This window comes from Paenibacillus sp. 1_12, from assembly GCF_900114475.1.
GTDB lineage: Bacteria > Bacillota > Bacilli > Paenibacillales > NBRC-103111 > Paenibacillus_S.
On sequence record NZ_FOTE01000004.1, the window covers coordinates 118,923 to 176,593 of the forward strand.

General features: G+C 43.8%; 48 protein-coding genes (2 of these 48 cut by a window edge). 33 read left to right on the forward strand and 15 right to left on the reverse strand.

The window, feature by feature from the left end:
* From BM210_RS10920 to BM210_RS10930, 3 genes are all read left to right on the forward strand, one after another.
* Positions 1-43, forward strand: the final stretch of a protein-coding gene (locus BM210_RS10920) for a DUF5050 domain-containing protein (RefSeq protein WP_256223497.1). It extends 1,433 nt beyond the left edge of the window; 43 of the gene's 1,476 nt are visible here — the last part of the coding sequence; the start codon falls outside the window, past its left edge; it ends in the stop codon at positions 41-43.
* Positions 44-191: 148 nt separating this feature from the next.
* Entirely contained in the window at positions 192-704 is a 513-nt protein-coding gene (locus tag BM210_RS10925) for a DUF6886 family protein (protein ID WP_091167842.1), read from the forward strand.
* Positions 705-818: 114 nt separating this feature from the next.
* On the forward strand, positions 819-1,487 hold the full coding sequence (locus BM210_RS10930; protein ID WP_091167844.1) for a cysteine hydrolase family protein: 669 nt from the start codon (positions 819-821) through the stop codon (positions 1,485-1,487).
* Between the two features lie 219 nt (positions 1,488-1,706).
* Here the strand turns inward: BM210_RS10930 and BM210_RS10935 are convergent, their stop codons facing one another.
* Together BM210_RS10935 and BM210_RS10940 are read right to left on the reverse strand one after the other, a co-directional pair.
* Positions 1,707-5,423 (reverse strand): glucuronyl esterase domain-containing protein, encoded by a 3,717-nt coding sequence (locus BM210_RS10935; protein ID WP_091167845.1) that lies wholly within the window; start codon positions 5,421-5,423, stop codon positions 1,707-1,709.
* 1,151 nt (positions 5,424-6,574) lie between these two features.
* Positions 6,575-8,707 (reverse strand): GMC family oxidoreductase, encoded by a 2,133-nt coding sequence (locus BM210_RS10940; RefSeq protein ID WP_091167846.1) that lies wholly within the window; start codon positions 8,705-8,707, stop codon positions 6,575-6,577.
* A 454-nt stretch (positions 8,708-9,161) separates the two neighbouring features.
* Between BM210_RS10940 and BM210_RS10945 the strand changes: the two genes are divergently transcribed.
* The 5 genes from BM210_RS10945 (at position 9,162) to BM210_RS10965 (ending at position 14,985) form a co-directional block, all read left to right on the forward strand.
* Complete coding sequence (locus tag BM210_RS10945; protein WP_091167848.1) at positions 9,162-10,298, forward strand: hypothetical protein; 1,137 nt, start codon at positions 9,162-9,164, stop codon at positions 10,296-10,298.
* Between the two features lie 214 nt (positions 10,299-10,512).
* Positions 10,513-11,184 carry a transmembrane-type terpene cyclase gene (locus BM210_RS10950; protein ID WP_091167850.1) on the forward strand — a complete coding sequence of 224 codons (672 nt, stop codon included), beginning with the start codon at positions 10,513-10,515 and terminating at the stop codon, positions 11,182-11,184.
* A gap of 158 nt (positions 11,185-11,342) precedes the next feature.
* Positions 11,343-12,800 carry a spore germination protein gene (locus BM210_RS10955; protein WP_091167852.1) on the forward strand — a complete coding sequence of 486 codons (1,458 nt, stop codon included), beginning with the start codon at positions 11,343-11,345 and terminating at the stop codon, positions 12,798-12,800.
* Positions 12,797-13,894, forward strand: a complete 1,098-nt coding sequence (locus tag BM210_RS10960) for a GerAB/ArcD/ProY family transporter (RefSeq protein WP_091167853.1) — start codon at positions 12,797-12,799, stop codon at positions 13,892-13,894. Before BM210_RS10955 ends, BM210_RS10960 begins: the two co-directional genes overlap by 4 nt.
* A complete protein-coding gene (locus BM210_RS10965; protein ID WP_177237752.1) occupies positions 13,891-14,985 on the forward strand; it encodes a Ger(x)C family spore germination protein in 1,095 nt (364 codons plus the stop codon). Before BM210_RS10960 ends, BM210_RS10965 begins: the two co-directional genes overlap by 4 nt.
* 16 nt (positions 14,986-15,001) lie before the next feature.
* On the opposite strand, the gene BM210_RS10970 is transcribed toward BM210_RS10965, so the two are convergent.
* Positions 15,002-15,904, reverse strand: coding sequence for a LysR family transcriptional regulator (locus BM210_RS10970; RefSeq protein ID WP_091167857.1), 903 nt, complete (start codon positions 15,902-15,904; stop codon positions 15,002-15,004).
* A gap of 329 nt (positions 15,905-16,233) precedes the next feature.
* Here BM210_RS10970 and BM210_RS10975 point away from each other — a divergent pair, with 329 nt between their 5' ends.
* The 6 genes from BM210_RS10975 to BM210_RS10995 all read left to right on the forward strand — a co-directional run bounded on the left by BM210_RS10975 (position 16,234) and on the right by BM210_RS10995 (position 20,564).
* On the forward strand, positions 16,234-16,905 hold the full coding sequence (locus BM210_RS10975; protein WP_091167858.1) for an O-methyltransferase: 672 nt from the start codon (positions 16,234-16,236) through the stop codon (positions 16,903-16,905).
* A gap of 103 nt (positions 16,906-17,008) precedes the next feature.
* Complete coding sequence (locus tag BM210_RS35345; RefSeq protein ID WP_218184917.1) at positions 17,009-17,131, forward strand: YjcZ family sporulation protein; 123 nt, start codon at positions 17,009-17,011, stop codon at positions 17,129-17,131.
* Between the two features lie 233 nt (positions 17,132-17,364).
* Positions 17,365-17,793, forward strand: coding sequence for a BlaI/MecI/CopY family transcriptional regulator (locus BM210_RS10980; protein WP_091167860.1), 429 nt, complete (start codon positions 17,365-17,367; stop codon positions 17,791-17,793).
* Between the two features lie 72 nt (positions 17,794-17,865).
* Positions 17,866-18,651 (forward strand): M56 family metallopeptidase, encoded by a 786-nt coding sequence (locus BM210_RS10985; protein WP_177237753.1) that lies wholly within the window; start codon positions 17,866-17,868, stop codon positions 18,649-18,651.
* A gap of 250 nt (positions 18,652-18,901) precedes the next feature.
* Positions 18,902-19,816, forward strand: coding sequence for a hypothetical protein (locus BM210_RS10990; RefSeq protein ID WP_091167863.1), 915 nt, complete (start codon positions 18,902-18,904; stop codon positions 19,814-19,816).
* Positions 19,817-20,027: 211 nt separating this feature from the next.
* Positions 20,028-20,564, forward strand: a complete 537-nt coding sequence (locus BM210_RS10995; RefSeq protein WP_091168442.1) for a DNA topology modulation protein — start codon at positions 20,028-20,030, stop codon at positions 20,562-20,564.
* A 581-nt stretch (positions 20,565-21,145) separates the two neighbouring features.
* On the opposite strand, the gene BM210_RS11000 is transcribed toward BM210_RS10995, so the two are convergent.
* The 8 genes from BM210_RS11000 to BM210_RS11035 form a co-directional block, all read right to left on the reverse strand.
* On the reverse strand, positions 21,146-22,141 hold the full coding sequence (locus BM210_RS11000) for a Gfo/Idh/MocA family protein (RefSeq protein WP_091167864.1): 996 nt from the start codon (positions 22,139-22,141) through the stop codon (positions 21,146-21,148).
* Positions 22,141-24,795, reverse strand: a complete 2,655-nt coding sequence (locus BM210_RS11005; protein ID WP_091167865.1) for a hypothetical protein — start codon at positions 24,793-24,795, stop codon at positions 22,141-22,143. Before BM210_RS11005 ends, BM210_RS11000 begins: the two co-directional genes overlap by 1 nt.
* Before the next feature lie 24 nt (positions 24,796-24,819).
* Positions 24,820-25,893 (reverse strand): lactonase family protein, encoded by a 1,074-nt coding sequence (locus BM210_RS11010; RefSeq protein WP_091167867.1) that lies wholly within the window; start codon positions 25,891-25,893, stop codon positions 24,820-24,822.
* Positions 25,894-25,911: 18 nt separating this feature from the next.
* Positions 25,912-26,730 carry an SDR family NAD(P)-dependent oxidoreductase gene (locus BM210_RS11015; RefSeq protein ID WP_091167868.1) on the reverse strand — a complete coding sequence of 273 codons (819 nt, stop codon included), beginning with the start codon at positions 26,728-26,730 and terminating at the stop codon, positions 25,912-25,914.
* Between the two features lie 59 nt (positions 26,731-26,789).
* Positions 26,790-28,322 (reverse strand): extracellular solute-binding protein, encoded by a 1,533-nt coding sequence (locus tag BM210_RS11020; RefSeq protein ID WP_091167870.1) that lies wholly within the window; start codon positions 28,320-28,322, stop codon positions 26,790-26,792.
* A gap of 128 nt (positions 28,323-28,450) precedes the next feature.
* A complete protein-coding gene (locus BM210_RS11025) occupies positions 28,451-29,332 on the reverse strand; it encodes a carbohydrate ABC transporter permease (RefSeq protein WP_091167871.1) in 882 nt (293 codons plus the stop codon).
* Positions 29,333-30,340 (reverse strand): ABC transporter permease, encoded by a 1,008-nt coding sequence (locus tag BM210_RS11030; RefSeq protein WP_091167873.1) that lies wholly within the window; start codon positions 30,338-30,340, stop codon positions 29,333-29,335.
* 210 nt (positions 30,341-30,550) lie between these two features.
* Entirely contained in the window at positions 30,551-32,875 is a 2,325-nt protein-coding gene (locus BM210_RS11035) for an AraC family transcriptional regulator (RefSeq protein WP_091167874.1), read from the reverse strand.
* Positions 32,876-33,308: 433 nt separating this feature from the next.
* Here BM210_RS11035 and BM210_RS11040 point away from each other — a divergent pair, with 433 nt between their 5' ends.
* Genes BM210_RS11040 through BM210_RS11050 form a run of 3 tightly spaced genes read left to right on the forward strand, consistent with a single transcriptional unit; the run spans position 33,309 to position 37,028 of the window.
* Positions 33,309-34,403: an endospore germination permease gene (locus tag BM210_RS11040; protein WP_091167876.1), complete on the forward strand. Its 1,095-nt coding sequence runs from the start codon at positions 33,309-33,311 to the stop codon at positions 34,401-34,403.
* Positions 34,400-35,875, forward strand: a complete 1,476-nt coding sequence (locus BM210_RS11045; RefSeq protein ID WP_091167878.1) for a spore germination protein — start codon at positions 34,400-34,402, stop codon at positions 35,873-35,875. The genes BM210_RS11040 and BM210_RS11045 overlap by 4 nt, the downstream gene beginning before the upstream one ends.
* A gap of 1 nt (position 35,876) precedes the next feature.
* Positions 35,877-37,028, forward strand: a complete 1,152-nt coding sequence (locus BM210_RS11050) for a Ger(x)C family spore germination protein (RefSeq protein WP_177237754.1) — start codon at positions 35,877-35,879, stop codon at positions 37,026-37,028.
* On the opposite strand, the gene BM210_RS36215 is transcribed toward BM210_RS11050, so the two are convergent.
* Together BM210_RS36215 and BM210_RS11055 are read right to left on the reverse strand one after the other, a co-directional pair.
* A complete protein-coding gene (locus tag BM210_RS36215; protein WP_371263457.1) occupies positions 36,948-37,157 on the reverse strand; it encodes a histidine kinase in 210 nt (69 codons plus the stop codon). The genes BM210_RS11050 and BM210_RS36215 overlap by 81 nt on opposite strands.
* A gap of 103 nt (positions 37,158-37,260) precedes the next feature.
* The gene (locus BM210_RS11055) at positions 37,261-38,313 is read right to left on the reverse strand and encodes a hypothetical protein (protein ID WP_091167881.1); all 1,053 of its coding nucleotides are present in this window, start codon (positions 38,311-38,313) and stop codon (positions 37,261-37,263) included.
* 439 nt (positions 38,314-38,752) lie between these two features.
* Between BM210_RS11055 and BM210_RS11060 the strand changes: the two genes are divergently transcribed.
* Entirely contained in the window at positions 38,753-39,586 is an 834-nt protein-coding gene (locus BM210_RS11060) for a cache domain-containing protein (RefSeq protein WP_218184918.1), read from the forward strand.
* Positions 39,587-40,008: 422 nt separating this feature from the next.
* A complete protein-coding gene (locus BM210_RS11065; protein ID WP_091167884.1) occupies positions 40,009-40,833 on the forward strand; it encodes a stalk domain-containing protein in 825 nt (274 codons plus the stop codon).
* An 86-nt stretch (positions 40,834-40,919) separates the two neighbouring features.
* On the opposite strand, the gene BM210_RS11070 is transcribed toward BM210_RS11065, so the two are convergent.
* Positions 40,920-42,038: a sensor histidine kinase gene (locus BM210_RS11070; RefSeq protein ID WP_091167885.1), complete on the reverse strand. Its 1,119-nt coding sequence runs from the start codon at positions 42,036-42,038 to the stop codon at positions 40,920-40,922.
* Between the two features lie 91 nt (positions 42,039-42,129).
* Between BM210_RS11070 and BM210_RS11075 the strand changes: the two genes are divergently transcribed.
* The 4 genes from BM210_RS11075 (at position 42,130) to BM210_RS11090 (ending at position 46,239) form a co-directional block, all read left to right on the forward strand.
* Positions 42,130-42,735, forward strand: a complete 606-nt coding sequence (locus BM210_RS11075; protein ID WP_091167887.1) for a pentapeptide repeat-containing protein — start codon at positions 42,130-42,132, stop codon at positions 42,733-42,735.
* Positions 42,736-43,140: 405 nt separating this feature from the next.
* A complete protein-coding gene (locus BM210_RS11080; protein ID WP_091167889.1) occupies positions 43,141-44,292 on the forward strand; it encodes a mannitol-1-phosphate 5-dehydrogenase in 1,152 nt (383 codons plus the stop codon).
* A gap of 177 nt (positions 44,293-44,469) precedes the next feature.
* A complete protein-coding gene (locus BM210_RS11085) occupies positions 44,470-45,477 on the forward strand; it encodes a sugar-binding transcriptional regulator (RefSeq protein WP_177237756.1) in 1,008 nt (335 codons plus the stop codon).
* A gap of 33 nt (positions 45,478-45,510) precedes the next feature.
* Positions 45,511-46,239, forward strand: coding sequence for a glycerophosphodiester phosphodiesterase (locus BM210_RS11090; RefSeq protein WP_091167892.1), 729 nt, complete (start codon positions 45,511-45,513; stop codon positions 46,237-46,239).
* Positions 46,240-46,352: 113 nt separating this feature from the next.
* Here BM210_RS11090 and BM210_RS11095 read toward each other — a convergent pair whose 3' ends face one another.
* Positions 46,353-47,447 carry a phage baseplate protein gene (locus BM210_RS11095; RefSeq protein ID WP_091167894.1) on the reverse strand — a complete coding sequence of 365 codons (1,095 nt, stop codon included), beginning with the start codon at positions 47,445-47,447 and terminating at the stop codon, positions 46,353-46,355.
* Between the two features lie 288 nt (positions 47,448-47,735).
* Here BM210_RS11095 and BM210_RS11100 point away from each other — a divergent pair, with 288 nt between their 5' ends.
* From BM210_RS11100 to BM210_RS11145, 10 genes are all read left to right on the forward strand, one after another.
* Positions 47,736-48,530, forward strand: a complete 795-nt coding sequence (locus BM210_RS11100; RefSeq protein ID WP_091167895.1) for a DeoR/GlpR family DNA-binding transcription regulator — start codon at positions 47,736-47,738, stop codon at positions 48,528-48,530.
* Between the two features lie 371 nt (positions 48,531-48,901).
* Complete coding sequence (gene rpe, locus BM210_RS11105; protein WP_256223500.1) at positions 48,902-49,597, forward strand: ribulose-phosphate 3-epimerase; 696 nt, start codon at positions 48,902-48,904, stop codon at positions 49,595-49,597.
* A gap of 32 nt (positions 49,598-49,629) precedes the next feature.
* Positions 49,630-50,571, forward strand: a complete 942-nt coding sequence (gene rbsK, locus BM210_RS11110; protein ID WP_091167897.1) for a ribokinase — start codon at positions 49,630-49,632, stop codon at positions 50,569-50,571.
* Positions 50,572-50,587: 16 nt separating this feature from the next.
* Positions 50,588-51,670 carry an NAD(P)-dependent alcohol dehydrogenase gene (locus BM210_RS11115; protein WP_256223501.1) on the forward strand — a complete coding sequence of 361 codons (1,083 nt, stop codon included), beginning with the start codon at positions 50,588-50,590 and terminating at the stop codon, positions 51,668-51,670.
* Positions 51,671-51,699: 29 nt separating this feature from the next.
* Positions 51,700-52,743 carry an ABC transporter ATP-binding protein gene (locus tag BM210_RS11120; RefSeq protein WP_091167899.1) on the forward strand — a complete coding sequence of 348 codons (1,044 nt, stop codon included), beginning with the start codon at positions 51,700-51,702 and terminating at the stop codon, positions 52,741-52,743.
* A gap of 4 nt (positions 52,744-52,747) precedes the next feature.
* Positions 52,748-53,626 (forward strand): carbohydrate ABC transporter permease, encoded by an 879-nt coding sequence (locus tag BM210_RS11125; protein ID WP_091167900.1) that lies wholly within the window; start codon positions 52,748-52,750, stop codon positions 53,624-53,626.
* 66 nt (positions 53,627-53,692) lie between these two features.
* The gene (locus BM210_RS11130; protein ID WP_091167901.1) at positions 53,693-54,523 is read left to right on the forward strand and encodes a carbohydrate ABC transporter permease; all 831 of its coding nucleotides are present in this window, start codon (positions 53,693-53,695) and stop codon (positions 54,521-54,523) included.
* 52 nt (positions 54,524-54,575) lie between these two features.
* Entirely contained in the window at positions 54,576-55,916 is a 1,341-nt protein-coding gene (locus tag BM210_RS11135) for an ABC transporter substrate-binding protein (RefSeq protein ID WP_256223502.1), read from the forward strand.
* Between the two features lie 126 nt (positions 55,917-56,042).
* Positions 56,043-56,810 carry a glycerophosphodiester phosphodiesterase family protein gene (locus tag BM210_RS11140; RefSeq protein WP_091167903.1) on the forward strand — a complete coding sequence of 256 codons (768 nt, stop codon included), beginning with the start codon at positions 56,043-56,045 and terminating at the stop codon, positions 56,808-56,810.
* Positions 56,811-56,833: 23 nt separating this feature from the next.
* Positions 56,834-57,671: the 5' portion of a galactitol-1-phosphate 5-dehydrogenase gene (locus BM210_RS11145; RefSeq protein ID WP_091167904.1), read on the forward strand. It continues 206 nt past the right edge of the window; the window shows 838 of its 1,044 coding nt (coding positions 1-838); it begins with the start codon at positions 56,834-56,836; its stop codon lies off the right edge, out of view.

Consider the following 57,671-nt stretch of genomic DNA (forward strand, 5'->3'; position numbering starts at 1 on the left):
AATCGTATCAAAAGAAGATAAATCGATAAAATTAATTAAGTAGAAACTGAGCATATACAATAAACGGGTGAAGACAAGCAAGTAGCAGTGATTACGTACTTGTGGGGGAGATTCCTTGAGAAGCTCCTCTTTTTGATTACTCTATAAAACCCATAATATGGTATAATCTAAAAGCGAAAGGAGCTGAAGCAGTGAAATTATATCATTTCAGTGAAGAAGCTAATATTGAAGTTTTTGTACCAAGAAAGCTAGAATACCGTGTTGATGAGCCAGCTCAAGTATGGACAATAGATGAGTTTCATGCACCACATTACCTTTTCCCACGTGATTGTCCAAGGGTATGTATATGGCCTAAAGAAGATACGACTGAACAGGATTATAATCTTTTTTTTGGTCATTCCAGAACGAATCGAATGGTAGCGGTCGAAACGGGTTGGATCGATAGAATTAGAAAAGGATGTATTTATCGATATGTTTTTAAGGCGGATGAATTCAAATTGTATGAGCCCAATGCAGGGTACTATACAACAACACATACAGTTAAACCAGTAGTAGTTGAAAGGGTAGATGATCTTTTGGGAGGTTTAACTGCTCTTGGGATTGAAGTTCGAATTACACCCTCATTAATCCCCCTGAAACAATCGATTGCGACTTCAACAATAAACTTCTCAATGATTAGAATGAAAAATGCAATACAAGAATAAACAATATTTTAGATTATTGAGGAATGCAGACAATCACCTAATATCATTTTCACACTGCCGACTTAACTATGATAACAAAATGAGTGCAACTCCTATATTGAAGGTGGATCAACGATGGATACATATACAAAACCTAATTTTAATAAGTGTGCTGTCATTACAATTGATACCCAAAATGACTTTAGCCTGCCCGGAGCAGTTGCAGAAATTAAGGGAACAAGCGAGGTCATTCCTCAGATGGTGAATATTCTGGCGACTTGTAGACAGCAACAAATCCCCATTATACATATGATTCGTCTATACAAAGAAGGCGGATCGAATGTTGATATTTGTCGTAGAGAATTAATTGAATCTGGAGTAGCAATAGTAAGACCGGGATCCAAAGGGGCAGATCTTGTAAGTTTAATAAAGCCAATGGATGCGCACGAATTGAATGACCAGGCTCTTTTGAATGGCGAGATTCAATTTATTGGCAGCTCAGAATGGGTTATCTATAAGCCAAGGTGGGGAGCATTTTATCAGACAAAACTGGAACAATTATTGATGGAGAATGACATTGATACCTTGATTTTCATCGGATGCAACTTTCCCAATTGCCCAAGAACGAGTATGTATGAAGCGAGCGAACGTGATTTTAAAGTGGTCATGGTAGAGGACGCCATATCTGGTACCTATGATAAAGGCGCTGAGGAAATGAGAAATATTGGAATTAAGGTTTATACGACCGAATCATTAATACAAGAGTTAGAACACAGAAACGATAAAGGTCTAAACTCCGTTTAATTTTGATCGAGGTCCAGCGGACTTTGAGATAGAGAAAAAGCTTCAAAAGCTTCTCGAATTATGAATGGCTTTTCGATTCAAATGTTCATGCATCTTGATTATGATTATACACGATTAAATGACAAGAGCCGCTGAAAGCGATCGCTTTCAGCGGCTCTTGTCTGAGAAGTTCCTCAGCGTAGGAATGCTTACGCTTACGGAACAGGAGGGAGTTTCGTTTTATTTTTTCAGGAACTTGTAGAACAGCTCCGCCATGTCGCTGCGGCTGAGGAGCGCATTCGGTGTGATCTTATTCTCATACAACGCGGCGCCCGCGCTTACAAAGACTTTGGTGGCTTCCATCGCCCAGGTGGGGATGTTGGCGTAGTCCGTATAGCTGTTCAGTGCGGGTGCGTTCGGAGCACTGGCGGGCAGATCATTGTGCAGAGCATTGTAAAGGAATTGATAGAATTCTGAAACATTCACGTTCAAGTTGCCACCGAAGGTCGTACCGTCGGCATTATTGCCTGTGGATATGCCAAGACGTTTGGCTGCCGCAAGGTATCCAGTAGCGTAGTCATTACCCGCATCTGCGAAATTGACTGTCCATGTCGTGTCTGGGGCTATGTCCATGATACGCATCAAGGATACCAGCATTTCCTTGCGGGTCAGAGTAGATTTAAGATCAAACCTATCGTTGCCCACACCTTGCGTGATACCGCGTGCGGCCAAGAATACGACCGGATCATACAACTTGCTTGTCTTCGGAACATCGCTGAACTCCACGAGGTTGTAGGTGACAAGGAAATCGGAGAAATGCCTTGTTGTAAAGATCATTCTCTTCGCGTCTGGGTCATAGTGACCGCGTAAGACAGCATTATCGCTTTTACTCTTGGCAATCACCGCGTTGGGATTGCGGCCTTCAACCAGCATATACGGAACACTTATAGTGACGAGCTTGTCATTGAACTGAGTAATCTGCTTACCGTCTGTGGTACTCATGGTCAGCGTGTAGGTCACATCGCCATTCTCATCCGGCTTCGTCACTTCCATGTTCAGCTTGATGTCGTTTCCGCCCGCTTGCTGGGCTATTTCAACGATTGCCTCTTTCGAGAACGTAACTGTACCGGCGGCCAAATCGGATGTGATGGTCTTTGGAGCTATGCCATCGGCGGCAGCCTCAAAGTAAAGCTTGGGAATGGTAAGTTCCGCCCCATTGCCCTTGATTATGATATCCCCATCGGTTTCGTTAATTGGTGATGGTGATGCTGTCGATGCTCCTGATGTTCCTGTACTGCTTCCTGTACTGCCTGATGATGGCGAGTAATTTGACGGCGATGACTCTGACAAAGCGATTACGATGCTCAGCGGCTTTATCGCACTGCCGCCGATGTTTTGCGCCTTGACGTTAAAGCTGAACGTTCCGGGCGTTATTGGTATGCCAGAGATGATTCCGGTGGCGCCATCAATAGAAAGCCCGTATGGCATGGTGCCACTGTCCAGCGACCAAGTGATGGGTGTGTCGCCAGTTGCCACCAGGGTTTGGCTGTATGGGGCACCTGTTCTTCCAAACGATAGCTCGCTTGTCGTGACAGACGGCACTATTGGAAGCGTATAATCCTTCCAAGGCGCGAGAGTTTTATAACCCCCGAAATAACGGTTGTATGCGTTCTCCGCTCTCGTTCCTTCATTATCAAACGGATCATCATTCAAGTATTCAGCGGTTGCCTCTGACATCTCCGTATGATAGAAATAGTGATTAAGATACTCGGCAGTTCTCTTTCTTTGCGGTTCGTCTTCAGCATGTCCATCACCGGGAGCGAGAGGACGGATGTTGAACTTCACCAGATCGTCGGCGTTAAAGCCCAATGTGTTATATACAAACTTTGCGGCTTGCAGACCCAAGGGGTCACTCTCCGCGCCGTCGCCGTAGTCGTTCACGGTGTTATGCAGCACAATAGCTCTTGGCGCCAAAGTGGCTACCAGCTCATGCTGGTCGAAGGGCAGACGGTCACCGTAACCCCACGCGCCATCGAGGCGCTCATAGAAGCGGCCTGGCGTTAGAAAGCGGCGGAAAAGCTCTGTAGTACGGCCCGGGTTGTGGCGGATGGTATCACCCATCATCTCGGTGCCGGCCGCTTTACCCCAGCTATACTCGTGCCCAATGTAGACATAGCGGTAAGGGGAAGGTCCGGTGGCACCGGCCGCGCTAGGTATGCACACGTCAATACGCTTATCAAACAAAGCGGAAACAAAAGCATACTTGCCATTAATGGAGTGGCCAGTCACCGCCAGCTTATTGGGGGCTACCAGCGAGCCGAAGCCTTCGCCGTATATGTTTCCGGACGCGGCCAGAAGCTCCAGCGCGTCGATAGCGCGGGATGCGCCCCAAGCGCCGCCCATCTCATTGCTGATCTCATGCGTGTCGCCGTTGCGTGTGTACGGGAAGAACGTGCGGAACGTGCCGCTGCGGGTTCCCCAAGGGTTATTGCGGTCATCCGTCGTGACGTTGGTCGGCACAGCTAGAACCGCGAAACCGGCGTCACCATACTGGGCGATATAACCGCCAAAGCTCAGGACCACCGGCACCGGGCCCATATGGCCGGAAGCTTGCCGCGCTTGCTCTGTGGGAGGATACAGCGTAAAAGTCATTGGAGCGGTGATAGATCCATACGTGATGGAAACATTAAGATTGAGACCCTGCGGACGGCCTTGACTGGCTGGAACCGCCGTAACATTGGTAATAGAAATATGATCCGGCGGAGCGGGCATATAGCCGTACTCATAGAACTGAGCCATATCCAGAATCTCCTGGCGGCGACCGCCATTGCCGAACCAGTCATTGGCACTCGTGACCTTGTGTCCGTCAAAGTACGTCCAAGGGTCTGGCAGTGTGAACTGACTCGGGAGATCCATCGGGTCCGGATATTTTTTGTCGGCCCAACGCAGCGCGGTTATAGCGTTCTGCAACCGCGTGGTCGCGGAATTGACTATCGATTGATCGGTTGAACCGACAATCCCTTTTGCAGCCGCAAGCGCTGCGTTTAATTCCGTTTCCGTCTTCGTGGTCCACACACCCTTGACAAGAGAATTGGAATCCACCCAGCGGATGGTGTCCCTCAGCTGCCAGTCGCTGAACTTGAAGGGCGCCGTGCCGTTCCAGCCGGCAAGCGTGACAGTACCCCAGTCAACTGAATGGTCTTGACTGAGAGCCGCGTAAGCATTGTTGTTATGGCTCCAAAAAACGTAGCCTGTTCGGGATGCCCCCTCGGAGGGCGAATCGCTGATAGCCACTTCAACGCCGAATGACGTTCCGTTTTTAAGCTTCGCGCCTTCAATCTGTAACGCCAGCTCGACAGTATAGCCGTCCGCTGTTTCGGAGGCGGCATAACTCTTAATCCTGTTTGTATACTCGCGGTTTTGCGGATACGCATGGACGGAAGAGTGATTGTTGACGCCTGCGTTGAGTTGGTATGTCAGATTGCCGTTAGAGCTGATGGTGAATAAACCGTCGTCGTCTTGGAATTTGTCAACCTTGTCATTCCAGAAGTCCAGACCAAATACCACGCTGTCGCGAAGCGCGGGGTTGTTGGCTGTATTTTGCTGAAGCCCTATATCCGCTAAGGTACCGCGCGACTTCGTTTTGTCGTGCACCTCGACGAGCAGGTATAGCACCGGGCCATCCCAAACGGCGCGAAGTTCGCCGTATGTGGCGGATACTACGTCCCCGTTAGCCGCCGCATTTTTCGTGTGCCCGATCTTTGATGGTACAGCCGTGTTATATGCTTCATCCCGTACACCATCCACGGTTATATTCGCAGTGGTAAATTGCGCGTTCAGCTGCTCTGATGGCATCGAACCGGCTGGATCTGGAGCAAAGTTTGACGCCGCCGCTGTCTCGATCATCCCGAAGATCATCAAAAAGACAACAAGGAGGGCGATTATTCGTTTTTGCATAGCACAACCTCCTAGTATGCTAAGAGCAGCTCCTGAATTAGGGGTCTCTCTTATAATTTTTATACCTTGGAAACTGAATGATAGGGTCTTGGTGGAGGACGCAGCCTAAGCAAAGGACGAGAGCGGCCTGTATGACGAAGATAGGGGTGTACAGTTTTGTTATTGACCAACTAGTTCCTGATGTTTAGCAGTATTCGAGCAGGTCATTTGAGAAGAAAACGTTTGCAAATGGTCTCGCTGTAATGGAGCATTTCCCTAGTGTTAAGAGCATCATCGACTTGTCAGTGGATGACCTGATGGCTTTTCATTGCCTAAAACTTGATCGGTAAAACCGCGTTGTAAATCCACTGGAAGTCGCGCAAGCTTGGACGACAATCCGGCGATTTTATAGGCGTAAAACAACACGTTGGACGTAGGCTCCGACATAGTTAGAACTGGTTTAGCTTGAGTTTATCTTTTTCTGAGCCACCACCTGACTTGAGTGAAGTTCATTACTTTTCGTGGAAATTAACTTCTTGACCGTGGCGTTAGTTTCTGATGATGTTAAATAAATTATAAGCAGGCGGAGGGACGGGCAGAAGTCAGATTTTTCGGCACTTGGCTATCAATTTTTACAGATATTACCACGGAAGAACACAGAATCATATAGATTAGTAGCTTTGGAACCAGCATTAATTATCCGATGTTGATACCGATCATATCGCTATAACTGCTAAAGGTAGAATTTCAACTTATCCATTTAGCCGAATCAAAGGAAGGGGTAGGGTGTGGGATTGCACCTGTTATGAAATGATTAATCAGGGCATTAAAGTCGGTCTGGGGACGGATGGGTAGGAATGTTTGAGGAAATAACCATAATGTCGGGACTATCATATGACGCTAGAACGTTATACAACTGAGTCTACAAATTGAAGGGTGCCTTAACATCCAATATTGAAGAGGTGTCGCAAACTAATATGACTAAATGGTCACTCATAATGAAATATTGACCTGTAACTATGCTGATTCATAGTACTTCAACAGGCTACAGGCCAATGTTTTTATAGAAATAAACATAAATATCTGTAACAGACCAGCTACACCTACGCGAGCGTGAACAATTAACTTCGATTCGGGTCGACGTATAAAACTTTGTTCGTGTCTACATTTCGCTACGCTTGCTTTACCAGATTGTCTGCCATGCGGAAAGCCAAGGCAAGAATCGTCAACACCGGATTAACCCCGCCATTGGTAACGTGAAGGGAGCCGTCGCTTACCCAGAGATTATCGTATCCGTGTACGCGACCATGGGGGTCGGTGACTGATGTCAAAGGATCATTACCCATACGCAGTGTTCCTGCCTGATGCTGCCCAGCACTGAGCCCGCCACCTGGTCGGGTTCGCCAAACCTGACGTACTCCGGCAGCCCAAAGCCAAGTCTCAGCTTGCTCTGCTAGCATGGCTGCAGCTCGAAGAGACTCGGGATGGACACTTCCCGAGAGTTGAGCTACGGGGATTCCGAAGCGGTCTTTGACCGTTGGCGAGAGCCGCACTCTTGACTCGGGAGTAGGGATATCCTGGATCGGTCCCTGAACATGGCTAGTGCGCAAGTAACTCTCGCGCATCATTGCCTTGCCTGAGCTTCCCCATCGGGCGGCATCCGGCGCAAGCGCCCGATTCCAATGAATAAGCGGCAGCCGTGTAAACTCGTTGGCAAGCATGCCGCCCCCGATGATACCGCCCCCGTTACCATGAGCAAAGCGACAGGTGGCAATACTCACTCCAGGACCAAGACCGTCTTGAACCGGATCATCAAAGAGCCCATAAGCACCCGTATAGACATGGCCCTGAAGGTTTCTTCCTACTTGTCCGTTCTGATTACCTATCCCGTTCGGTTCTGCATCGCTTGCCGAATTGAGGAGCAGGCGTGCACTTTCAATGGCTCCGGCTGCAATCACCACGTGCCCTGCTCGCACTTGCCGACGTTGGATTGAGCCCGCCACCTCCTGCACAAGGCGAACCCCGGTGGCATGCTTTCCTGCCACGGTGTCAATGCGCTCCACTATGGTATCGCAAATCAGGTCGCAGTTACCGGTATTGATAGCCCTCAATAACATCGTATTGTGGCCGCCATTCTTGCTATTGGTCGGACATGCAAATCCGACACACTGGCCGCATCGCCCACAGGCCGGCCGACCGTCACGTTCGACCGAGTTGATGAGAAGAGGAACCGGCCCCGCATCCCATCCCAATTTCGCTGCCCCCTGAGCCAAGCGTTCTGCTTCCAGTGTCCTCGACAGCGCTGGCATTGGATAAGGGAGTCGTCGATTCCCTCGTCCAGGGTGGGCATCACAGTCACCAGAAACGCCGACTTCCCATTCCGCCCGCTCATAATAAGATTCGAGTTCATCGTAGTTAATCGGCCAATCGCTGAGCGAACTCCCGTCTGGAATCCCATAGCGAGTAGCCATGCGAAAATCATCTGAATGAAATCGCCATGCTTGTGCTCCGTAAATGCGTGTGCCGCCGCCCACCGTCATCGCATTATTATGGTAGTCACCGTCAAAGGGTGCTGTAATCCGCTCGTCTCCGTTGGCCAAAAGAATCGTTCGAGGATTGCCTTCCAACCCTGGTCCCGTGTTATGACCGTATTTGCTAAAACGATGATTGCGAACATGATCGCTGCCTATTTCACTGTATCGAAGCCAGCTTCCGCGCTCGACAACGAGCACGCGAAGTCCCGATTCGGCCAACAATGCCGCCGCAACCGAGCCCCCTGCCCCTGCCCCTACGACGATTGCATCATACTGGTCTCTGAGTTGATCGAAGGTCCGTTGCGGTAGATCGGTTTCTAAGATCGGTTCATGGAGTTCGGAGACGGTCCCCGGACGAAAACCTATCATGTCCCAGGACTTACCCTCGCGATTCCCACCAGCATCTGGACTTCCATAATAACCTTCGATAACCAGACTCAATAAGGTGGTAAAGAAAAGTTTCTGTGAAACGGGAAAGTCCTGAAGACGATTATGCTCCAGGTCTTGTATCAGCCCATCTTGTTCATTTGCCAACAGTTCCGAAAATGGCCGAAGATAGAAAGCATTTGCTTTTTCATCCAATGCGCGAAGTCCGGGAACAATCAAATCCATACAGGTAGCGACATCCTCGCCTGCGCGCCGGTTCAGGTATACCAAGACTCCCCCATCGGTTGCCGATGGCCATGCATCTTCCGGAATCATCCGATCGACGATTGCCTCCAAGATAGGGCGCAACTCGCTTGACAAATACTCCTGATCGCTGGGTTTCATCAACGATCACCTACCAATGATATTCGGCGTACGTCATAATTACTCATCCTCATGAACGTTCTCTCCTTTACCTGTCGCGATCGTCCTACTCAATCCAATGAACCGTATAAAACGCTTACATTCCAGTGCCTATTCCTCCGCAATTGGCGTCAGTGGGAAGAAGGATGTACACCTTACTAACAACTTACTTACTTCTAGTCTATCACGTGCCATGGGCTTCCCGCTAGACATTTGGGCTGCGCTTGTAAAGATAAAATCAGCGTGAGACATAGTGACTTTTTAGAATGTACTTATAAATAATTATAGTTTAATTATATAATGTCAGTATAATAACCCTATAAACCTATTAGCTCTGATCATACAGAAGGGTTTCTTTTCCAATGGTTGCTGTACATACTTGTTCATGGACGATTACGGGAAAGTTGGTTCACATTTCGACGGGGAGAGATGAAATATGGCTACGAATACAACTAATGAAGAAATGAAGGTAATACTTGGTGAGCTCGATACGCTGTTCGAATCCTTTTACGAATGGCTGGCAGGTCAATATGATTGTGCATCGGGTGGATTCTATTATGCGCGAAGCTCTTACCATATGGACAACTTCATTCCTGATATCGAATCGAGCGCACAGGCACTGAATATTATCGAGAGATCGGGACTTCTGCCTGAGCTTCCCGAGCGTGTACGACAAGGTTTGATCGCTTTTTTTCAAAATAAGCAGGATCCGGCTTCAGGTTACTTTTACGACGCGGATGACAACATGCGCAAAGATGAAGTGATGGTGGGGCGGGCGCTCGGTTACAGCACGAATTCACTGCGGAAGCTCGGCGGCCAGCCGCTGTATACATTGCCACATCAACAGCAGGAGCCACCTGAATTTATGCAATCACCTGAAACCTACGTGGAATGGCTGAAAAGCGTCGACCTGCGTAACAGTTGGAGAGGATGTGACCTCATGTGCGCCCCAAATCACCATGTGGCAGCGTTGAATGTGCAAGATCAACGTAGTTATGTGGATGCGGCGGCCGCTTATTTTGCATCCATCCAAGACCCGGAAACAGGACTGTGGGGTGAGGGGAACTTATATATTCGTATTTCAGGAACATTTAAACTCAACATGTTTTACAAGCGTTTTGGGTTATCGGTGCCCCATCTTGACCGCATCTTACGTACGATACAGCTGTGCCTGAGGACTGAGGAAGCTATCGATATGTGTTGGATTCGCAATCCGCTCGATTTGCTGGAGGCGTTCCGCGAAGAACTGAAGGTGCCAGCGGAAGATTTTGCGGAAATTATGCATATCTCCATTGCCAACATGCGAAAGCTGCTTCGATCCGATGGAGGTTTCTCCCGTGAGCTAAAGCATTCGCCGACTGCTCCGAATGTGGCACAGGTGAAAGAGGGCGAATTTTATCCTTATATGCCAGCAGCGGTACCTATCGGTCTTGGCCTTGTTGAGGGCGATATGAACGCAGGTACGCAGGCGATCTGGATTCGTCAAATCGGTTATGAGCTGGGCGGAATTGATCATCTGCCTTTGGATTATGCACGTACATTTCGTAATGCCATAGAGGCTCGTCTGGCATAAATGCTGGGTGTGGTGTCAGTTGATGATAATACGAGTGAAGGAGCTTGCTGCGAGGCAAGCTTTTTTGTTTCCAAATACCAGTCTGCTTAACGCAGTACTGGATTTCTCATAAACTTTTATGATCGTGGATAGTCTTTGATAACAAAATCATAGACAAGCCAAGTGCGTCATAGTTATAAGAGAAAAACCTCTGAAAGGATGTGTCTTTCTCCATATGCAACAGACGCAGCACTTATTTTCTTTGCGTGTAGAACTTTTACTACTGCTTGGGATGGCTTTTTTTTGGACAATTACTTATTTGCTTGTGATTTATAAAGGGTTTCGCGATCGCACTTGTGGAATGCCTATGGCGGCGATTTGTGCAAACATCACCTGGGAATTTCTATTTTCTTTTATCCTCCCTTTCAATCCGCTTCAACAAATCATAACCGTAATATGGTTCTTCTTGGATTGTATCATTCTGCTGCAATTTTTCTATTATTCCAAAAGACAAAATCCAACATGGCCAGCCAAAACGGTTGTTATTTCGTTAATTGTCATAGCACTTTTGCTGCACTATGGAGTCGCGATGGAATTTCATGATCTTGAGGGCAAATATTCCGCATTTGGCATCAATCTCATGATGTCCATCCTTTTTATAAGAATGCTGATGACTCAAGATTTAAGAGGCCAGTCCAAATACATAGCTTATTTTAAAATGATAGGTACCCTCTGCATCTCTGTTTTGAGTTATTCCCAGTATCCACATTCTATTTTATTAACGATGATGTATATCTTTATTTTTATTATTGACGTCGTTTACATCCTATTGATCACCAACCAGTCGATAAAGATCATAAATCGAATCAATAAACCAATCGAAAAGCACCTCTTTACAGCTATATGAAAGGTGACCCTGTTTATGGATAATTCATCTTTTGCGTTACCGTATTGTATCATTCCTTGTTTTGGTTGAATGATCCTAACTTGTATATATCTTGCCAAATTTGGGATATTAAAAGAACAGGGGTTTTTTAGCTGAATGGTGGAATGAGGTGGTAACGAATGGATAATAATATGAATCTAGAGATCCTGAAGATCTTAAGATCATCTAATCACGCCAGTCTTCTTTCTATGCTTCAAGAAGCCTTTCAACATGCAGCCGATTTTGAAGTAACCTATATCGGCGAAGTCGACTCCCAAAAGGTCTATCTGTGTTATTTATCGACACTTGTGGGTTCCAATCATTTCGGATTCCAAATGGCTTCTATGGAAGAACGCCAGCTACATACGGTATTGGAAAGATACTATGGAACGCCATATTCAGAAGGCAATTTCCAAACATGCGAGAGTTCCATATGCAGCGGAAAGACAGTCTTATGTATGGCAAACTCATCCAATGGAATCATTCTGGAGACGTTCAATCCGCAGCAAAGCAGTGTGCAGCCGCCTCAAACCGAAAATGTTATACAAGGACCGATGTATGCTTTTAATGAAAATTATCAAACGAATATAGCATTACTGCGCCAAAGAATGAAAACATCGCGATTAAAAATATGGGAATCTACTGTGGGCAATATTATGCATACCAAAGTAGGCGTTGTTTACCTGCAGGATGTAACGGAACCCAGTCTGGTTCACACTATATGTGACCAATTAAAGAAAGTGGATGTCGATGGCATTCAGGACACGGGAGAGCTTCTGCGATTGCTGAATAATCAATCTACTTTTAATTTGTATCCCATCGCCCTCACCTCAGAACGTCCGGATCGAGCGGCAGCCTCCTTGTTAGATGGAAAAGTGATTATTATTCTTGACGGAACTCCTTTCTCCATCATTGCTCCGACCGCTTTTGTAGACTTTTGGCATTCCGCCGAGGATCAATATTTATCTCCTTTTATTGCTGTTTTTCTAAGGGTGCTGCGGTTTGCAGCATTAATGATTAATTTGTTCTTGCCTGGCTTTTATGTGGCGATAACCTCGGTTAACATTGATGTCAATCGGTTGGAGATTAGTCTCGCGGCTGCAGCTAGCAGGGAAGGCGTGCCTTATCCTGTCTTAATTGAAGCTATGCTCATGCTGTTGATATTAGATTTTATTGTAGAAGCCGGAGTTCGTCTTCCCAAGTCGATTAGCTCTACAGTAACCATGGTAGGTGGCGTCGTTCTGGGCCAAGCTATCATCCAAGCTAACATTGTAAGCAATCTGTTAGTGATCGTTGCTGCGACCACTGCTATTACGAATTTTATCGTTATCGATTATCAGATGGGGCTTGTGCAACGATTATTAAAGTATTTTGTTCTGATAGGAGCCAGTTTAATTGGAGTTTTGGGTATCGTCGTCTGTTTCGTGATTATGGTTATCTTTCTTTCACGTATTGAATCCTTTGGTGTTTCTTATCTGACTCCTATTGGCCCAATGGCTCGGGTTCGCTCTCGGGGTATTGGACTGCATACCAATAAGCATCCTTTTTCAATTAGGTTTCTCATGAATTCTTGGAAAGAGAAGAGGCAGAGGACTTGACACCATCCAAGCTGCAAATTTCCTTTAATCAATATGTTGTATTGCAGATGATGATATTCGGAGGTACATCGTTTTTCCTGTATCCGTATTTTATCGTCCAGGCAACGAACGAAAGTTATTGGATGATTATCGTAATCTGGATGCTGATGGGGATTCTAGGTGCATGGCTTTATAGCTGTATGTTGGCCTCACATCCTGGAACAGATGCTTTTGACATTAGTAAGCAACTATTTGGAACAGTCGGGAGTTTATTATTCAATATACCTATGCTCTGGTTTATCGGGAGCTCCATTGTATTAATGATTCGTGCGCATGGGGAAATGATCTCGATGACCATGCTGCATACAACCCCACAATGGTTTTTAAGCGGGGTTGTTTTTATCTCCGTGTTTCTGGCGTCTGGTGGTCTCATTTCAATTGTGCGGACAGCAGGCGTGTTAGTTATTGTAAGTGTACCGATATCCATTGCTTTAACGCTGTTAGGCTTGAGCGACATTCAAATTCAATTGGGAAAACCGTGGCTGCATATTAACGGAGATTTTTTTCAGCAAACCTCATTTTATGCATCATCGTATATTTGGGCTGGATTTATTTATTTTGCAGCTGCCGGTAAATATGCCAACAAACCAAAACAGCTCTGGAAATCGTATGGGTTAGCCGCAATCTGTTTCTTTCCAATCATAATTGGAGCGGTGTATTTCCCCATTCTAACGTTTGGTCCGGAATTAACCAAAAGCCTTACATTTCCTTATATCACCAAAATGGATTCGATCAGCCATTATTGGCTTGTGATTGAGAATCTAACTGCTGTGTTTGTTTCGGTATCTATGATCTATGTCATTCTGACTATAGCTCTAATGATCCATTGCTTCGTCGTTGGAGTTCGCACCTTTTTTCCAAAGTGGAATGAAAATTTGTTGTATATGATTACGGGAGTGCTGACTTATAGTTCGGCCTTAATTATTCCCTCATGGAACTGGATAGAGAAAGCGGTTATAGTGGCTACCCCGATACGTTTATATGTCATATTTGTCATTCCGTTAGCTGTACTTATCAAATACCGACTTCAGGAAGGGAAGAAACGGCATCCATGAAACCAACACAGCTTCTCCGCCTGTTCGGTATTATTTTCGTATGCTTAATTTTACAAGGATGCTGGGACGTTAAAGATATAGACAATCGAATGCTAGTTGCTGTCTTAGGTATTGAACAAGCCGAAGATGATAAAATTTCTCTGTGGTTGAGGTTTCCAATAACCAAAACGACGCAGACCGGCGGAGGCGGACTTGATAAAAATTTTTTTATGACCCGGCAAAAGGCTGATACGGTGGTAGATGCTTTGGATGAGCTGCGATCGAGATTGCCCAAATCGCTTGATTTGTCTGAGACGAGAGCTATATTTTTGGATCAAAAATTAGCCGAAAGAGGCGTAAAGCCTTATTTGGAATTCGCAGTGAGAGATCGAACCCTTCCGTTAAGCACGGTGGTCTCCTTGGTTTCGGGCAGTATGGAGACAATTTTTACAAAGCCTAATCCAACAGGAGAATTATCAGGAATATATACCAAGCTTTATTTTGAATCTTATGCAGGCGGAACTCCTCAAAAAAACAAGGTCCCGATGTGGAGCTTGTTCAGTCGTATATATAACCCTTTGGAAGAAAATATAATGCCTTTATTGAGCAGAGGTAGTGAGAATATGTTTGAATTAAAAGGGAATGCGTTTTTTGTAGGGGACAAGATGGTAGGTATGATCACACCTGAAGAAACACTTATTTACGAAATTGTTTCCAAAAAGATGAGTGATTTTGAAATTGAAACAACAGAAGGAGCAAATGTGAAAATCCTTAAAAATAATACCATGATCACCTCGAAAATGAGTGCGGGTAAACCGGTTATTCACATCCATACCTTATTAACGATGACCTTAATGGATTCTTCACAGGCTACTCAGAGCAATACAACAGAAATTGAGGAGTCAGTAAACAAGCTGCTCGAACAGAGAGCTGAGAAAGTATTTAAACAAACGAAACAAAAAAAGTCGGATATTTTTGGTTTCGGGAATCGCTTTCGAAGTACATTAACATCGGCCCAATATAAAAATTGGCCAGACATGTATGAGCATGCAACCATTGAAATAGAGATTATTTCCAAGCTGAGAAATACGGGACTTCAGATGATGAAATAACTTCACTTGAAATGTTTTAAAATGAATGTCGATACGGATTTTGCCGGATCATCTGGATAAGGTTCATGGTGGAAGCAGATAAGGATTCATTTTTGCGAGTACAAATCGCAATTGTATTTGTAAGATGAATTCCTTCCACATACACTCGGCATAGCTCTCCACGTTTTACATATTCGCGTACAACCAACGAAGAGACGAAATTCGCGCCATATCCAGCGATAACAGCAGTGATTGCTTCATGCAGTCCATTAAATTGCAGTGATATGGTAGGTGCCGATGAATTGTAGGTTCGACATAACGAAAATAATCGCTCACGCGTTGAACTACCCTCCTCGCGCATGACAAAAGGTTCCTTCATCATATCAGGCAGTGAAACCTGCTGATTGGCATAACGGTGAGTCGGCGCAACGACAAACCATAACTCGTCTTGAAACAATTCTTCAGTCTGAATCGTCTCCTGGTATTCCTCTGGTAATCCCCCATAAATAGCTATATCCACATCGACATTTAAAAGCAGCTTCAAGGCATCACTTGAATTGGTCGTGGTAATCATCATTTCTACTTGCTCGTATTGTTGTTTAAACTTGGCTATCCATGTGGGTATAAGAAAATAAGCGGGTAAATACGTCGCGGCTAGTCGAATACACCCATTCGTACCGTGTCGGTAATCCTGAACGAATTGTTCGATTTGCTGTTCTACTGCGAAAAGTCGCTTTGCGAGTATAGCAAGCTCTTCACCTGCATCTGTTAAAGCGATCCCTCTTCCTTGAGGCTTAAGCAAAGTAAGAAGCAATTCTTTTTCAAATTTTTTAATTTGAGCGGTAATGGCAGGTTGACTTATATTTAGCAACTCTGAAGCACGCGTCACACTTCCGGTAGAGGCAATGACATGAAATAAACGCAAAGCATGTAGATTCATGATGAAACCTCCTTTTGTTTATATTATATATTAAAAATATGAGTTTGATGTAAAGATATATTATATTTATGATTATAACTCATTTACAATATAACTATCTAAAATGAACAAGAAACACACAGTTCAGAGCGGAGAAAGTGGACCTTTCTGGAGAAACGAAGTGTTCGCCTTTGCAGTCGGATTCTTACCCTTGTAGGGTTAAGAATTGAATGAATCAGACTGCAACAGCGATTGGAAGAAGGGTCTGCTTTCGAAGCACCTCCCTGCTGTCCAGATTCTTGGTTCATCTTATGATAGAAGTTAATATTCACAGAGGAGATGTGATAAGTATGAATCAAACGAATACGTGGAATAAGGTCGATCAGTATGTAACCGAGCGTCTGCTCCCACATGATGCTGTGCTGGAAAAAGTGCTGTCAGCAAATCAACAAGCAGGATTACCGGCATATGATGTTACGCCGAATCAAGGAAAGTTATTAAACCTGTTTGCTCAAATGCAAGGCGCACAACGAATTCTGGAGATTGGTACACTGGGTGGATACAGTACCATTTGGTTGGCGAGAGCACTACCGGCGGACGGCCAATTAGTCACATTGGAGCTTGACCCCCTTCATGCAAAGGTAGCGCAGGCTAATATTTCACTCGCACAGTTGGATAGTATTGTAGAAATTCGAGTAGGCGATGCTTTGTATCAATTGGCTCAGATGGAAGAAGAGGGCGTACAACCCTTTGATTTTATATTTATCGATGCGGATAAGCCTAATAATCCAAACTATTTAAAATGGGCCCTTCATTTTTCCCGCCCTGGGACCGTAATCATTGGAGATAATGTGATTCGTGATGGCGAGGTCATTAATGAAAATAGTCAAGATCCCCGTGTAATAGGAGTTAGACAGTTCTATGACTTGTTGGCTGAAGAATCGAGAATAACGGCGACGGCCATTCAGACAGTGGGCAGCAAAGGTTACGATGGTTTTGTATTGGGTATTGTAAACAGCTGATGCGTTTCTTCGACTTCCAAAATCATATTTTTATCCATGCGTCCAATCCAATATCCGCTGATGCTCATAGTCTATATTAGAGAAGGCGAAAGGAGGGGGATATATGGGTGCATTAGGAGTTGGCGGAAGTTGTGCAAGTTGTGCAGGATATGGTTTGGGAACTTCTACAGGTGCGATTCTTGTACTATTTATTTTGTTGGTTATCATCAGCTGCGCTTTTATCTAAATAACACCTCCACATAAGTGGAGGATACATACATGAATAAAGAGACATCTCATTTGTAATCAACGTTCCTATCCTTCTTGACTGCAATTAAATCAGTGATTTCTGTTATACTGTAAACAGCAATCATTTAAAAGAGGATGAAGGTGAAGAAGGAATGGTACAACAAGTTCATTGTGATCGAACTTATGAAAGAACTTCTTCTTATAAAGTGGAAATGAAACAGGTGCAACGATATGAAGATTACTAAATATATGTTTCAAGAGGAAGGGTTGCATCGTTTTCTGGGTACATTGGAAGCGCGGATCATGGAAGTGTTTTGGGTATCTAAAGAACTAAGCATTAAACAGATGCATCATCAACTGAATGAAGAGAGTCCCTGTTCGATTAATACCATTATGACGGTCATGAATCGACTATATGATAAGGGACTGCTGCATAAGCATACGGAAGGTAGAGGTCGGACAAAGCTTACTCATTTCAAGGCAGCGTCGACAAAAGAACAATTTCTAGCAGTACAGACGAAAAACGTGACTCGTGGTTTAATTGAAGAGTTTGGTGATCTGATGGTAACACATATGGTTGATGCCATTGATGAGACCGACCCCAATCTTATTCAAACGCTGGAGACAAAACTGCAAGAATTAAAGAGAAGGAATCGATAAATGAGATGTTGGTCAAAGCCTGGCATAGCCATTTACTTTATATATGTTATCGCCGTTTGGATGTTGTTACAGATGTTTATAGCTTTGTCACATCAAATAAGTGATGTTGAATTTAAATCGGGTATTCTATTAAATATAACAAATATGCTGGTAGATGTATGGATAGGACATACGTACTATGAAACACTTTTTGTATTGTTAATAGGTCTTACATGCATACGAATGTTCACCTACATATACAGACAAATCCATGTTTCTCAGCAATGGGGCCAATATGTAAAAGCCCAGATCCACCCCCAACTCACAAAAAAATGGACTGGAAAATATAAAGCCTGGCATACCCCTATTTATGTTATTCGAGAACATCAACCGGTAGCGTTAGCAGCGGGTTTATTGAATCCTAGAATCGTGATCTCCACAGGATTATTGGAAATGCTGTCTTTGCAGGAAATACACGCCGTCCTACTACATGAGTATTATCATTGCTCACAGCGTCATCCCTTGAAGAAATGGTTAGCTGGAATGATTATTAGGAGTATGCCCTATGTGTCTATCTTGAAAGGTTTAGGTCAAAACTACGACATTTGGATTGAGCTGCTGGCTGATCGTTATGTTATCACACAGACCAACTCCACCTATACAATTGGCACAGCACTTTTAAAGCTTGTTCAAGCTAGAAAATTAGCTACCCGCTACCCAGGGGTGAGCTTTTCTGATTCTGCGATCAATTATCGATTGTCACAGCTTATTAATCCAGATCAACCGATTGATATACCCATGGTATCATGGTTATCTGTTTGTTTCTCAAGTATGGTCCTTATCGTTATTTCGATGATCATCATATTTAGATGTGTATAAAGTAAAGAGGGAAAGATCGATGAAGTGGGAGGATACTTGCTCCCGCTTTTTTGTGCACCATAAATATCAATATATGAATAAATGTTGAAATGATCATTTGATTATTGACATTTGAATACAGGTTTAATAAAGTGAGATAAGAAATAAACTACAAACGATAGTTTAAAAGATTATCTGAAATAAATATGTGCTAGAAACCCGCTCCATTATTATAGAATGCATTTTGCTGGTTTTTGCTAAGGAGGTAACTATGTCTATTTTCTATCGAGATATGAATCATGAAAGGATAGGGAGTCGTTGGCTTGAATGGGAAGGTCATCGTAACGAAATAAAATTATTGATTAGCCATACTCTTTCTGATGCAAAAGATCTGGGCCGTGCCATAGTATTAGGGGCGGGTAACTGTGATGATGTAGATCTTCATTTTTTTTGTGATGGTTTTTCACAATTAACTTTAGTAGATATTGATGCGGAATCGCTCCAAGAGGCAATAAACCGCTTAGCCCCTGATCTATCAGAGCGCATCGAGCTTCTGGGAAACGTCGATTTTACAAAGCTAGATCAAGTTGATTTTTATAACAGGCTCACTGATTTATTGGAACAAAAAACAGCGTCTTCAGAATTATGCTCTTTTTTAATACATATCCCCAGTGAAATGTTAGAGTACTCCATATTAAACGAATGGGAAGGTCAATTTTCTGTAGTCATTTCCTCTGCTGTGTATACCCAGATATTTTTTATCCACGTATTAACCTTGTTTGCAGTTCATGTTTCAAACTACACGTCTGAAGAAGTAAGCGCCATACTTGGTGAGCTGAGGGTATTAAGAAACTATATAGTGAAAGCATACAATGATCTTATGATCACTTTGGCGGAAGAGGATGGCTATATTATTGCTTGGTCTGATGTCGTTAAATTTGATGAGATGTCTCCTTTTCCTGAGGAACAATTTTATTCTATTCACAGCGAGGAGGAGCGAATACAGTTTGTGTTTGATATTGCCGGTAAACAAGGTAGAGAGGCAGCTGTAGTGGGGATGCAAGATCTTCATGAAAAACTTATCGATCAAAATCGTCAGTTCGCTTGTTGGATTTGGCCATACAGCTCCAATAGACACTATATTACGTTCGGACTAGCTGGAAGAGTACGAAAAGCTGAGGTCTGAATAGGCGCAGCCCGATTACAGCTAAGGTAGTTCTCGTACCATTAGCGACTGATGTGCAAATTTTTATTGGTACTAAATGGTATTTTTTGTATAATAGAATTGGGGAAAAACTAGCTGCGTTACATATGACATAGAAGGATCGACCCAGCTCGGAATGGATAATTCGAAGCGATAGCTGCTGCTGAAGGCTTGAGGAGGGGAAATGACGATAATGAAAAAAATCGTACTCATTGGCTCAGGAGGCTCAGGTAAATCAACGCTTGCGCGTAAGCTTGGGGATGTTACACAATTGCCTGTTTATCATTTGGATGCCTTGCATTGGAAACCGGGTTGGGTTCCTACGCCTGAAGGCGAGTGGGATCGATTTCAGCGGGAACTCGTCCAGAACGACAAATGGATTATTGACGGGAATTACGGGCGAACACTCGATATTCGACTGTCTGAAGCGGATACCATTATATTCTTCGATTTATCTAGGTGGATCACGACATACCGGATTATTAAACGCAGAATCATGTATCACGGAAAATCAAGACCTGATTTGACAGAAGGCTGTCCGGAGCAGCTGGATTTGCAATTTATTAAATGGGTCTGGAATTTTAGAAAGGAAAAGCGGCCTGCCATTATTGAGAAGTTAAAAAACTATTCAAAAACCAAAAAAATTATACTACTAAAAACACCAGCAGCCGCTGACTTGCTCATTACTCGTTTAAAGGAAAATAAACCTATTGAGAGCAGTATATTATGAGCATCCCAGCTGCTTTTAAAAATACCGGATCGTTGATTCTTCCTCAGTGTATCGACAGTTTAAGTTGTGAGCTTTGATCCGGGGTAGCCCTTGTTTGGATAAAATACTTTTGGGGGGATATATTAAATTAGGAAAGTATGAGCCAGAACAGGAGGATTTTACATGAATGAATTCAAGGGAACCAACAGCGAAGGGCCATCTAAGCCAGGTAGACCAGAATCCGACAGAGCCAAAAGTCCGTTAGACCCACGCTTCCCTGGCTACGATAAAAAATTAGATGGCCCAGTCAGACCGAGTGAGTAAGCGCTGAAAAACATGAGATTTCTAATTTGATAAATAGGGGATGTAAAGATGAAAATAACATCTCTGCTTATCGGGAGGAACATCAGCTGGGTAGCGCTATTTAATCCGGTAATATAGCATGGCAGCAATCAGACGCAGCTTCGGAGTGAATATCTCCGGGGCTTTTTTGTTACAAATGAATACATGTATAGAAGCAAAAAAGCCACCATGGTAGGTGGCCAACAATGAAATTGTGATGCTGTGATATCTCGTACGCAAGAAAAAAGTCCCTATTGTGCTTAGGTTTCCTTTTGAATCAATTCATAAATTTGCTCCAGCAGCTCTATCGTGTGAATCGTATCCTGCATATGGGGTGTGGGAGCGGCGCCGTTCACAATGCTCATTATGAAATGAAACATCTGCTGCTCAAAGCCATAATAAGAATAATTGGACATATTGCCATGATTCGGATTCCACAGGAGCGTATCGCCGCCATCAGCCAGTTTTTCCAGTTGAAACCCGTCCCTTTTTGGAGAGGGTCGATTGTATTCGACACTACGAATATTGTCTACGATCACATTACTGCCAATCCCGGTAATTTCGACTCTTTCCATCGGGTATTCAATTTTTTGCAGGGAGCCTGACTGAATAACGCCAATAGCTCCGGAAACGGTGACGAACGAAATGTTGAATCCTACCCGATGCTCGCTGACCTTAATTGTATCCACATGCAACGATTTGATTTCACCGAGCAGGTATCTGGCTAGATCGATATGATGGCTGACATGATTGAAGAGGAAGAGCTCATCCGATGCGCTCTCTGAACCCTGGAATTTGGACATAAACATCGTGACGGGGCCAAACTCTTCCCTCTGGGTAATCTCTTTGGCCATCATATAAGCAGTTGTGAATCTTTTGTTAAACCGGGTCATCACATATTTCTGTGTGCGGTTTTGCAATTCCAAAAGATCATTTGCTTGTTCCATAGTCAAACATGGAGGTCTTTCCATAAAAACATGGACATGGGCCAGCAAACAATCCTTGGCAATGCTGTAGTGGGAATGAACATCGGCTGGAAAACAAATAACGGCATCCAACTGCTCATTGTGCAGCATCTCTTTATAGTCCGGGTAAACCTTTGGAACGTGATACCTGTCTGTAAATCTATTTAATTCGGCTTCATCGGTGTGGCTTACAGCGGCAAGCTTGAAAGGGATCTGCTTCATGCAGTCATACACGAAGTGATACATCAAATTGCCGCAGCCGATAATAGCAATATTTAATAATTTGTCCATTATAAAGAGACCAGATAGTAGGGCTGATTGGAAAGCTCGACATTTAATCCCGGGTGCATCCACACATCGCCTTCACGATCATGAATTTCAAAGAAATAAATCAAGTCATAAGGCGAGTCAGTATAAGTCGCAGGAACGATTGCGGAGAATGAGCCATCAGCATGTCGGTCCATCTCGACGATAACATAGTGTTCTCCTTGATTGGCGTGACGGTAGTGCAGATTGATCTTAAACCCGGCCGGTGCATCTGAACCAGCAAGCTGCAAATTCAAAGCTTCGCCTTTATGAAGCTTATCTGGTGATTGATGGCTGACAGCGACCCGATCCGATTCTTCTTTATCTTGTAAAAATTTGGATGATAAATTCATTTTTTCTGAAACCTCCGTGCTCACTGCCGACTTACGGACAGCGGAAGCTTTGCTCTCCATAATAGCGAGATCGTCCTCCATCGCTTGCAGGCGATCGGACCAATGCCCTCTGACATGAGGTGTAAAGCCAAAGGCAATGTCAGAGTTATAAATGTCCTTCGAAATGGTGACCAGATGCCTCCATGTATGCGTAGCGGATCGGGTAAGCTCCAATGCTTGTTCCAGCTGCGTCCTGTCGTGGGTTCGCTCGTAGAGTGCATAAGCCAGAGATGCACGGAATTTATCGGCAAAGAAACGCCCAAGATCTATCAGCATCGCCACATCGATCGCAAAGCGGCGAAAGGAAGGAGCCAACGGGTTCTGTGACATACGGATTGCTTGAGATAAGTGCATTTCAGCAGTGTTGGTGAACTGCTCCAGGCGTCCGGCGGTTTCTAGTGGTGAATATTTCCCTTTGCGGAAGCCTTGGGTGATGTCGTCGGCAAATTCGTCTACCCGATAAAACAGCGCCGTATCCAGCGGGCTTGCAGCGCCGAATGTTCCCGGCTTTGGAGTGTCGAAATCATAATAGCTGCTGGCTCCGGTTGCCACGATAGGCAGGTTGGTGTACATTTCCGGCCAGTATATCACATTCGCGGCAGACGGAAGATGCGCCACGGTGATAAGCGGCAAAATTCGGCTGGAATGTGCAAGGGCATGCTCATACGAAGAAGCGGCCTGACCGAACTCGCTGTTCAGGTAACGCTGCCAGGAGGCAGGATTCGCATCCGGGTTATACAATAAACGTCCCCATAATCGGTACGTATACTTGTATTTAAGCCAATCGCGACCCTGCAGCTGCAGGTCAGGCTCCAGATATTGCTCGCGTCCGCCTTCCCGGCCCGATCCTTTGCGACCCTTGAACGTTAACGGCTCGCATAATTCAATGCCTTGGCTGCCGCTAAAGCTGGAATAACGGCCATAACCGGCAGCGATGGCCGGATCACCCCAAAGCAGAAGTTTTTGCGTTCCGGGCCAAAGCCTGAACAAGATGCCGACCTGACGATCCTCTTGCAGATAATCCGCATAGCCATATCGTGTAAATCTGCGTGATAACTGCGTAATGGATGACATACTCATCGTCTGGTCAACCGGCTGGAAAAATTCGGCATCGCGGATTGCGGCTTGATGATAGGAGGGTCCCATATGCTCAGCCCAATATTTGGGTGACAAGTAAATTGGCTGCTCTGTACTTAAAGCAACCTTCAGCAGCTCATCATTCACTCCTTTGGCATGCATATCGATTTCTACCCGGCGTCCAGCATCCTTCGTTCCTTCCATAACAACACGCCAAAATTCATAAGCAGGCTCTGGAATGCCCCCCTCATAATGGACGCGGAACGTAAGTCCATCGATAGCCGGGAAATCCTTCAGCAAAATACGGATCGCCTCGCGGCAGTATTCGGCATGGTTGTCAGGATTGATTCCTTCAATCGTATAATTCTGATTGGGGCTTTCTGTGAAAATATAGGAATGATTCCACAAGCCGAGCTGAAATTGCAATCCCCTGCGCTTGGCTTCATCCCCGATATAGCGGAGCATGACCCAATTCCTCTGCTTTTCCTCATTAGGGAGCTCCTTAACCTTGATATCATAACCGGGAACATCAAACAGGAAAGGGTAGCTGAAGCAAAAATAGTTATCATGAACATCCGGGTCATGGCCATAATCGTAGCCCATGCCCAGCGCAAGACTGAATCTATTGAACCGCTGGGTAATGAGTTCGGTCAAATATTCATCCCAGAACGATTTGTCATAAAACCATGGCTTATCCTCCGGTTCGCATGAGAATAACCGTGTGATGCTTCTGATCGCATTGGCCGGCTTGTCAGTAAACGACTCTATGGAAAGCAGCTCTTCGATAACATGGGAGCTGTGCTGAATACGGTCTGCCAGCTCCAGTATGGCATAGATCAAACCGCGGGCGTCCGAGGCGGATACAACAATCACGCCACTAGATGCGGCAACAGCAAACGATTCCGCTTCAGCAGGCAAGCTGAGGTTGGTGGCCTTAAGCGCCGAATGGACAAGCTGCGAGTCCGGTCCGACAATGACGATCTTCACGGCAGCTTCAGGCGTGTCATTGAATGTTTTCGCAAGGGCTGCGCTTACCTGACGGCTTGCTAAAGCTGCAGTTAATTGCTCTACTGCCCACATGATTGAAGCATGTGAGGTGAATGGGTCCTGGTGATCGTGTACAATTGCGACTGTGGGTACGGAATCAGTGTTAGACATCTCGTTTGACAAAGTCATTCTCTCCTTTGGTGCTATTTATTGGGGCAGCGAGATCATTTTGATGCAAACCGGCATCGGCATTTCTATGCTATGACCTGTAGGCTGCAGCAGTCCGGTTTGACGGTCTACAGCAAATGCGACAACATTGTCCGTATCCTGGTGAGCGACGAATAAATAGCTGCCTGTCGGGTCGATGACAAAACTCCTCGGCGCTTTTCCTCTCGTCGGCTCATGGCCCACGAGCTGAAGCTCGCCCGTATCGGGTTGGACTGCATAAATGACGATGCTGTTATGCCCACGATTCGAACCATACACAAACGTGCCGTCCGTATTTACATGCACATCGGCACAGCTGTTGCGATCTGTATAGTCGGCGGGCAGCGTGGAGAGTGTTTCCTTCAGCTTAAGAACACCCTCGGATGAATCATAGTCGTAGCTCATCAACGTGTTGCTCAGTTCATTGATGACATAGGCCCAGCGTTCGTTAGGATGAAAGGCAAAATGACGTGGACCTGAACCCGCTGCTACTGAGACCATTGGAGCGATACCAGGTAATAATTTCCCGTCGGTGTCCAGGAGGTAAGCCCGCAATTGATCGGCTCCATACTCGGCGGCAACCGCGAAGCGGCTGGCAGGGTCCAATGTTATGGAATGGACACGAGGTCCTTGTTGGCGCGTTGGATGAATACTGGAGCCAGTATGCTGGATGAAATCAGTCATGGCTCCCAGTCTGCCATCCTCTTCTATAGTCAGGACGCATATGCTGCCATCCCCAAAATTGCCTGCAAGCACGAATTTACCTGTCCGATCTACAATCAAATGGACAGGCTTGGAGCCGCCCGAGGGCTGCTGATTCAAATAAGTCAGCTGCCCAGTGCGGGAATCAATGGTGAAGGCGCTTATCATGCCTTCGCCCTCAATCGTATTTGCTGCATATAGATACTGCTGCGTAGGATCAACAGCCAAATAAGTAGGATTGATGCCGGCCGCAGTCGTACTGGAATATTCCATTTCACCGGTGGATGGATTCATGCGATAGACGTAGATGCCTTCACTATTACTGTCGGTTTGCGTTCCGATATAAGCAAATATTGTTGATTTCGGTTTCATAGTCGTTGTCCTCGTTTATTATGATTTGAGAATGCCTAAACCTTCTTCCAGGGATTCAGATACGCTGTCCGCCAGTTGAGCCGTCAGCCCCCCATCCACGACAAGCGCATGACCCGTAACGAATGAAGCGTCATCGGAAGCAAGGAATAGAGCAGCCAATCCGGCTTCGCGCATCGTTCCCGGTCTTCCCAGCGGGTAAACAGCTTTTTGACGGCGGACCTCCTCTGGATATTTTTCCAGAAAATCGATCTTTCCTTCGGTTACGATTCTACCTGGGCAGATGGAGTTTACCCGAATGCCGTACTTTCCATAATCCAATGCCATTTGACGGGTTAGATTAATGATTGCGGCTTTGGCGGCGTCATATGAAGCATGCCGTCTGCCACCGAGAAGCCCGTGTACCGAGGCCGTATTGATGATCGAGCCTCCGCCTGCCTTGATCATGCCCGGCAGTGCATATTTACTGCCCAGAAAGACGGCTTTAACGGAAGAAGCGAATACCTGATCCCAATCGTCTTCTTCCTGCTCAAGAATGGAAGCCGTGTGTCCTTTATAGGCATTGTTCATCAAAATGTCCAACTGGCCATGCGTTGAATAAGCATGTTCGATTAGCTGCTTCAAATCCTCGCTTTTAAATACGTTGGCCTTAAAATAACTGGCCGAACCTCCATTAGCGATGATTCCGTCAGCGACCTGCTGACCTAAACCCTCGCGGCCCCCATCGTCATTCACGATCACATGAGCGCCTTCTTCGGCAAATACCTCGGCGCTTGCTCTTCCGATACCTGAGGATGATCCGGTAATAATGGCAATTTTATCCTTTAATCTTTTTCCCATGTTCAATTTCCTCCTACAAGTTTGATAACCGCCGCCACACCACAAAACGGATCATTATGCTAGTTTTTAATTTTTTCTTTATACAAATCGTTTAATTCTTTCAGGTGCTTTTGATAGCTCGGATCATCCTTGAAGCCTTTTACAAATTTATCCCAATCATCCATGCTGTTTTTGCCGATAATAACGTTGGTTTCCATATCATTAATCTTTTTGTTCCAGTCTGCGCTTTTTTCCAAAGCGGTCGGGGTGACAAGACCGAGTCCTGGATTAGGGATCGAAACCGTTGCAATTTTATCAACCAGTTTGTGATTATATTCTTTGGTTTCCGGTGTCATGCCAGGCAAATCTGCTTTGACATATTTATCGAAATAGCTGGAAACCCATTGTGCGGATGTATCAAAAGCATAACCTTTTTTCTTGCCTTCTTCTGTCTGGGTAATATCACCGGCAGCGCTCTCATTATAGTCAGTCCCTTTAATGCCGTAAGCGACAAGATTGTAGATTTCCCGGGTTGCTGTGTAATCGTAGATTTCAAGAATTTTCTTTAATTTTTCCTCGTTTACTTTTTTGTTGATCATAAAAATTCCGAATGAACCCGGTGCGGCTTCCATATAAACCTTTCCGTCCGGAGCAGCAGGGAACAGGTAAGGTACGATTACGGCTTTTGGATTTACCTTTTTGAGATCGTCTGTATACAGGTGACCATCGTAGGTATTGGTAAAGCCCATGCCCGCTTTGTCTTGGGTCATGAAATCGCGAATCTGGCTGACCTGCAGGAGCGGCAAATCTGGAACCATAACGCCATTCTTGTTGGCTTTGTTCCAGAAAGCGAGTGCATCCTTCATTTTGGGATTAAAGAAGCTCGGCTGCAGCTGACCGCTATCATCCACATAATGCTGCTGTCCATTGCCAAACATCGATATGAAATAGGAGGATATGTTAGGTGTTCCATGGCCGACAAAGCCGTACGTATCATTTTTTCCGTTGCCGTCGGGATCATTCTTAGTGAACGCTTCCATCACATTATAAAACTCATCCATCGTCGTAGGAGCTTTAAGACCCAGCTTATCTAACCAATCTTGGCGTATTAACAACGCCTGCTGTCCATCGATGGGACGAACGCGGGGGATGCCCATCGTTTTACCTTTGAAGGCGACATTTTTATAAATTTGCGGAGGATAAGCAGCCAAATTCGGATAGTTTTTAATGTACGAGGTTAAATCCCAAAAGGCGCCCTGATTCGTTGCGTTGGCAAAGGTTTGCGTGTTAATATCCCAAACCAGGGTCACATCAGGAAGATCGCCAGCAGCTAACATGACATTTAATTTGTCCGGATAATTGTTAGCGGGAACATAAGTCACATTGATTTTGACATTGAATTTGGCATTTATTTGCTTAAGGCTCTCCAGGTCGTTGCTTGGCGCTGAGTTGTAAGTCGTTGTCATTATATTAATTTCCATCGGCGCTTTCGAGCCTTTATCGGCTGCAGGAGCTTCCGAAGTACTCGAAGACGTTGTTGTGGAACTGCAGCCTGCAAGCAAAACTATGGCTGCCATCGTGCCTATATTCGTATTTCTTAGCCAATTTTTCATCTACATAGACCTCCTTCATATTTTGGAGCGTTTTTCTTATGTGATGTCTGGATGTACCACCGGAATGCTCTGGCAGCTTCTGGCCCTAATCTTCTCGATATGCCTCACTCCTTTCCATGCAGCTTGTGTCAGCCTTTAACGGAGCCGACCATCATCCCTTTAACGAAATACTTTTGCAAGAACGGGTAGACGATGATAATAGGCAGGGAAGCAACGACTACAGCGGACATTTTAATGGTCTCCGGCGGCAGCATCTGCTCACTCTGCAGCATTTGCGCTACGGCAGGATCGCCTACCTGTGTCGATGCTTGAATAAGCAGCATTTGCAGCACAACCTGCATGGGGCGAAGCGTATCCTTGTTGATATAAAGGACAGCGTTAAAATACGTATTCCAGTAGGCAACAGCGAAAAACAGTCCAAAGGCTGCTATCGCCGACAAAGAAACAGGCAGGATGATCCGGAAAAACACGCCGATGTCTGTACAGCCGTCCATCTTGGCTGACTCCTCCAGCTCCTCAGGGATTTCCTGATAAAAGCTTTTCATCAAAATGACATACCAGGCGCTGGTCAGCACAGGAAGGATAAGCGCCCATACGGTATTAATGAGTCCGAGCTCCTTGACGAGCAAATAGTTCGGAATCATGCCCGGATTGAACAGCATTGTAAACAGAATACCCATCATGAGGACTTTCTTCAGTCTGAATTTTTTGCGTGATAAAGAATAAGCAAGTCCACTCGTCAAAATGAGACTGCAGCCGGTTCCGATCACAGCAAGAAAAAAACTGATGCTGAGCGAATTCAAAAAAGTTCGGGTAGATAAAATGAACTTGTAAGATGCGAGGCTCCAATGCTCGGGAATAATCACGAGTGCCCGAGTTTGAAATTCGACCGGGTCGGTAAAGGAAACGAGTATGACGTACAGAAAGGGCAAAAAGGTTGATAATGAGATAACGGCAAGAATGAAGTAGTTAAAGGTGTCGAACACCCGTGAAACGAGATGCTGTTTCATTTAGTAGACACCCTCTTCCCCGAACTTTTTGGCAAGGCGATTGGCAGAAACGACGAGAATCAAGCCGACAACTGATTTGAATATACCGACGGCTGTGGCGAAGCTAAACCGACCGTTTTGAATGCCTACCCTATAAGCATAAGTATCGAACACATCGGCGACCTCCGTCACGGTAGAGCTGGACATCAAGTAGATATGCTCGAAGCCGATATCCAATACCTGACCCAGACGAAGAATCAGTAAAATAATAATTGTTCCTTTGATCCCAGGGACGGTTACAGACAACGTTTGTCTCCAGCGGTTCGCACCGTCCATCCGCGCCGCTTCATACAGCTCAGGATTGATGCCAGCTAAAGCAGCGAGGAAAATAATCGTTCCCCAGCCTGTTTCCTTCCATATGGTCTGAGCCGTCAGCATTGCCCAGAAGGTATCGGCATTGGTGAGAAAATTAATCGTATGCCCGCCGGACTCCGTGATCAGCTTGTTAACGATTCCGCTTCCGCTCAGCGTCAGGAAGCAAATGCCCACGATCACGACCCAAGAAAGAAAATGCGGCAGGTAAATCGCGGTTTGAACCCACTTCTTGAATGTCAGATTTTTCAGCTCGTTCAGCAGCAGCGAAATAATAATCGGCATCGGAAAAAAGAAAGCAATATTCAGAAAACTGATGGCTATCGTGTTGCGAAACAGCAGCCAGAAATCAGGATTCGTAAAAAAGCTCTGAAAATGTTTAAGTCCGACCCATTCGCTTTTGAGCAGTCCTAAATAAGGGGAGTACTCAGTAAAAGCCAACGTCAACCCCCACAAGGGAACATATTTAAAAATAATGAAAAACAGCAAACCCGGCAGCGCGAGTAGATACAAATATTTTTCTTGTTGAAACGTCTTTTTCCAGCTCTTTAACCAAAGAAGAAATGAGCTGTAGGATTTCGTATCCTTCCTCGGCTCGGGCAAATCCGTTAACTTGGGAGATAGAGTTGCTCTTTGTTGATTAGGCAATCTGCTCATCCTTTCTATGCATGTTTCGATGGGGCATGTATTGATAAATTGAATTGTATGCGGTTCTCGCCAAGTCAACAATAAGCCATTTGTGAATGCTCTTTATGTGCCGCATGTAAGGGTAATCACAAAAAGAGTATTGTACGGGCAAATGAAAAACCCGCATTCAGCAAGGGTTTAGACCTTTTGAATACGGGTTGCGAATCTAGGTGAAGTCCGCTACTCTCCTTCCTCGCGATATTGTCCGGGGGTGATTCCTACATTTTTTTTGAATACACGGATAAAGTTTTGAGTGTGGAGGTAGCCCACCTCTTCTGAAATATCGGAAACTGGAATGTTTGATTCACGCAGCAGCTGCTTGGCCCGCTCAATTCGAACCTGTGTGACGTAATCGCTGAATGAGATTTGCTTGAATTTCTTGAACAACTTGCTGAGATGTGTTCGGCTGATTCCGAAGCTGCGTGCACATTGATCCTGGGAAATATCCAAATGATAATTTTCCTGAATGAAGGCGATCACCTTATCAATAATGTGCTCGTGCTTCACAAAAGTTTTATTGTGTACGATTGTTACGATTGGGGTAATGAGCTTCTGTAGAAACCAATGATTCAAATCATCCATGTTTTGGAATTTACGCAGATATTCGTAGGGCTCCTCACCTTTATACAATGTATCCAGATCGATACCGAGCAGATACATCGTCCGAATCGTTGTGCCGAGGAGCTGCGTGTACGACATTTGAATGACTTTGGTCATATTGGTTGCGCTTACGACATATTTGGAAAACTCATCAAGCATTCGCTCTGACTCTTCGAGGTCTCCCTGCTTCAAGGATTCCTCATAATGCTGCTCCAGCTCGATCGGGTACCGAAAGCTTTCGCTTGCTTTCAAGAAGTCATTCTCGGGGTCGATAACCTGCTCTCCTCCCACTACAAGCCGGGAATACAAGGCTGAAACCGCCTGATGATAGACCTGGGGCAGATCGCGGATTTCGCTAGTTATAGCTCCAAGACCTGCAGTTACCGGCAGCCGCAAATAATCCGTCAATACGCCTCTGACGTCTTCCACAAATGCCTTCACTAAAGCTTTCCATTCCGAAGTCCTTGCGTTGATTGACTCTTCATCGACTAACGCATGATTCCAAAGCAGTACGGCGATCTGATCATTCAACAGATTGATGGTAATTCCATGAAAAACACGTTCATTGGCATGGACGAGATCCGTAATGATGTTTTTCATAGCAAAAATGATGAGATCTCGATCCTGATCGGAAAATTTACCCTTTCCGGGAGTACTTGGATCGTAAGTCAGTATGAAAATAGCAAATTGAGCCTGCTGTGGAAGACCATAACGCTCGAAAAGGCTCCCCAGCTCACTCGGTGTATAATACAAGTAATTACCCTGCAGCATCTGCATCACGAACGATTCCTGAATAATGGGCAGCTGATGGGACAATTGATCCTGCAGCTGCCTTTTTTCGTCCTTTAATGCCAGCCAGGTCTGCTTGACATAACCGATCTCATCCTCGTCGAGTTCGTTGCCTGCAGAATCCCGCTTCATATGTGTCATCAGATTAGCAAGCGGCCTGTACACCCATTGGGTACCCAAAAAAGTGAAAACGAGCGCAATCAGCAGTACAACGGCAAGCACTGCCACCGTAATGACCCCAATTCCGGCTGATTTGGCATTTAACTCTTCGACCGGAATCAGATCGATATATTTCCAGCCGGTATAGGAAGAAGTAAGTGTAGTCACCAAATAATCGCGGTCATTCCAGTTGTAATTGAGCTTGTGCTCGGACACGTTTTTTTGCTGAAGCAGTTCAAGGAGCTGGGAAGGGAACGCGGAAGCGGAGGAGGAGGCGACCGTTTTTCCATCTTTATCGACTATTGCAATCGTTTGCCCCGGGTAAACTACCGAACGCTGGAGAGCATCCTGGAACAGCTTTTCATCGATACGGATAAGCATCAGGCCAACTGGACTCAGAGCCTGCAGCGGCAGCCTGCAAATAAAGGTAACTCCCTTGGCTGCATCATTTGCCCGAATGTGAAATACGGTGTTTTTCCACTGAAATTCCTTAGGGGATGTCATCACCTCATTCAGCCTGTTGCGATCATAGATGGGGGCTATTTTAAATAAACCGAAGGAGGAGGACAGCAGATAATTGTCCTTCACATACATCGAAATATCCAAAATGAGCTTATGGTTGTTTTGAAAGGTTGAGAAAAATTGTGCAACCTGCATATTAAATTCATATTCATTATCCTTGATTCCCCGCTGCAGTGCCTCATTGCCAAAAAGAGGATGAAACAGCAGCTGCAGTGTGCTGTCCTGGATGTTCTGCAAATCCCGGTCAATGGTTGTGGAGGTATTCTCCAACAGTTGAACATGCGCACGGTTTACTTCATTTTGCAAGGTTGAAGCTGAGAACAGGTAGCTGCTGATACCTACGATTAAGGTGGGCAGGACACCAACAGCCAAGGTTAACATGATCATACGTTGAAGCAAGGTAGTCTTTCTCCCAAATATCCGCTTGATTTTCAAGTTGCCCCTCCTCAGGTAGGTCTTAAAAATAATCGAATGAGTTTTTAAATATCAGATACGCGTGATTACTTATGAACAATGTTCATTATACAGAACTATGTAGTGTATTTAAAGAACCTGAGTGCTATAATCACCCGAAAATTTTTGAACTGCTTGATGATTCGGCTACGCTAAAGGGAGGCAGGATGGCATAGCAATACCTGATGCATGATTAATATCTCGTTAACTATTTGTTGTGAGCTGATAGGGATGAGTCCTTCTAATATCAGAAGATATGCAAATTGGAGGAAGCGAGGATACTGCAGCTGGAGACCGAGCAAAAAGTGAATGAGATTGCCTTGTAGGATTGGTCACATATTGGATGAATATGCATAATATTCGTACATTTGGATAATCTATAACCGTTATAACAGACGGATGGGTGAATAGAATCATGGATAAAAGTATCGGTAAAATAAACTTCTTACAGGTTTGCATGATTCTTATGCTGATGAACGGGCTTATGAACCATGTGGTTGTGAACCCCATGCTTCTAGAGGCGTCTGGGAGGGATGCCTGGATCTCTGTTTTATTAGCAGGCGTATTGTTTCTTCCATGGTGTGCTCTACTGGTCATCTTTATGAAAAAATCGGGACAAAAGAAGCTTCAGCCTTGGTTAGCGAGCAAGACCAACTCAATAATATCGTGGATGCTTGTCATTCCCATCTGTGTGCAGTTATATCTGATTGGGGGAACCACTGTCCTGCACACCGCAACATGGACCATTATTAACAACTTGCCGAACACCCCCAAATTTGCTCTGGTTCTCGCTCTATGCCTGGTAAGCTTGTACTACGCCATCTCCGGTATTCGTATGATAGCGATCAGTGCGGGGATTTTATTACCCATGGTGATTGCATTGGGGTATTTTGTGAGCTTCGCCAATATGCCCAAAAAGGATTTCACCTTGTTACGACCGGTTTTGGAGTATGGGTGGCAGCCTGTCATTCACGGCATGCTTTATGCAGGAGGCGGCTTCATCGAGCTGGTGATGATCATTGCGATTCAGCATCGATTGAAGTCCAGTGTTCGTCCATGGCAGCTGATGATACTTGCTGTGGTGATGGTCTACATTACAGTTGGCCCCGTTATAGGCGGAATTACGGAATTTGGTCATAAAGAAGCCACAAAGCAGATGGAATCGCCTTACGAGCAGTGGCGCTTAGTAAAGCTCGGCAATAATATTGAGCATGTTGATTTTTTATCCGAATTCCAATGGCTAGCCGGAGCCGTTATACGAATCAGCTTCTCACAGCTATTAATAGGAGAGCTATTACCTATTCAAAGATTGAAAAAACGAAGTCTATTTATGCTATGTATTACTGTTAGTTATATAGTACTAACGATGCTTCCTTTGGAAAGCTATTCCGTTTATGTATGGATGTATCAATATTATATGCCGATCACCTTCATCATGGGTTTATTCATATCGCTAGTTTGCCTTACCATTGCAATCATTTCCAGAAAGTCCAAGGAGGAAGCTCTATGAAAGGGAATAAGCTCGAACTGTCAGAAAGCTGGAGTGAGTCCAAACTTAAGGCGTTATTTCCTCACTCCGCGGACGTTCAGATCCATAGCTTTCGATTGGAGGACGATGGTTGTTCTGAGGTTATTCTCATTTACAGCGAAGGCTTGTGCGACACCACTCAAATTGGAAGGGTTGTTCTTCCAGAGCTAAAAAATCTATATCGCCAGAATGGGTTCTCTGATTTATCCGGGAACAACGTATATGGTACCTTGCCCATACATCCATTAGAGGCGGAAACTTCACCCATAGAAATAGCCGAATTCGTTTTTCAAGGAGATCTTCTGCTGCTGTTTCCCCAAACGGATGCGTTATTTAGAATGTGTATTGGCCATCGTACAGAGCGTACTCCTGAAGAATCAAGCACAGAAATATCTATAAAAGGACCCAAAGATGGATTTATAGAAGATATCATGGTCAATGTCGCACTGATTCGTAAACGGATTCGCAGCAATTCCCTCTGCTATGAAACCTTTATTCTGGGAAGGCGAACAAGAACAAGAGTCGGTTTGTTATATATTAATGATATTATTTCACCCGAAGTGTTGAATGATGTGAAAAAAAGACTTAATAAAATAGATATGGATGGAGTTTATAGTATAAACCAGCTTGAAGAAATGATAGTTGATTCCAAGTATTCGATGTTTCCTTTGCTCGATTACAGTGGTCGGCCTGATAAAGCGGTCAGCAGTTTATTGGCAGGAAGATTTGTCATCATCGTAGATGGAAATCCCATGATATTAATTGGACCTACTAACTTTTGGCTTCTATTAAAATCGCCTGAAGATTTATATTTCAGCTTCCAATACATATCGTTTGCCCGTTTGATCCGTATATTCAGCTTTTGCATATCTATTATGCTGCCTGGTGTATGGGTGGCGCTGTCTGCTTTTCATCAGGATCAGATTCCATTTCGGCTAATGGCAACCATTGCATCGGCACGTATCGGTCTCCCCTTTTCAGGACAAGCTGAACTGCTAATACTTTTAGTGCTGCTGGAAATCTTTAGAGAAGCCGGACTTCGTTTACCGAACGCTATCGGGCAGACATTGACTGTTGTTGGTGGATTAATTATTGGCGATGCAGCCATTCGAGCAGGTCTGGTTTCTCCAAGTGTCGTTGTTGTCGGTGCCATATCAGCTGTTGCGGGAACTACATTGGTCAGTCAATCGATAGCGGCAACGGTGAGTTTTCTCCGATTTTTCATGTTTATGATGGCTTCATTTCTGGGGATGTACGGGCTGATTCTCGGGATTGTACTGATTATAGGATATATGAGCCAGCTTCGTTCCTTTGGTGTTCCCTATATGTCGCCGATTTCCCCTCCGCATTTCAAAGAAATGATAGGGGCTATCTTTCGACTACCCTGGAGCAAGTATAAAGAAAGACCTGAAACGTTAAATACTGTAGATTCGGACCGGCAAGGGGAGGATTAGCGTGGCTGCAAGCATAAAATGGGTTCTCATACTCGCTCTGCTCCTGCTGGAGTCCGGTTGCTGGGATTCCAAGCCCATTCAAAATATGGTCTATGTGACAGCTATTGGTCTTGATTATCAGGAAGGCAATTTTATCGTTCATGTACAGACTTTGAATTTCATAAATGTGGCAAAGATCGAAAATTTCGAAATTGGAAAAAATGTGCCGGTATGGATAGGTATCGGAAAGGGGAAAACGGTCAGTGAGGCTTTAACATCGATTTATGCAACCTCACAGGTAAAAGTATATTGGGGCCATGTTAGAGCGATCGTTTGCGGTGAAGGTATCATTAACAATCAGGATGCCTTTGCTGAAGCTTATGATGCCATAAACCGTTATCGTGAGGTACGATATAATATTTTGTTGTATGGCACGAGAGAGCCGATGTCCAAGATCCTCACACAAAAATCCATATTTAATCTATCTCCATTAGAGTCCATCCTCGATACCCCTGAAGACAGCTATTCCCAAAGATCATCTATTCCTCCCCAGTATGGTTACAGGATTATTGCGGAATTAAACGAGCTGGGTCAAACGGCATTGCTCCCGTCACTGTCAACTGACGACAATAGCTGGACAGAGGATCAGAAGAAAAAAGCCATGTTTAAGGTAGACGGAGCTTTCATGATCTATGATCATAAACTGAAAGGTTGGTTTTCCGAAGACGATCTCAAGGGTGCCAAATGGCTTCAGAAAAGAATGAAGCGTTCAATCATCCAAATTCCCGGTAAAGGGGAACCGATCGCAGCATTAGTCTTGAAGCTGCCTAAACAACGTATAGAACCGTACCTTGAAAAAGGAGAATTGCGATTTAATATAACTATTAATGTTCGTGCTTATGTAGATGAAATGGTTCAGGAAGCCTCTATAAAAAAGATGGAACAGGAAGCGGAAGCGGTGGTACGAGACCAAATAAAATCAACTTATCTAAAGGGGGTATCGCAGCAGACGGATCTGCTGAATTTGTTAGATGATCTGTATAAAAAGAAATATCCAATCTGGCGAAGCTTGCACGATGATAACCAGTTGATTTTAAAAGAAGATACCTTGAACAAAATCGATGTACATGTAACACTTACCAACACAGGTACCTATAAAGGAAAGAAGAATTGAATAGACACGTTTAATGACAAGCGCATTGGCGAGAAAATGTGGATTGATCTGACTTTTAAGCGCTCCGTACTGGGCTATTTTTTGCTGAGAAGTTCTTATGCAAAGGAAGATTGTATACGATGAAAGCATACGAATTAGACAGGTTCGTAGGCATTACAAATGCGATGTGATCAAATAAAGCCGAAGCTCCTTGTTTAATAAGGATTCTTCGGCTTTATTGGTTGATTTTAAATTACTTACCCGCTGCTGTAACAGCCTTTTTAATGGCAGTAGTCGCTTGCTGTTGGAATAGAGAACGCTCTTGTGCTGACCAGTTACTGTCGATATAGTCCGTATCATTTACCCATAAAATCCAAATGCGTGCAGCCAGTTCATCTGCTGAACTACCTGTAAGCTGTGACAGACTGCCACCTTGTACATAGGCGTTCTTCAAATCTTCATAATCCAAATCCTCTGTATCGACCACAAGATAAGTATCGTTAAAGATGGTTTCTAGATGTTTGTTAATAAATGCGTCAACATCAGACTTGGAACCATTTGCTGTATTATTGATGCTATAGGGCGTTGAAACAGCGGATGCAATCGACTGCTTAGCCCGATCTTTCAAATCTGCTGCCTCTTCAGTAGTTAGCAGATTTCCCTGAGCTGCCGAATCAATTTCTTGTACAATCGGTCTAAGCAAGGCATTTGTTAATAATTGTTGATCGAGATGAGTAGCATTTGCAAGTGAGCTTCCTTGAAGCAGACGGTCACGAATATCGATATAATCTTCTTCGGACAGAACTGCTGCGTCCGATTCCAACTCTTTCATATATTTATCCATAATGGCATCATAGCTAAAGCTGTTTTTAACAACGGGGGACTGGTAGCCGGGTGTGGATAAGGCGACTTGAATACCGTTGTATAAATCAGATTTCAAAGTGTCTAGCTGCTCGTTAGTCACTGTATAATTTTGCAAAGTATTAGATAAATCCTGATCTATGGAAGCTCTCAGCTTTGATGACAATAATGCATTATCCAGACCGGTTGCTTGGGCTAACGTCTGTCCATGGAGTAAGGCATCATGAATATCCATAGAGTCCTTATCCGAAAATGTAATTGCCATATTCATCAGATTGTTTAAACGATCTGTTATGTATTGTTGTCTATCCAAGGGTGCTTTGACTCTTTCGATGAATGATGATTCATCGTCATCCGCGAATGCTTTTGGGGCTAAAGTAAGGGCACCACTAAATAGTAAAGCTGTAGAAAGTATTGCAGCCATCCATGGTTTTCTGTTTTTCATTTTAACTCCACCTTATCTCTATAGTTTTTCTTTAAACATTTCGTCTACGAAATGTTTCTGTACGAAATATAACATTTTACTCATGAATTGTAAATAGTATCTAAACAATAATAAGTGAATAAAGTTTGAACAATAAGCAAAAAAATAAGATGCTAATTCATCGTACACAAAAGCTAACTAATTATTGCTAGAGTGCTCATAATGTTCTACAATATGTTTTGAAGTAACTAACTTCTATGTAACGTAGAGCGGCGCAAGGATATGTAGAGCGCGATGTTAGAGATCAAAGAAATCGTCGGCGCCAATGTCCCCATTAACGACAGCAACGTTTGTTTCGTGCAGGAATTAGGCTTCATTGTGATAACGCTTTCAAAAAAGGGGATAAGAAATAGGTATGCGCATGGACAGCATGTTATCAAACAAACCAGTGGTAAAGCTTATGCTGTTATTAGGAGGTCTTGGTCTATTACTGCTTGTAGCTAGCAATGTGTTTCATATCGCTTCATCTAAGCTGACGCACTATGAAAAAAAAGAGAAAACGATCAAAGTCCTAAAGCAAGTGAAGCAGGCAATGGACAATGAAATTAAGCATATCAATCGGGTATACCTGCGAATTTCTTCTGACCCGGTAGTACAAGATTATCTGTATGCCCAGAAGCCAGCATCGTTTGACCAAAGATCTACAGAAGAGCTTGTGATGAAGAGCTTAAACAAGTACAAAGCTGCCAATCCGTCGATTCTGGATGTATACATGTATGTAAAAAGCAGTCAGTCGATAGTGAGTACACAAGCTGTTGAAACACCTGAACATTTTTTTTCCAATCAGCTGTACCATTCCATGGAGTATGCAACCTGGCAGCAGCTTCTCAAATCCTACCAGAATAAAAACTACCTTTATCTCGGACAAGCTTCCAAGGATAGCTTCAAATCACCCTCGCTGGCTCTTTTTCAATCGTTACCACTGACAGACCCGACTGGGCCCGATGCGACGATAGTCATTGTCTTCAAGCCGGATTCTTTACAATCCATATTGGATACTGTCGATCCCGATCTCCGAGGCACCGTCATGATCACGGATAAATATGATGAGGTTTTACTATCTTCCCAAGCAAGAAAAGCCCCCGATGCAGAAGTGCTGGATGAAATGATCGGCGATAGTGGAGTTCAATACATGAATGAAAATGGAATTAAGGTAGTCCTGTTTTACCTGAAATCGACTAATCCCCAAATGACATATATAACTATTATTCCTGAGCATCTGCTGGATAGATAGTTCAGAAACCATATATTGCGCGAGGGATTGTATTAAAAATTCCGTGAGAAGGATGTGGTGAGTGGGGCACTACGCGGCCGAAGTGTTCTTCCGATCGCTGTTATTTATGGATTTCCTGATTAGATAAAACATGTATCGGTAGAAATCCATGAACAAAGGCGAACGCTCCGCTTCTGCAGAACACCACGGCCGCTCCGCTGGGTGCTCACTAAGCTATTATCAAACTTGTATGCGGTTAACGTAGAAGCGTCCATTTGCTCTTGATAAGAGCTTTGGACGTTTTTTTATGTAACACAGGGTTCAAGTACTCAGGTTAGAGGTCTCGATAAAAACTTATAGCTGTTACAGCAACTTCGGACAGCTCAGAAGCGTTTATTAAATAAAGCCATAAAACATCAATAATGGAAAAAGGAGTGATTTATTTGAACAAAAAAATGTTTACCCTAGGTTTGAGCATCGGCATCCTGTTTGCCGGTGCAACGACAGTTTTCGCGGCAGATGCCGTGAGAGCAGTTTTGTTTCCTATTCAAGTATTCATCAATCAACAAGCTCAAGTGCTGCCTAAGGAAAGTCCGATCCTGAACTATAACAATCAAACCTATGTACCTCTCAGATTTTTATCCGAAAAGCTTGGGAATCAGGTCGTATTCGAGCAAGGTGCTACGGATGAGCAAAGTAGAATCACCCTTGATTCATCCATTATCCCTTCTACCGACAAAGGATGGCACCTAACCTACCTGATGAAACCTGGAAATCATAGAGATTCTCCTCTCTCCATGATGCTCAGCATAAAAGAATCCAATCCACAGGAAAATACACCTCTGGAAGAACGTAAATATCAATTTGGTGCTTGGATTTACAATGTTAGCGAAAAGCCCATTATGCTGGTCAGCGGGTTCAAGATTGATTTGGAAATCATAAAAGCAGATGGACCCGGAAATAGGGAGGTTTTATGGGTAGGCTCGATAACGCATTCGCCTGACAAAGAAACTCCAAGCCATTTCGACGGGCTGCCGCTTCCCGGTACGAATAATAATTTCATTTGGGGCTTCCAATCACCCGTCTGGAGCTGGGATGGTAAGGATAACAAGGGTGTGCCTCTGCCGCCAGGAAATTATTTTTTAAGACAAAGGGACGGGGCACAGCTGCAATATCAGAACATGGAATCGTCTTCGCCCGAAATCATTATCCATAACCTTAATCGAAGCATGGCTAACGGGATAGTTGGTTTTTCGATTCGCCCTTAATTTTAAAGAAAAAGAGCCGCAGGATTGCGACTCTTTTTCAATGACATCAATGCAACTGGTGAATAGCAAATGAACTTCGATTCACCCTATGTACCGGCTTTCTTAAAAGATAAAATAAAAGTAGTTTCTTTTTCATTCGTATCAAAAAGGATATCTCCATCATTTTTTTGCATAATTTGCTTGCATATCATTAATCCAAGCCCAGTCCCTGATGATTTATTGGTTACAAAAGGGATGAATAATAGGTCTTTTATCTCGTCAGAGATCTTGGGACCGTTGTTAGAAATATATAGATATACATGATCATCATCTTCTTTTAATGACAAGGTAATTTTCCTTTTATGGGAAACCTCAAGTAAAGCATCAACGGCATTGTTTAATAAATTGGAGATTACTTGCTGTATTCCTTTTTTTTGTACTCTGAGCATTTTATCGTTTTTAAATTTTTTAACAAACACCACATCTTCTTGGATTAGTCGCGGATTAATCATGGATAGAACAGAATTAATAATTTCTGTAATAGAGATGTTATCGTAGGATTCATCATGTTCTCGATTTCTGGAAAAACTGAGGAAGCCCGTAATTTGCATATTTATACTATCAAATTCATCATCAATAATTTTTATATATTCAGCAACTTTTCGGTTCATTTCAGAGGAAACGTTTTGTTTAATCAGCTTTAAAAATCCTTGAATGGAGGTAAGCGGATTTCGGATCTCATGAGCCATACTTGCTGCCATTTTGCCAATCAGAGCCAAGCGTTCACTATGCAGCTCGTTAATTTGCTTATCTTTTTCCAATATAACATTTCGAGTCAAGTTCCAATAGTTTTCACGAGCATGCTTCTCGAATAAATCCATTCTGAATATGTACTTTTTTACAAGTTGATAGATGGCAATCTCATTTTCTATAGCAACCTGTTCCACAGTTTCAAGAATAATCTTCCTCCAAATATTTGTAGTAATTAAAATGTATTCAATATAGTTATACTGATCTAGTGAAATTTTGGACCATTTGGGTATAGAATTAAAAATAGGATGATTGTCTGCAGGGATTTCTAAATTCATTATATAATCTAAGTAGTTATTAATATTTTCAGCGGAGTCTAGAGGCAGGTCAGGATAAATTTCACGAACCTCCTGCAACCATCTTTGGGATATGATTGCTTTGTGGCTTGACATGATTGAAACATACTCGTTATTCATCGTTACAAGCACCGCCTTATTGTGGTTTAATTCGACAGTAGTAGCAGAATACCTTTAAAATATAAATAACGTATTGGGTAAGGAGAAACCTATGTATCACCATGTGGAACAGGACTATCATGAAATCGACTTCAGTCATAAGGATCAAAGGTACGGGGAATTAACAAGATGCACGTTTACTCGCTGCAAGTTCATCGGAACTTCTTTGGAAGAAATCACCACAACGGCTTGCCGGTTCATCGACTGTGATTTTCGTGGTGCGCAGCTGAATGCATCCATTCATACGGAATCTGCCTTTTTGAACTGCAAATTTACGGAAACGAACCTATTTGTCGCCAAATTTAATAGCTGCAAGATGACAGGATCCGATTTTTCAAAAGCCCAAATGGATGGGATTACACTGAATCAAGGGGATTGGTCTTATACGAATTTGAGATTTGTGAAACTGCCCAAACAAGACTTAAGAGGAATCCGATTTACAGAGGCTGACTTGACAGGCGCGAGTCTGGAGAAAGCAGATTTTCGAAATGCAGATCTAACCCAAGCGCGACTAGCCAAAGCGAAGCTGCAGGGTGCAGATTTACGCGGTGCCGTGATGGACGGAGTTGATTTCACATCCTTTGAGCTGAAAGGTCTTCGGATGGATGTTACCCATGCTGTTGTTTTTTTACGTTCTATGGGTGCGAAAGTGGAATGAATAAGGAATCGGATTAAGCTGTAATAAACATGTTGAAGATATCAACGAATAAATTTCAGTAGTGAGCAGTGCTGTAAGTGTAGCACTGCTTTTTGTGTTCTCTCAGGGAAAGGCTGATCGGAGTAGAGTTCATTCCAACTGCCTCTAAATCAGTATTGCGGCAATCCGCTTGTGTATGTTACAATATTCCAAATTGGTCAAATGCTTTATTTTGGACATTTGCTCAAAAATATTATTAATTTGACGGGAAGTGATTGAGTACCATTCCAAATGGAGAGAAAGCGGTCAATCAATCAAAGGTTGAAGCTGCATCCTTATAGTTGCCATAATGATTCATGTATTTTGTCAAATAATTGAGAAGTAACAAGCTCTCTGGGGGTTACAGATCTCAAGAGGAGTGTGATCATGAGAGCAGTACATTTTGGTGCAGGAAACATTGGCAGGGGTTTTATTGGTCTGCTGCTTTCCCGTTCTGGTTATACCATTTGTTTTGTAGATGTAAATGAAAAGGTTGTGTCTCTGCTTCGTCAAAGAGGGAGCTATACGGTTTCGTTGGCAACCGAATCTCACGATACAATGGTGGTAAATGGAGTATCGGCTATTAATGGCCATGATGTCGAGCAGGTTATCCATAAAATCGCCAGTGCCGATCTGGTGACAACAGCTGTAGGGGTTAATCTGCTGGGAGCAATTGCAGATGTCATAGCGCGAGGCATAGAATTAAGGGTTAACAGCTTGTCCGGTCCACTTCAAGTTATTGCCTGTGAGAATGCAATTAACGCAAGTTCTTTGTTGAAGAAGCAAGTGTATGCACGGTTAACCGACGAGGTACGCAGCAAGGCGGATCAGATTGTATTTTTTGCGGATACAGCCGTAGATCGGATCGTGCCTGTTCAAAGCCATGCAGATCCGTTGGAGGTAACTGTCGAGCCCTTCTATGAGTGGCTGATCGATCGAACAGCAATGCCTTCGGGAGCTGTTGAGATTAAGGGAGCCGGTTATGTTGATCATTTGGAGAGTTATATAGAGCGCAAGCTTTTTACAGTCAATACCGGACATTGCTGCGCCGCTTATCTGGGCCATCTGAACGGTTATACAACCATCCATGAAACCATGGCAAATCAGGAAATTTCTACGCAGGTAAGAGAGGTGCTGGAGGAAACGGGCACCTTACTTATTAAGAAGCATGGACTAAATCTGCAAGAGCATACCTTGTATATCCAGAAAATTATGGATCGTTTCCGCAACGCTTATTTATCCGATGGTGTTGTTCGCGTAGGTCGTTCTCCGATCCGTAAGCTTTCACCGAATGATCGGCTGGTTCTTCCCGCACTTCAAGCATATCATTTAGGTATAGAACCATACCATCTATCTCGGGTAATAGCGGCGGCGCTGCTGTTTGACTACAATCAAGATGAGGAATCCGTACAAATTCAAGAGCGAATTAAGACCCAAGGCATCCATCAAGCTGCTTCCCAAATTACCAAAATTCCAGTAGGGCATCCTGTTCACAGTCTGATTGTACATCATTATGAAGCATTGACACATAAGGTATAAAATACGAAACCATATAGCTTTTATAAGGTTAACACAATATTGTAATCATTGTGCTGACATGATAAAATGATCGTATATTTGAGCAAATGTGCAATTGTGGACGTATGATTAGGTCGATTTGGATATAATGGATATTCGAAAAGCATTCTGGGAATGGGAGGTGGTACAACCGAAATCATGTCATCCCCAAGTTGGATATATGATTTTGATTGTGCCAATTTAAATCGTATGAGTGGAAATAGTAAAAATGAGCATTTGTCTAAAGAGAGCTTTCTGGAGAGGGTTGCACGGATGTATTATGTTCTCGGCATGAGTCAGCAGGAGATTTCCGTGCAGCTTAATATAGGAAGATCATCGGTTTCCAGATTTTTAAACGAGGCGAGAGAAAGAGGTATCGTACAAATTCAAATTCGTTCCGACTTGGATAGCTGTCGACATGAGCCCTTGGAACGTAAACTTGCCAAGCTTTATGGCTTGAAGGACTGTGTGGTATTTCGAGGTGATCAAAGTGCGAACCCTTTTGAGGCATTAGCGACTCAATATTTGGATTCAGTGTTGCCCTCCCACGGGGCTATTGGGCTTGGATGGGGGAAGACCCTGAACGCTATCGGTACTCAGCTGCATCTGTGCGATTCGCGTCCGGGACTAAAAATTTTTCAGCTGATAGGCGGTTTTGGCGCTAAGGAAGATCAGATACCTGCGTCATCCGTCATCCAGATGTGGGCTCAGGCTCTTCGAGGCAAAGCGCATTTGTTTCCGGCTCCTGCAATTGCAGGAAGCGCTGAAAGCAAGGAAAGCTTTATGCAAGACCCAAGCATCCAAGAGATTATGGATGAAATCCGTAAAATGGAAACGATCGTGTTCGGGATTGGTCACGCTGGTGAAGATTCCACATTATTAGCTTTAAATATGGTATCCGGTTTAACCTACGAGGAGTTAAATGGGGCCAGTGTTGGGGAAATTCTGTTTCACTGCTTTGACAAACAAGGTAAGTTTTCGCTGCCACGTATTAGTGAAAGAGTTGTAGGAACATCCAAGGAAGATCTGATGAATATCGAGCTGCGCATTTGTGTAGCGCAAGGCGCTCGCAAGGTGCAAGCGATAAGCGGTGCCTTGAAAGGAAAGCTGCTGAATGTGCTAATCACAACAGAAGAAACGGCATTGCAGGTACTTGAGATCCAATAAATCTAATTAAATAACGAATAAGGAGATAACATTGTGAAAATTAAAGGTGTTGCTCACCGGGGCTATCCGGTAAAGTATCCGGAAAATACACTATCCTCCTTTCAAGCTGCAGTGGATTTGTCTTTTACTCATTTGGAGCTTGACGTACATTTGAGTAAAGACGGAATTCCTGTCCTTATGCATGATTATTCGATTGAACGGATGTCCGACGGCAAAGGCTTTATTCGAGACTATACCTTGGATGAACTCAAATATTTCCGCATTAAAGAGGTAGAAACGATCCCTACTCTAGAAGAAACGTTGAACCTGCTTAAGGGTAAAATATCGATTTTGATTGAGCTGAAGCAATCTGGCGATCTGTATCCAGGACTGGAAGAAAAAGCTTTAGAGGTTATACGCAAAACCGATACTTTGGATCAATCCAGAATTATTGGCTTTGACCACTTTTCAATCGCCAAGACAAGACAACTGAATAAAGATATCAAACTGGGCCTTTGCTGCAGTGGAAGTATGCCTTATGTATTTCCGTTTATGGAAGAAATCGATTGTGATTTTTTGGGTGTACAGCTTCGCTTCATGACTCCGCAATATGCACAAATGATGCAGGAACGGGGGATCATCTCCGGGCCTTGGCCAGTAGATACATTAGCGGATATGGAGCTTATCGCTGCCAAATATCCGAATGATTTGATCACGACTAATGAGCTGGAGCGCTGGGCTGAGTTTTATCGCAACCATCCTGAACTGCATGTAGGCGTATAGCACTAATTTCTTATTATGTTCATATCAAATAAAAACGGAACAACAAGTGATCGATACTTGTTGTTCCGTTTTTATTTGCATATAAATTGGAGAGAATGGATGTCTTGTTTTATTTAATGACCCGTAATAAGAGCGTCTTTATAATAAATATTGGCGTGCTTTCTTGTATCTGCAGAAGACCTATACGAACCAAAACCGAAACTGAGTCGAGCGGTTGAACCTACATTTTGGATCGCCATGCCTTCCGGCTCTCTGAATAGCAGTTCTTTGCCGGCGTTGATTAGGGCTCGATCGACTTGTAAACCTGTATTGAGATTCACTGTCGTGATATAGGTGTTACCGTTAGGATTCGTGTTGACATTGGTTGCAGTCCCGTCCAGTAAATAAAGATAGCTGCCATAAGATGCAAAGCCCTGAAAGACACCTAAACCCGTCGGTTGATCTACCGTAGCAAGAGGCTTGAAGTTGCCTGCTTTCACATCGTTAAGGTTAAATACACTAAAGTGGAATAACGTTTCATTTAGTCTGTAACGCATCGTCAGCAAGCCATTGGCCATATCGATATTAACGGTTGTCCGGTCGGCACCTGCCACAGGCGCATACTTTGCGATGGACGGATCTGTGTTGACCAACACCTGATTATCCACAAACGGGAATCTAGCCAGCTTTGTACCGAAGCCATTATTCGGTTCATGTTTATCTGCAACAGCATCCACTTCCGTCCATAAATAAGCTGTCGTACCGACAGGCTCAACACCAATGGAAACCCCGTGTCCAAATCCGATCAAATACATTTTCCCCAATATCGTACCATCGGTGCTGAGCTTCGTGACCGTTAAATCACCTTTGATAGATCTCTCAGCACTGTTATAGATTCGGGTCTCCGTTCCTAACTTTTGCCCTGCATTTGTAATTTGTACCATATAAATATGATTATTCGTATTATCAAACGAATATCCTTGCTGCAGCGTAGGATCTGTCAGCACTTTACCTGTGATTAGGGGATTATCGGCATCCAATAAATCGAATTTCTTTGAAATCGGAATATATGCATTGCCTTTTCCATTTTGTAGTAGAGCAACTGCTAACGCAATCAATGCGAGTACTATAACAATGGATAGAAATAACTTCTTGCGAAATGGTAACTGTTTCCGACTTAATACTTCGTTTACCGCCGATTTCACTTTTTGTTTGCTTGAAATTTTCATTTTGTCCTCCTGAAAGTTTGGTGATATCAAACCATTTACATAGTCTTGCATTGTAAGCACTTTCAGTTTACTTGAAACTATAAAAGATGTCCAACCATTTGTTCAAAAATGGACATATGTCCAAATTTATTGAAATTTCATTTATTTCCATCGTTGTAGCATTGCCCTTCATTCAAAGATGAAGTAAAATGTTTAACAATAGAGTCTGTAAAACGGACAATAAATGTTATAAAAGAAAGATATTTTGATTGAATATAACAAAAATAAGCACGGGATAAGGTGATAAATGTGGAAAACAATACATCCAGGAGAGTGGAAACGATACCGGGTAATGATCGAAAAAAAGAAATTTTGAACCTATTGGAAGAATTGGGCGTAGTTCGGGTATCTGATATGAGCAAAAGATTCGGTGTCACAGAAGAAACGATTCGCCGTGATCTAGAGCGGCTTGAGAATGAAGGTTCGCTTCTTCGAACACATGGAGGTGCTGTACTTAACCGAAAAGAAGGACCAGAGCTTCCTGTGCTGCAGCGGGAACTGGTACAAGCAGAAGAAAAAAGATCAATAGGCGAATACGCGGCATCCTTAGTTATGGACGGGGAAGTCATTGCGCTTGACGCAAGTACGACCTGCCTTCAAATGGCGAAGCACTTCCCAAACAAAGAAGTGACCGTCATTACCTACTCCATCCCCATAGCCTATGAGCTGATCAAAAAATCTAATGTCCAGATATTCCTGATTGGTGGCTATTTAGATAGGCATTCATTAGGCAATACCGGTACCCCGGCTGAGAAAATGTTGGAAGGATACCATGTGGACAAATTTTTCTTCTCATGCCAAGGCTTTGATTTGCAGAGAGGAATCAGCGAACCTTATGAAGCACATGTTCAATTAAAAAAAAGCATCGTCTCCATATCGGACCACCTGGTTTTATTAGCTGACAGCAGTAAGTTTCAAAGAAAATCTTTAGTTCGATTAATAGGGCTTGAAGAAGTGAGTATGCTTGTAACCGATAATAATATGCCGGTAGAAGCATTAAAAGAAATGGAGTCAAGCGATATCAATGTCGTTGTAGTCAATTAACTTTCGATGTGTGTCAAACCTAAAAGGACCGTTAGGGTGATCTTCCCTGACGGTTTTTTTAATAGATTTTAAAATTCACAAAATGAAGATTGACAGAATTATTTATCGATGATAATCTGAAAATAAGCACAAACGAGCAAATATAAACAAATAATGAACATTAAAACGCGAAAGTGGAAATGCCGGTTTGAATTCAATTCCGTGGTGTTGAACAGAAAACCACTTTTTGTAGTTCAAAGGATGATAATCCAGACGATTTTATAAACAAACCTTTTGTTTCGCAAAAAAAATGTTGAAAACAAATAATTATAAGTATATAATCTACTTAAAGAGTTGAATTCAAAGATGTATATGTTGAAAGTGGTAAAAATATGTTTGAAACAGACAAAACGGGGGTGTTGACGATGGTGATGATCGGACCCTCATTAATGTGTGCAGACTTGGGGCGTTTGATTGAATCTGTTCAAATTTTAAATCAGGGTAATGTTGACTTTTTTCATTTTGACATTATGGATGGAAGCTTTGTTCCTAACTTTAGTATGGGGCCTGATATGCTGAAGACATTGCGTCCGCATACTAGCAAATCTTTCGATGTACATCTGATGGTTGAGGAACCTGAACGATTTATAGACATGTTTGCAGATGCCGGAGCTGATATGATCTCGGTTCATGCAGAGTCCAAGATCCATTTACAAAGAGTGCTTAAGTCAATTCGGGATCGAAATCTCCAAGCGGGGGTAGCCCTTAACCCGTCAACTCCTCTTTGTATTTTGGATTATGTGATGGATACTGTGGATTATGTATGTTTAATGACCGTTAACCCTGGATTTGCAGGCCAGAAATTTATTCCAAGCACTCTTGGGAAAATAGCTGATTTGAGACATAAAATTAATGCTTCCCATTTGGATATATCGATTCAAGTTGATGGAAATATCAGCATGGCTACGATTCCTCAGGTTATTGAGAAGGGGGCTGACATGTTGGTATGCGGAACTTCGAGTTTGTTTATGCGGGATGTTCAATTGGAGCAGGCAGTTGCGGATTTGCGGGACTACTGTCATAAATAGCTATTCAGACCAACGAGGGAAGGGTGCTTGATGTGACTATTACGGTAGTCGGAAGTATTAATATGGATATTGTTGCTTTAACTGACCATTATCCATGTCGCGGAGATACGATATTTGGCAATGAAATACGATTTTCTCCTGGCGGGAAAGGAGCCAATCAAGCAACGGCCTGTGCCAAATTGGGGAAAGAGGCTGTCATCGTAGGATGCGTTGGAGAAGACCCGTTCGGCGACCGTTTGATCGAAACTATGAATGATAATCATGTGAATGTAAGCTTTATTAAAAGATCCGAGTCCAAGCGTACCGGAACAGTGCTTGTAACGGTTGATCAGTCTGCAGAGAATACAATGCTTGTTGTAAAGGGTGCCAATGAGGATTTGAACGCCGGGGACGTTGAAAGCAGCAGTGAATTGATTAGAAAGAGCAAGGTGCTGCTTGTACAATTGGAAGTTCCTGAAAAGACTGCAATTCTTGCCATGGTTAAAGCGCGAGAGTACGGGGTGACTGTTATTTTGGATCCTGCACCGGCAGAAGGAATGAGTTTGAATGTTTTGAAACTTGCTGATATCATCATTCCAAACCGACAGGAAGCCAAATACATAACAGGAATTGATGTTACCGATATTCAGTCAGCTCTTGCGGCAGCTAGGTTTATGGAACAAAGCTTAGGCGTAACAAGCTTAATTATCAAAATGGCAGAAAGGGGCTCTCTTGTATATTCAGCAGGGCAGTGGGAGTATCTGGAAGCAGTCAAAGTTAATCCCGTTGATACCGTAGCCGCGGGAGATGCCTTTGCAGGGGCGCTAGCTTGCGCGATTGCTGATGGTGAAAGCTTGGTAAGCGCTGCTAAGTTTGCTACAATTGTAAGCGCTCTAAAGGTAACTAAATTAGACGCTCAAGAAGGCATTCCAACTATGGACGAAGTCAATGAATTTTGTGCTACAAGAAATTTACAACATTACCTGAGTGATTAGTAAAAGGAGTAGGAGCATGAATATGGATAATGCCATGATGAACGCCGCAGTATTGGAAAAGCCGTTATCCATAGCTGTGAAAGAAGTTAAAAGACCCGTACCTGGTCCTAATGATGCGCTAATAAAGGTTTATTGTATTGGTATCTGTGGTTCGGATATTCATTATTATGAGCATGGAAAGATCGGAAGGTATGTAGTAGATAGACCGATCATTTTAGGCCATGAACTTGCTGGAGAAGTTATACAGATTGGTGATCAGGTAACGAATGTTGCTGTGGGTGATCGGGTAGCTGTTGAACCAGGTGTTGCATGCGGTCGCTGTAATTTTTGCAAGTCAGGGCGATATAATTTATGTCCTGAGGTTGTTTTCATGGCTACGCCTCCTGTAGACGGGGCATGGGCTGAATATGCTGCCATTCGTAGTGATTGTTTGTTCAAACTGCCAGAGGGCATGAGTTATGAAGAAGGAGCACTTTTGGAACCGCTCTCAGTCGGATTTCATGCTATGAGAAGAGGTAAGGTGGGACCATCCGATCGTATCTTGATCCTTGGTTTAGGTCCAATAGGTTTACTCGCCATCCAAGCGGCCAAACTATTTGGTGTTCATGAGATCATAGCTTCCGACATCGTGCCTTTCCGGAGAGAAATGGCCCTTAAGCTTGGAGCGACAGCCGTAATGAATCCTTTGCAGGACAACATCTCCGAGCAGATTTCTCTACTCACTGGGGGGGAGGGCATCGATGTCATCATTGAATCGTCTGGCAATAGCCAGGCCATCGCTGATACGATACGATTCGTTAATCGTGGAGGGCGCATTGTGTATATCGGCTTGCCAACAGCTAAGCAAATTCCAATGGATATGAACCTGTTAATCGATTCGGAATTGGATGTGTTCGGTGTTTTCCGATACGCAAACACTTATCCTGCGGCGATACAAGCGCTTAAAAATAGTGATATCGTTTTGCGCCAGACCATCACACACAAGTTTGCTCTTAGCGATATTCAGGAAGCTGTAGCTGTAGCAAGCACGCACAAGGAAACAAGTATCAAAGTGATGATTTACCCTAACAAAGAAGAGATAGAGAAGCGTAATGGTTAAATAATTTACTACGACTAGGAGGGGTTTAATTGGCATCTATAGAGTTTGTGAAGGTTACGAAATCATTTGATAAACATGATGTTATTAAAGACTTGGATTTAAAGATTGAAGATGGCAAATTTACCGTTCTGGTAGGTCCCTCTGGCTGCGGGAAAACGACACTTCTAAGAATGATTGCTGGAATCGATCCCCAAACGTCAGGTAAAGTGCTGATTAATGGCAAGGATGTAACGAAGATTCCACCTGGGCAAAGAGGAGTAGCGATGGTGTTCCAAAACTATGCCATCTACCCTACGATGTCGGTAAGAGAGAACATTGAATTCGGTTTGAAAAATAACAAGGTTCCCAAAGAAGAGCGTACCCGCTTGGTGGAATCGATCAGCGCTACGGTTGGACTGTCCGAATACCTGGATCGCAAACCATCGACTTTATCCGGCGGTCAACGCCAGCGTGTCGCACTTGCCCGTGCCATGGTTAAGCAGCCATCCGTGTTTCTGATGGACGAACCATTATCCAATCTGGACGCCAAACTCAGGGTACAAATGCGCATTGAGCTAATTGAGCTGCACAAAAAGTTGGGTACCACCTTTGTCTATGTTACTCATGACCAGGTAGAAGCGATGTCTATGGCCGATACGATCGTATTGATGAATAAAGGGTTAATTCAACAGGAAGCCCCGCCGGATGTGATGTATCGCAAGCCTAACAATATGTTCGCAGCCGAATTTATTGGAGTTCCCCCGATGAATATGGACGACCTGGGTGTGGAAGGAATTAAATTTGGCTTTCGTCCAGAGAGTGCAGTGTTATCCAAAGAACCTAGTGGAAAGCACTTTTCCATTCGGGGCGTCATTGCTACCAGAGAAATGCTCGGATCTGAAACGGTCTATCAAGTGAAATACAACAACAGCTCTTATATGATTAAATGTATCGAGGATCATTTCACAGTGGACGAAGATGTATGTTTAGAAGTCGCAGCCAACAAAATATTTTTCTTTGAAGAAGATGGTAACCGCATCGGTGAGGAAGATGGACGCTTCAATAACTACTTAGAAGCTTTGAGAAGAGGTTGAGCATATGGATAAAAAACCAATATTGAGCCTGCTCCGTCCTTATCTCATGGTATTACCGGCCATGATAGGTATTTTCACCTTTGTTATTTACCCGATGCTGCATTTAATTTATTTAAGCCTTTTTAAATATAACCTGATGAATAAAGCCAAAAGCAAATTCATTGGATTGGACAATTACAAAGAGGTTTTCATGCGTGAAGACTTTTACAAAGCACTGGGCAATACGTTTGTTTATACCATTGGTGTTGTTATATTAACGATGGTTATATCTCTGCTGTTTGCTTTATGGCTTAGCAAGCAGAGCAAATTTAACAGCATTGTGCAAGCTGGCTTATTCACGCCGCATATTATTTCTATTGTATCGATTGCTCTTGTGTGGCTTTGGCTGATGGAGCCGAACCTGGGTCTTCTCAACTTTGTTTTGAAGGCTCTGGGTCTACCGCCCTCTCAATGGCTGCAAAGCTCTAAGACGGCCATGATATCGGTCATTATTGTATCTGTTTGGCACAGTGTAGGTTACTATACTTTGATCATAGTGGCTGCTCTCCAAAGTATACCGCCAAGCATTTATGAAGCGGCCGAACTGGATAATGCGAAGAAGTTCAAAGTGTTTTACAAAATAACGTTGCCTTTAATTTCTCCGCAGCTGTTTTTCATTTTAATCATTATGACGATTGGTTCCTTTAAAGTTTTTGATACGGTCAGAATTATGACAGGCGGAGGTCCTAATAACGCAACCAGCACATTGGTTTATTATATTTATAGCTTTAGAACCACGAATATTGGTTTCGCTTCCGCGACGGGAGTTGTGCTGATGGCTATTATAGGAATACTTACATTTGTCTACTTCCGTTTGCTGTCTAAAAAGGTTCATTATCAATAAAAAACCATCAATAAGAACGATCAACAACAGACCTGGATTACCCAGAGAAAGGGGGTTTGACGATTCATGACATTTGAACGAAAGCACCTATGGTCGACACTAAATACATTGCTTAAAATAGCAGCTCTTATGATTTTTGTTTTTCCATTCTTATGGATGATATCCACGTCGCTGCAGACCATCCAAGAGACCTTGACGATACCTCCGACTATGATTCCGGCAATACCTCAATGGAATAATTTTGTGGTTGCCATGAGCTCGGGTCCATTTTTGACTTATGCCCAAAACTCGGTGATTGTCACTCTTTCCATCATTGTTTTGCAGTTTGCTGTAATGATACCGGCTGCCTATGCTTTTGCTAAATATAAATTTGTAGGCAAAGAATTCCTATTTGCTATGGTACTTTTGGCCTTTATGATTCCTGGTCAAGTCACCTTTATCCCTGTCTATCTGATGCTCGCCGATTGGGGAATGATCAAAACCTTATTGCCGCAAATTATTCCTTTTATGTCCAATGCATTTGGTATCTTCCTTTTACGCCAATACTTTATGCAGATTCCTGAAGAAATTATTGAATCGGCCAAATTAGACAATGCCAGCGAGTTCAAGATTATTTGGAAAATCATGATACCGATGTCCATGCCAGCACTAGCCACGATCGCATTGTTCAGCTTTGTGAGTCACTGGAATGATTATTTCTGGCCGCTCGTGATGACAGATTCGAACCCGGTTCGCCCGCTGACACTCGGAATTGCCATGCTTAGAGAAACGGAAGGTATTAGTAACTGGCACACTATTATGGCAGGTAATGTTGTTTTAGTGGTCCCTATTCTGCTTGTTTACCTGATTTGCTCTAAACAAATAGTGAAGGCATTTGTTTATTCCGGGATTAAATAATCATTTAACCCCTTACGAATAATGTTGAAAACAAAAAGGGAGGAAGAAAAAATTGAAGAAAAATATGACAATGCTTATGGCGTCTACCATGCTGATTGGTGCACTTGCAGGCTGTAGCTCAGCACCGCAAGCAACCGGTACTACTGGAGCAACAGGATCTACTGGAACTAATCCGGCACCTGCAGCAGCGCCGGCAGCAGCAGCAAAAACAGGCAAAACAACGATTCAGTATTGGCATTCTATGGGAGGAACTAACGGCGAATTTACTGATGCGATGATTAAACGTTTTAATGCCTCCCATCCTAATATTGAGGTAGTTGGAACCTTCCAAGGCGGATATGATGAAGTGGTTACCAAGCTTCAACAGGCAGCTGCAGCAGGTTCAGCGCCGGATGTTACTATGCTGGAGCGTTCTTTCGTACAGTTGTTTGCCGATGCAGATGTGCTGGAGGACCTGACACCGTATATGAAGAAATCAAATTTAAGCTTGGATGACTTTGTTCAAGGTCTGATGGGTCACTCTATTTTTAATAAGAAATTGGTTACCCTGCCTTTGAACCGTTCCACTCCGATCATGCACGTAAACAAAACGATGCTGGATGAAATGGGTCTGAAGATTCCTACCACTTGGGAGGAACTGAAAACCGTCACAAATGCGCTCGTCATTAAAGATGGCAGCGGCTATAAACGCCAAGGTATGACCATGCCGTTTGATGATTGGTATCTCCAAGGAATGATCACTCAATCCAAAAGCAGATTCTTTAGTGAAGATGGCACTAAAATGGAATTTATTGATGCCGGTGTAGGGCTCAAATTATTCAGTTTCTTGAAGGATCTTCAAAGCACGGGAGCTTTGTTCTACCCGCCGACCCAGGATTCAGGAAATATCGCCAACCAGATGTTCACAGAAGGTAAGGTCGCTATTTTATTACAATCAACAGGTAGTATAGGTGGTTTACAAAAAAATGCGAAATTTGATTATAAGACCGCCTTCCTACCTAAAAATGAAGTGTTCGCCACTCCAACCGGTGGAGCGAACGTTGCCATGTTTGCTTCTTCCAAAAACAAAGAAGCTGCTTGGGAGTTCTTGAACTGGTTGATGACGGATCCTCAAGGCGGACAGCAGTTCGTTATTGATACGGGTTACCTGCCTTTCACCAAGAAAATGGTAGAATCCAAAGAAATTAAAGAGCTGTATGCAAAAGAACCAAATCGTAAAGTAGCCTACGATCAGCTGCAATACGGTATCGATACGAATAAAAACTTGGCATGGACGCCGATTATTCAAGAGTTCCGCTCTGCTATGCAAGCGATCATGTATGACAACAAAGATATTCAAGCCACTCTCGCTACATTCAAAACAGCAGCAGAAAAACTTTTAAAAAATAAGTAAACTGTTCACAAACCACAAGGCCTTTCAGGGAAGCAGATAGACCGATGTTGGAATTTTTATCCATCCGGTTATCTGCTTTCTCTATGCTCGATGAGTATAATCATACAAGAAAGGGATGCAGCCCACATGCTAGAACGTCTTGCCAATAGTCCTTCCATTCAAATTGTCGGGCATAGAGGATATAAATCTGCTTACCCGGAAAATACGCTGCTTGCGTTCCAGAAGTCACTGGAAATGGGCGTAGATGTGCTTGAGTTTGACCTTCGTTTTTCCAAAGATAAGGTGATTATGGTTATACATGATGAAACATTGGAGCGTACAACCAATGGCACGGGCAAAGTAAGCGATTATACCATGGCCGAGCTTAAACAGCTGGATGCTGGGGGCTGGTTGGGTAAACCTTTTGAAGGACTCAAAATACCAACCTTTGAAGAGCTTTGCCAGCTGTTTGCGGACTACTCCGAACCTTTGTTAAATGTAGAAATTAAACCGAATGAGCATGCCAAAGAGATTGCGGATGAAGCAATCGCGATGCTGAAGGAGTATGGTTATTTATCACGTTGTTTGTTCACTTGCTTTGACGCGGAAATCATTACTTATATCCACGATACGTACAGCTTGAAAACACAAGGCTTTCCTGAAGTGAGTATGTCCAATTTTGTTTCGGGTACAGACGGTACGTATTCAAAAATGTGGTCGATAGGCATTAGTATGAAATTGTTAACTCCTGCATTAGTGAGCGAATTTCAGGAAATGGGTCTCTTAGTCGGGTGCTATTGTACCGACAATGATAAGCAGGTTTACTATGCGCTGGGATGCGGTGTTACTTTGCTAACCTGCAACGATCCACAGCCGGCTATGAATATTCGTCAGCAAATCGCTGGTTCTCTTTAGCTAGTCAGAAAGGAAAGATGAAGATGAAGGCTTGGCCATTGTACGCTATCGGAGATATTCGAATGGAGACCAGATCCAAACCGCATGCAGGTCATGGGGAGGTTCTTCTGAAGGTACGTGCATGTGGCATCTGTGGCTCCGATATTCCCAGAGTTTATTCAAAGGGGACATACTCGTTTCCGACGATTCCTGGACATGAATTTTCTGGTGAAATCATCGAGGTAGGGGAAGGCTGCGATGAATCGCTCATAGGTCGCGGTGCGGCCGTCTTTCCGCTGATGCCTTGCCGCAGCTGCAGCGCGTGTGAGATTGGGCAGTTCGCGTTATGTGAGAATTACAATTATATGGGTTCAAGGTGCGATGGGGCTTTTGCCGAATATATTACGGTGCCGTTATGGAACCTGCTGTTAATTCCTGAAGGCGTGTCCTATGAAGAAGCGGCAATGGTAGAGCCAGCAGCTGTAGCCTTGCATGCGCTTAGGCAAGCTGGTATCAGTATTGGTGATACCGTACTCATTTATGGTGCGGGCCCGATCGGGATGATACTCTCCTTATGGGCGGATATTTGGGGTGCAGGCCGTATACTGCTCGTCGATATCGATGAAGAGAAGCTGGCATTTGCTCGGACTCTCGGCATCACGCATACGTGTAACGCTGCCACGTCTGATGCAGTTGCTTGGGTTCTTGTACGAACAGATGGAAAAGGCGCAGACGTAACGATTGAGGGGGCAGGCAGCTCGGTATCCTTTGAGAATGCGATGCACACGACTCGGCCATTCGGTAAAGTCATACTTATGGGCAATCCAGCTGGAGATATGAAGCTGACACAGAAGGGCTACTGGGAGATTCTGCGCAGGAATC

Coding starts and splice junctions, on each gene's coding strand:
- BM210_RS11140 (WP_091167903.1), top strand. CDS start 56,043: ATGCTAGAACGTCTTGCCAATAGTCCTTCCATTCAAATTGTCGGGCAT.
- BM210_RS11000 (WP_091167864.1), bottom strand. CDS start 22,141: ATGGACAAATTATTAAATATTGCTATTATCGGCTGCGGCAATTTGATG.
- BM210_RS10940 (WP_091167846.1), bottom strand. CDS start 8,707: ATGAAACCCAGCGATCAGGAGTATTTGTCAAGCGAGTTGCGCCCTATC.
- BM210_RS11055 (WP_091167881.1), bottom strand. CDS start 38,313: ATGAAAAACAGAAAACCATGGATGGCTGCAATACTTTCTACAGCTTTA.
- rpe (WP_256223500.1), top strand. CDS start 48,902: ATGTTTGAAACAGACAAAACGGGGGTGTTGACGATGGTGATGATCGGA.
- BM210_RS11030 (WP_091167873.1), bottom strand. CDS start 30,340: ATGAGCAGATTGCCTAATCAACAAAGAGCAACTCTATCTCCCAAGTTA.
- BM210_RS10990 (WP_091167863.1), top strand. CDS start 18,902: ATGTCTATTTTCTATCGAGATATGAATCATGAAAGGATAGGGAGTCGT.
- BM210_RS35345 (WP_218184917.1), top strand. CDS start 17,009: ATGGGTGCATTAGGAGTTGGCGGAAGTTGTGCAAGTTGTGCAGGATAT.
- BM210_RS11085 (WP_177237756.1), top strand. CDS start 44,470: ATGTCATCCCCAAGTTGGATATATGATTTTGATTGTGCCAATTTAAAT.
- BM210_RS10980 (WP_091167860.1), top strand. CDS start 17,365: ATGAAGATTACTAAATATATGTTTCAAGAGGAAGGGTTGCATCGTTTT.
- BM210_RS10965 (WP_177237752.1), top strand. CDS start 13,891: ATGAAACCAACACAGCTTCTCCGCCTGTTCGGTATTATTTTCGTATGC.
- BM210_RS11040 (WP_091167876.1), top strand. CDS start 33,309: ATGGATAAAAGTATCGGTAAAATAAACTTCTTACAGGTTTGCATGATT.
- BM210_RS11020 (WP_091167870.1), bottom strand. CDS start 28,322: ATGAAAAATTGGCTAAGAAATACGAATATAGGCACGATGGCAGCCATA.
- BM210_RS36215 (WP_371263457.1), bottom strand. CDS start 37,157: ATGCTTTCATCGTATACAATCTTCCTTTGCATAAGAACTTCTCAGCAA.
- BM210_RS11060 (WP_218184918.1), top strand. CDS start 38,753: ATGCTGTTATTAGGAGGTCTTGGTCTATTACTGCTTGTAGCTAGCAAT.
- BM210_RS11025 (WP_091167871.1), bottom strand. CDS start 29,332: ATGAAACAGCATCTCGTTTCACGGGTGTTCGACACCTTTAACTACTTC.
- BM210_RS11015 (WP_091167868.1), bottom strand. CDS start 26,730: ATGGGAAAAAGATTAAAGGATAAAATTGCCATTATTACCGGATCATCC.
- BM210_RS10970 (WP_091167857.1), bottom strand. CDS start 15,904: ATGAATCTACATGCTTTGCGTTTATTTCATGTCATTGCCTCTACCGGA.
- BM210_RS10935 (WP_091167845.1), bottom strand. CDS start 5,423: ATGCAAAAACGAATAATCGCCCTCCTTGTTGTCTTTTTGATGATCTTC.
- BM210_RS11130 (WP_091167901.1), top strand. CDS start 53,693: ATGACATTTGAACGAAAGCACCTATGGTCGACACTAAATACATTGCTT.
- BM210_RS10955 (WP_091167852.1), top strand. CDS start 11,343: ATGGATAATAATATGAATCTAGAGATCCTGAAGATCTTAAGATCATCT.
- BM210_RS10930 (WP_091167844.1), top strand. CDS start 819: ATGGATACATATACAAAACCTAATTTTAATAAGTGTGCTGTCATTACA.
- BM210_RS10950 (WP_091167850.1), top strand. CDS start 10,513: ATGCAACAGACGCAGCACTTATTTTCTTTGCGTGTAGAACTTTTACTA.
- BM210_RS11010 (WP_091167867.1), bottom strand. CDS start 25,893: ATGAAACCGAAATCAACAATATTTGCTTATATCGGAACGCAAACCGAC.
- BM210_RS10985 (WP_177237753.1), top strand. CDS start 17,866: ATGTTTATAGCTTTGTCACATCAAATAAGTGATGTTGAATTTAAATCG.
- BM210_RS10945 (WP_091167848.1), top strand. CDS start 9,162: ATGGCTACGAATACAACTAATGAAGAAATGAAGGTAATACTTGGTGAG.
- BM210_RS10995 (WP_091168442.1), top strand. CDS start 20,028: ATGAAAAAAATCGTACTCATTGGCTCAGGAGGCTCAGGTAAATCAACG.
- BM210_RS10975 (WP_091167858.1), top strand. CDS start 16,234: ATGAATCAAACGAATACGTGGAATAAGGTCGATCAGTATGTAACCGAG.
- BM210_RS11095 (WP_091167894.1), bottom strand. CDS start 47,447: ATGAAAATTTCAAGCAAACAAAAAGTGAAATCGGCGGTAAACGAAGTA.
- BM210_RS11075 (WP_091167887.1), top strand. CDS start 42,130: ATGTATCACCATGTGGAACAGGACTATCATGAAATCGACTTCAGTCAT.
- BM210_RS11115 (WP_256223501.1), top strand. CDS start 50,588: ATGAATATGGATAATGCCATGATGAACGCCGCAGTATTGGAAAAGCCG.
- BM210_RS11080 (WP_091167889.1), top strand. CDS start 43,141: ATGAGAGCAGTACATTTTGGTGCAGGAAACATTGGCAGGGGTTTTATT.
- BM210_RS11125 (WP_091167900.1), top strand. CDS start 52,748: ATGGATAAAAAACCAATATTGAGCCTGCTCCGTCCTTATCTCATGGTA.
- BM210_RS11070 (WP_091167885.1), bottom strand. CDS start 42,038: ATGAATAACGAGTATGTTTCAATCATGTCAAGCCACAAAGCAATCATA.
- BM210_RS11045 (WP_091167878.1), top strand. CDS start 34,400: ATGAAAGGGAATAAGCTCGAACTGTCAGAAAGCTGGAGTGAGTCCAAA.